This window comes from Streptomyces sp. 130, from assembly GCF_007096885.1.
In the GTDB taxonomy this organism is placed as follows: domain Bacteria; phylum Actinomycetota; class Actinomycetes; order Streptomycetales; family Streptomycetaceae; genus Streptomyces.
Genome location: NZ_VJNO01000013.1, coordinates 1 through 57179, shown reverse-complemented (window position 1 = coordinate 57179; position 57179 = coordinate 1). Strand labels below are relative to the sequence as shown.

Annotated in this window: 46 protein-coding genes (1 of these 46 running past the window's edge); 22 read left to right on the top strand and 24 right to left on the bottom strand. The window is 73.8% G+C overall.

Going from position 1 to position 57179, the window contains the following annotated elements:
• Positions 1-717, top strand: partial view of a pectate lyase gene (locus FKN01_RS33555; protein ID WP_185992842.1) — the 3' portion only. 594 nt of this gene lie to the left of the window's left edge; only the last 717 of its 1311 coding nucleotides appear in the window; the start codon falls outside the window, past its left edge; it ends in the stop codon at positions 715-717.
• Positions 718-770: 53 nt separating this feature from the next.
• On the opposite strand, the gene FKN01_RS13870 is transcribed toward FKN01_RS33555, so the two are convergent.
• Complete coding sequence (locus FKN01_RS13870) at positions 771-1070, bottom strand: DUF1876 domain-containing protein (protein ID WP_143620138.1); 300 nt, start codon at positions 1068-1070, stop codon at positions 771-773.
• Between the two features lie 167 nt (positions 1071-1237).
• On the opposite strand from FKN01_RS13870, the gene FKN01_RS13865 reads away from it, so the two are divergent.
• Both FKN01_RS13865 and FKN01_RS13860 read left to right on the top strand, forming a co-directional pair.
• Entirely contained in the window at positions 1238-2071 is an 834-nt protein-coding gene (locus FKN01_RS13865) for a PP2C family protein-serine/threonine phosphatase (protein WP_143620136.1), read from the top strand.
• A gap of 69 nt (positions 2072-2140) precedes the next feature.
• Complete coding sequence (locus FKN01_RS13860) at positions 2141-3136, top strand: MASE1 domain-containing protein (protein ID WP_143620134.1); 996 nt, start codon at positions 2141-2143, stop codon at positions 3134-3136.
• Positions 3137-3145: 9 nt separating this feature from the next.
• Here the strand turns inward: FKN01_RS13860 and FKN01_RS13855 are convergent, their stop codons facing one another.
• Positions 3146-4408, bottom strand: a complete 1263-nt coding sequence (locus tag FKN01_RS13855; protein WP_143620132.1) for a D-arabinono-1,4-lactone oxidase — start codon at positions 4406-4408, stop codon at positions 3146-3148.
• Positions 4409-4833: 425 nt separating this feature from the next.
• Between FKN01_RS13855 and FKN01_RS13850 the strand changes: the two genes are divergently transcribed.
• Entirely contained in the window at positions 4834-6327 is a 1494-nt protein-coding gene (locus tag FKN01_RS13850; RefSeq protein WP_143620130.1) for a sugar transferase, read from the top strand.
• A gap of 87 nt (positions 6328-6414) precedes the next feature.
• On the opposite strand, the gene FKN01_RS13845 is transcribed toward FKN01_RS13850, so the two are convergent.
• Positions 6415-7392 (bottom strand): GDP-L-fucose synthase, encoded by a 978-nt coding sequence (locus FKN01_RS13845; protein ID WP_143620128.1) that lies wholly within the window; start codon positions 7390-7392, stop codon positions 6415-6417.
• Between the two features lie 112 nt (positions 7393-7504).
• On the opposite strand from FKN01_RS13845, the gene gmd reads away from it, so the two are divergent.
• From gmd to FKN01_RS13825, 4 genes are all read left to right on the top strand, one after another.
• Positions 7505-8518, top strand: a complete 1014-nt coding sequence (gmd, locus tag FKN01_RS13840) for a GDP-mannose 4,6-dehydratase (protein ID WP_143620126.1) — start codon at positions 7505-7507, stop codon at positions 8516-8518.
• Positions 8519-8650: 132 nt separating this feature from the next.
• Positions 8651-10900, top strand: coding sequence for a LamG-like jellyroll fold domain-containing protein (locus tag FKN01_RS13835; protein WP_143620124.1), 2250 nt, complete (start codon positions 8651-8653; stop codon positions 10898-10900).
• Positions 10897-11613 (top strand): hypothetical protein, encoded by a 717-nt coding sequence (locus tag FKN01_RS13830; RefSeq protein ID WP_143620122.1) that lies wholly within the window; start codon positions 10897-10899, stop codon positions 11611-11613. The genes FKN01_RS13835 and FKN01_RS13830 overlap by 4 nt, the downstream gene beginning before the upstream one ends.
• Positions 11610-12437: a glycosyltransferase family 2 protein gene (locus tag FKN01_RS13825; protein ID WP_143620120.1), complete on the top strand. Its 828-nt coding sequence runs from the start codon at positions 11610-11612 to the stop codon at positions 12435-12437. The genes FKN01_RS13830 and FKN01_RS13825 overlap by 4 nt, the downstream gene beginning before the upstream one ends.
• Positions 12438-12449: 12 nt before the next feature.
• Here FKN01_RS13825 and FKN01_RS13820 read toward each other — a convergent pair whose 3' ends face one another.
• Positions 12450-13613 (bottom strand): glycosyltransferase, encoded by a 1164-nt coding sequence (locus FKN01_RS13820; RefSeq protein WP_143620118.1) that lies wholly within the window; start codon positions 13611-13613, stop codon positions 12450-12452.
• Between the two features lie 109 nt (positions 13614-13722).
• Here FKN01_RS13820 and FKN01_RS13815 point away from each other — a divergent pair, with 109 nt between their 5' ends.
• Positions 13723-15258 carry a hypothetical protein gene (locus FKN01_RS13815; RefSeq protein WP_143620116.1) on the top strand — a complete coding sequence of 512 codons (1536 nt, stop codon included), beginning with the start codon at positions 13723-13725 and terminating at the stop codon, positions 15256-15258.
• Here the strand turns inward: FKN01_RS13815 and FKN01_RS13810 are convergent.
• From FKN01_RS13810 to FKN01_RS13800, 3 genes are read right to left on the bottom strand one after another with little or no spacing between them, the layout of a single operon-like run.
• Positions 15218-16471, bottom strand: coding sequence for a hypothetical protein (locus FKN01_RS13810; RefSeq protein ID WP_143620114.1), 1254 nt, complete (start codon positions 16469-16471; stop codon positions 15218-15220). The genes FKN01_RS13815 and FKN01_RS13810 overlap by 41 nt on opposite strands.
• Complete coding sequence (locus tag FKN01_RS13805; RefSeq protein ID WP_143620112.1) at positions 16468-18195, bottom strand: lipopolysaccharide biosynthesis protein; 1728 nt, start codon at positions 18193-18195, stop codon at positions 16468-16470. Before FKN01_RS13805 ends, FKN01_RS13810 begins: the two co-directional genes overlap by 4 nt.
• On the bottom strand, positions 18192-19454 hold the full coding sequence (locus tag FKN01_RS13800; protein ID WP_143620110.1) for a glycosyltransferase: 1263 nt from the start codon (positions 19452-19454) through the stop codon (positions 18192-18194). Before FKN01_RS13800 ends, FKN01_RS13805 begins: the two co-directional genes overlap by 4 nt.
• A 162-nt stretch (positions 19455-19616) precedes the next feature.
• Between FKN01_RS13800 and FKN01_RS13795 the strand changes: the two genes are divergently transcribed.
• Complete coding sequence (locus FKN01_RS13795; protein ID WP_143620108.1) at positions 19617-20063, top strand: adenylyltransferase/cytidyltransferase family protein; 447 nt, start codon at positions 19617-19619, stop codon at positions 20061-20063.
• On the opposite strand, the gene FKN01_RS13790 is transcribed toward FKN01_RS13795, so the two are convergent.
• Together FKN01_RS13790 and FKN01_RS13785 are read right to left on the bottom strand one after the other, a co-directional pair.
• Positions 20032-20763 carry a CDP-alcohol phosphatidyltransferase family protein gene (locus FKN01_RS13790; protein ID WP_143620106.1) on the bottom strand — a complete coding sequence of 244 codons (732 nt, stop codon included), beginning with the start codon at positions 20761-20763 and terminating at the stop codon, positions 20032-20034. The genes FKN01_RS13795 and FKN01_RS13790 overlap by 32 nt on opposite strands.
• 148 nt (positions 20764-20911) lie before the next feature.
• The gene (locus FKN01_RS13785) at positions 20912-21598 is read right to left on the bottom strand and encodes a ribonuclease H (RefSeq protein WP_143620104.1); all 687 of its coding nucleotides are present in this window, start codon (positions 21596-21598) and stop codon (positions 20912-20914) included.
• A gap of 152 nt (positions 21599-21750) precedes the next feature.
• On the opposite strand from FKN01_RS13785, the gene FKN01_RS32525 reads away from it, so the two are divergent.
• From FKN01_RS32525 to argB, 9 genes are all read left to right on the top strand, one after another.
• Positions 21751-21918, top strand: coding sequence for a DUF6381 family protein (locus FKN01_RS32525; protein WP_164401256.1), 168 nt, complete (start codon positions 21751-21753; stop codon positions 21916-21918).
• Between the two features lie 142 nt (positions 21919-22060).
• Positions 22061-22795 carry an SDR family NAD(P)-dependent oxidoreductase gene (locus tag FKN01_RS13780; protein WP_143620102.1) on the top strand — a complete coding sequence of 245 codons (735 nt, stop codon included), beginning with the start codon at positions 22061-22063 and terminating at the stop codon, positions 22793-22795.
• A gap of 42 nt (positions 22796-22837) precedes the next feature.
• Entirely contained in the window at positions 22838-23359 is a 522-nt protein-coding gene (locus FKN01_RS13775) for an HAD domain-containing protein (protein WP_143620100.1), read from the top strand.
• Positions 23360-23457: 98 nt separating this feature from the next.
• On the top strand, positions 23458-24090 hold the full coding sequence (locus FKN01_RS13770) for a class I SAM-dependent methyltransferase (protein ID WP_260696872.1): 633 nt from the start codon (positions 23458-23460) through the stop codon (positions 24088-24090).
• 127 nt (positions 24091-24217) lie between these two features.
• Positions 24218-24478, top strand: coding sequence for a hypothetical protein (locus FKN01_RS13765; protein ID WP_185992841.1), 261 nt, complete (start codon positions 24218-24220; stop codon positions 24476-24478).
• A gap of 3 nt (positions 24479-24481) precedes the next feature.
• On the top strand, positions 24482-25057 hold the full coding sequence (locus FKN01_RS13760; RefSeq protein WP_143620098.1) for a hypothetical protein: 576 nt from the start codon (positions 24482-24484) through the stop codon (positions 25055-25057).
• A 43-nt stretch (positions 25058-25100) separates the two neighbouring features.
• Positions 25101-26069 carry a non-homologous end-joining DNA ligase gene (gene ligD / locus FKN01_RS13755; protein ID WP_143620097.1) on the top strand — a complete coding sequence of 323 codons (969 nt, stop codon included), beginning with the start codon at positions 25101-25103 and terminating at the stop codon, positions 26067-26069.
• 393 nt (positions 26070-26462) lie between these two features.
• Entirely contained in the window at positions 26463-29837 is a 3375-nt protein-coding gene (locus tag FKN01_RS13750; RefSeq protein ID WP_143620095.1) for a pyruvate carboxylase, read from the top strand.
• Between the two features lie 95 nt (positions 29838-29932).
• Positions 29933-30775, top strand: a complete 843-nt coding sequence (gene argB / locus FKN01_RS13745) for an acetylglutamate kinase (protein WP_143620093.1) — start codon at positions 29933-29935, stop codon at positions 30773-30775.
• A 33-nt stretch (positions 30776-30808) separates the two neighbouring features.
• Here argB and FKN01_RS13740 read toward each other — a convergent pair whose 3' ends face one another.
• The 3 genes from FKN01_RS13740 to FKN01_RS13730 are packed head-to-tail and all read right to left on the bottom strand — an operon-like array spanning position 30809 to position 32927.
• Entirely contained in the window at positions 30809-31318 is a 510-nt protein-coding gene (locus FKN01_RS13740; protein WP_143620091.1) for a GNAT family N-acetyltransferase, read from the bottom strand.
• On the bottom strand, positions 31315-31536 hold the full coding sequence (locus FKN01_RS13735; RefSeq protein ID WP_143620089.1) for an MbtH family protein: 222 nt from the start codon (positions 31534-31536) through the stop codon (positions 31315-31317). The genes FKN01_RS13740 and FKN01_RS13735 overlap by 4 nt, the downstream gene beginning before the upstream one ends.
• On the bottom strand, positions 31533-32927 hold the full coding sequence (locus tag FKN01_RS13730) for a lysine N(6)-hydroxylase/L-ornithine N(5)-oxygenase family protein (RefSeq protein ID WP_143620087.1): 1395 nt from the start codon (positions 32925-32927) through the stop codon (positions 31533-31535). Before FKN01_RS13730 ends, FKN01_RS13735 begins: the two co-directional genes overlap by 4 nt.
• Before the next feature lie 247 nt (positions 32928-33174).
• Between FKN01_RS13730 and FKN01_RS13725 the strand changes: the two genes are divergently transcribed.
• A complete protein-coding gene (locus FKN01_RS13725) occupies positions 33175-34122 on the top strand; it encodes a methionyl-tRNA formyltransferase (protein ID WP_143620085.1) in 948 nt (315 codons plus the stop codon).
• A gap of 72 nt (positions 34123-34194) precedes the next feature.
• Here the strand turns inward: FKN01_RS13725 and FKN01_RS13720 are convergent, their stop codons facing one another.
• The 8 genes from FKN01_RS13720 to FKN01_RS13685 form a co-directional block, all read right to left on the bottom strand.
• Positions 34195-35595: an MDR family MFS transporter gene (locus FKN01_RS13720; RefSeq protein WP_143620083.1), complete on the bottom strand. Its 1401-nt coding sequence runs from the start codon at positions 35593-35595 to the stop codon at positions 34195-34197.
• Positions 35592-45584: a non-ribosomal peptide synthetase gene (locus FKN01_RS13715; RefSeq protein WP_143620081.1), complete on the bottom strand. Its 9993-nt coding sequence runs from the start codon at positions 45582-45584 to the stop codon at positions 35592-35594. The genes FKN01_RS13720 and FKN01_RS13715 overlap by 4 nt, the downstream gene beginning before the upstream one ends.
• 1 nt (position 45585) lies before the next feature.
• Entirely contained in the window at positions 45586-46371 is a 786-nt protein-coding gene (locus FKN01_RS13710) for an ABC transporter ATP-binding protein (RefSeq protein ID WP_143620079.1), read from the bottom strand.
• Complete coding sequence (locus FKN01_RS13705) at positions 46368-47297, bottom strand: iron chelate uptake ABC transporter family permease subunit (RefSeq protein ID WP_260696876.1); 930 nt, start codon at positions 47295-47297, stop codon at positions 46368-46370. The genes FKN01_RS13710 and FKN01_RS13705 overlap by 4 nt, the downstream gene beginning before the upstream one ends.
• 62 nt (positions 47298-47359) lie before the next feature.
• The gene (locus FKN01_RS13700) at positions 47360-48382 is read right to left on the bottom strand and encodes an iron ABC transporter permease (RefSeq protein ID WP_143620075.1); all 1023 of its coding nucleotides are present in this window, start codon (positions 48380-48382) and stop codon (positions 47360-47362) included.
• On the bottom strand, positions 48379-49380 hold the full coding sequence (locus FKN01_RS13695; RefSeq protein ID WP_143620073.1) for an ABC transporter substrate-binding protein: 1002 nt from the start codon (positions 49378-49380) through the stop codon (positions 48379-48381). The genes FKN01_RS13700 and FKN01_RS13695 overlap by 4 nt, the downstream gene beginning before the upstream one ends.
• Positions 49381-49474: 94 nt before the next feature.
• Positions 49475-50344 (bottom strand): siderophore-interacting protein, encoded by an 870-nt coding sequence (locus FKN01_RS13690; RefSeq protein WP_143620071.1) that lies wholly within the window; start codon positions 50342-50344, stop codon positions 49475-49477.
• Positions 50341-50580 (bottom strand): phosphopantetheine-binding protein, encoded by a 240-nt coding sequence (locus FKN01_RS13685; RefSeq protein WP_143620070.1) that lies wholly within the window; start codon positions 50578-50580, stop codon positions 50341-50343. The genes FKN01_RS13690 and FKN01_RS13685 overlap by 4 nt, the downstream gene beginning before the upstream one ends.
• A 482-nt stretch (positions 50581-51062) precedes the next feature.
• Between FKN01_RS13685 and dhbC the strand changes: the two genes are divergently transcribed.
• Positions 51063-52259, top strand: coding sequence for an isochorismate synthase DhbC (gene dhbC / locus FKN01_RS13680; protein WP_143620068.1), 1197 nt, complete (start codon positions 51063-51065; stop codon positions 52257-52259).
• 9 nt (positions 52260-52268) lie between these two features.
• Here the strand turns inward: dhbC and FKN01_RS13675 are convergent, their stop codons facing one another.
• The gene (locus tag FKN01_RS13675) at positions 52269-52931 is read right to left on the bottom strand and encodes a lysophospholipid acyltransferase family protein (protein ID WP_143620066.1); all 663 of its coding nucleotides are present in this window, start codon (positions 52929-52931) and stop codon (positions 52269-52271) included.
• Positions 52932-53044: 113 nt separating this feature from the next.
• Positions 53045-53638: a TetR/AcrR family transcriptional regulator gene (locus FKN01_RS13670; protein ID WP_143620336.1), complete on the bottom strand. Its 594-nt coding sequence runs from the start codon at positions 53636-53638 to the stop codon at positions 53045-53047.
• A 72-nt stretch (positions 53639-53710) separates the two neighbouring features.
• Between FKN01_RS13670 and FKN01_RS13665 the strand changes: the two genes are divergently transcribed.
• Positions 53711-54535 carry a bifunctional 2-polyprenyl-6-hydroxyphenol methylase/3-demethylubiquinol 3-O-methyltransferase UbiG gene (locus FKN01_RS13665; protein ID WP_143620064.1) on the top strand — a complete coding sequence of 275 codons (825 nt, stop codon included), beginning with the start codon at positions 53711-53713 and terminating at the stop codon, positions 54533-54535.
• Here FKN01_RS13665 and FKN01_RS13660 read toward each other — a convergent pair.
• Both FKN01_RS13660 and FKN01_RS13655 read right to left on the bottom strand, forming a co-directional pair.
• A complete protein-coding gene (locus FKN01_RS13660; protein WP_143620062.1) occupies positions 54532-56490 on the bottom strand; it encodes an acyl-CoA dehydrogenase in 1959 nt (652 codons plus the stop codon). The genes FKN01_RS13665 and FKN01_RS13660 overlap by 4 nt on opposite strands.
• A gap of 42 nt (positions 56491-56532) precedes the next feature.
• On the bottom strand, positions 56533-57009 hold the full coding sequence (locus FKN01_RS13655; RefSeq protein ID WP_143620060.1) for a hypothetical protein: 477 nt from the start codon (positions 57007-57009) through the stop codon (positions 56533-56535).
• Between the last annotated feature and the right edge of the window lie 170 nt (positions 57010-57179).

Below are 57179 nucleotides of genomic sequence, written 5' to 3'. Positions count from 1 at the left end.
GATCCGCCCACCGACCCCGGCACCCGCCCCGCGTGGCCGTCGGCCAACGGCAGCCAGGCCCTGACCTCGACGATGAAGGTGTCGGGCAGCTACGACGGCGGCATGAAGCGCTTCTACGGGAGCGGCGACCTGGGCAGCGACGGCCAGGACGAGGACCAGCCCGCGCTGATCGAGCTGGCGGACGGAGCCACCCTGCAGAACGTGATCCTGGGCTCCCCGGCGGCCGACGGTGTGCACTGCGCGGGCGCCTGCACGCTGAAGAACGTCTGGTGGGAGGACGTGGGTGAGGATGCCGCGACCTTCCGCGGCGGCTCCTCGTCGCTGGTCCGCACGATCGACGGCGGCGGCGCGCGAGGCGCGGACGACAAGGTCTTCCAGCACAACGGCGGCGGCACGCTGATCATCAAGAACTTCCAGGTCGAGGACTTCGGCAAGCTCTACCGCTCCTGCGGGAACTGCTCGACCCAGTACGGCCGGCACGTCCAGTTGCAGAACGTGTGGGTCACCGCGCCCGGCGACACCCTCGTCGGCATCAACACCAACTACGGCGACACGGCACGCTTCTCGGGCATCACGATCTACGACGACTCCGGTCACGACATCGACATCTGCACGAAGTACAAGGGGGTGACCAGCGGCGAGCCGTCCAAGACCGGTACCGGGGCGGACGGCACGAACTGCCTCTACAGCGCCTCGGACATCACCCACGCGGACTGACCGCCACCGGCCCGCGGCCCGTCCCCTCCCCGGGGGCGGGCCGCGGCGCGCGCTCAGGCCGTGGCGTCCGACCACGCGTAGGGCGGCGGCACCGGGCCGTCCGGCCGGCCGGCGCCGGATTCGCCGATGGCCCGGTCGGCCACGCTCATCAGCTGCCCGGCCACGTCGTGCATCGCCCGGCTCGCCGCGACCTCGTCGCCGATCGTGGGCACGTCGGGGTCCCGGGGGCTCAGCCGGGCGATCCCCTGGCCGGTGAGTCTCGCGGTGCCCGTGTCCAGCACCGCTTCCGCCTTGGTCGTCCCGCCCTCCTCGGAGAGCTCGACGCGCACCGTCCATTCCAGCGTGCGGTTCATCGCATACCTCCCGGCCCGCACCGGCCGGCGGGCGCGGGCCGCCGCGCGGGTCCACTTACAGCATCCACCCGACCGGCCGGCGCCGCCCGCCCGGCCTGCGCCCGGTCCCCCGCCGAAATAAACTGCAGACACCCGGCCCGCCATCCCCGTCCCCCGCGGAGCGGCCCATGAACCGGCGTCGTCCTTCCCGGTCGGCCAGCTCCGACGAACTGCTCACCACCCTTCACAACCTCACCTCCCGGGCCCGGCGCGAGGTCGAGCTGCAGCAGGCCCGGGTGGAGCTGGCCGAGGCGCTGCAGCGGGAGATGCTGCCCACGGCCCTGCCCTCGGCGGCGGGCCTGCGGACGGCCGCCCGCTACGCCCCGGCGCGCAGCGGTCTGGACATCGGCGGCGACTGGTACGACGGGTTCGTGCTCCCGGACGGGGCGCTGGCGTTCGCCGTCGGGGACGCCCAGGGGCACGACGTGGAGGCCGCCGCCTTCATGGGCCAGATCCGGATCGCGATGCGCGCCTTCGCGCTCACGGCCGAGGACCCGGGCGAGGTCGTGAGCCGCACCAACGACCTGTTGCTCGCCGCCGACGCCGAACTGCTCGCGACCTGCACCTTCGCGCGTCTCGACCCCGCCACCCGGGAGCTGCGCAGCGCCCGGGCCGGGCATGTGGCCGCCGTCTGGGCCACCGCCGACGGCCGGGCGGGCGCCACGGACGACGAGGGCGGGCTGCCGCTCGGGGTCCAGCCGGGCGAGGAGTACCCGGTCACCACCCGCTCCCTCAGCGGCGAGGGCGCGGTCGTCCTGCTGACCGACGGGGTGGTCGAGGGGCCCTCGTACGCGCTGGACGAAGGGCTGGACGCGGTGGTGCGGCTCGTACGCTCCCGGGTGACCGAGGACGCGGACACCCTGGCCGACGCGGTCATGGGCTCCGCCGAGCGGACGGGGCACCAGGACGACGCGGCGGTGCTCGTCCTGCGCCACGGGCGCTTCGCCGCCGGGGGCGGATGAGGCGGCGGCCCCCGGTCCCGTGCGTGTCACACTGCCGTCCGCCGCGGGGGCCGGTGTCTGATGTGAACCGTGATCCGCAGCGAGAAGGTCCGCCGGTGCCTGGTGGCGGTCCTGCCTGTCGTGGCCGTCGCCGCGGCCTACTACGGGGCGGCCCGCCTGGGGCTGCTGCGGCAGGTGACCGTCCACGGGGCGGTGGTCACGCCCCTGTGGCCCCCGACCGGGATCGCGCTGGGCTGCCTGCTGTACCTGGGGGCGCGCGCCTGGCCCGGGATCGCGATCGGTTCCCTGGTCGTCGTCACCACGCTCACCGGTACGGCGCGGCCCGCCACCGCCGCCATCGTGGCGGGCAGCACCCTCGCACCCCTGTGCGCATACCTGCTGATGCGCCGGGCCGGCTTCCGCCGCGAGCTGGACCGGCTGCGCGACGGGATCATCCTGGTGTTCCTCGGCGGGATGGCGCCCATGGTGATCAGCGGCACGACCGGGACCGGGATGCTGGTGGCGGACGGAAAGCTGCCGCTCCACGACTTCTGGTCCGTCTGGGCCGCCTGGTGGGCCGGCGACGTCATGGGGGTGCTCATGGTCACCCCGGTCCTGCTGGTCCTGCCCCGGGTACGGCTGCCCCGGATCACGGACCGCTGGGCGGAGGCCGGGGTGCTGCTGGCCGTCGCGGTCGTCGGTTCGGTGGTCGCCACCCGGAGCACCCTGTCGATGATGTACCTGGTCTTCCCGATCCTCATCTGGGCCGCCCTGCGCTTCCAGCTGCCGGGCAGCGCCCCGTGCGCCCTGCTGGTGTCCGTGCTCGCGGTCGTGGCGGGGACGGACGGGGCCGGCCCGTTCGGCGGCCACACCATCGTCGAGGTGATGATCAGCCTCACGGTGCTGAACGGCGCCGTCGCGCTCACCGCTCTCCTGCTGGCCGCTGTCGTCACCGAGCAGCAGAACGTCCGGCACCGCATCGAGCACGCCTGCGAGGAGCTGGCCGAGGTGGTCGACCAGCTCGCCCCGGGCCGCTCGGCCGCCGCCTGGCCGTCCCGCACCGAGGACGAACGCGGCAGCCGCTGACGCCCGGGATCAGCGCCGGAAGCAGCGGTCCAGGAACGCGTTGCGGAAGACGCCCTCCGGGTCGTAGCGGGCCATCAGCGCCTCGAAGTCCGGGTAGCGCGGGTAGAGCGTGCGCAGCACCTCGGGGGCCGTGGAGAAGACCTTGCCCCAGTGCGGGCGGGCGCCGAACGGGGCCAGGGCCTCCTCGATCCCCGCGACCACCGGCGCGACGGCCGCCGCGTCCGGGACCCAGGTGAAGTGGAAGGCCACCGAGTCCCGGCCGTGGGCCGGGCTCAGCCACAGGTCGTCCGCGGCGACGGTGCGCAGCTCGGAGATCTGGAGCACCGGGGCGATCCGGTCCCGCAGCCGGGCCAGGGCCTCGTACGCGGCGACGGCGTCCGCGCGGGCCACGAAGTACTCCGACTGGAGCTCCTCGCCGTTGCTCGGGGTGAACTCCATCCGGAAGTGCGGCAGCCGCTCGTACCAGGGGCCGGGCACCCCCTGCTGCGGGGTGCAGTTCCCGGCCGGCACTCCGGGGATCGGGTGCCGGGGCCCGTCGGCGAGCCGTGCTCCCAGCCACTCGGCGGGCATCGCCTCCGCCGCGCCCTCGTCGCCGGCCCGCTGCTTCAGCCAGACCTGGCCGACCGGCCCCGGCCGCCAGTCCGTGAAGACGCTGACGCTGTAGGCGGCGGACATCACCTCGTCGAAGCGCGCGGTCAGACTCGCCTCGGGCAGGTCCTCGTACACCCACTGGCGCACCTCGAAGGCGGGCACGAGGTCCAGTTCCAGCGAGGTCACGACGCCGAGCGCGCCGAGGGAGACCACCGCGCCGGGGAATTCGTCGTCGTAGCGCCACAGGGTCCGCATCCCGCCGTCGGCCGTCACCAGGGTGAGGCCGCGGACGGCCGCGGCCAGGGAGCGGTTGCCCACGCCCGAGCCGTGGGTGCCGGTCGCGACGGCGCCGGCCACGGAGATGTGCGGGAGCGAGCCCAGGTTGGCGAGCGCGAACCCGCGCTCGTGCAGTTCGGCGGCGAACTCGCCGAAGCGGAGTCCGGCGGTCAGCGCGACCGACCGTCCCGGGACGTCGATGTCCACCACGCGCGGGAGTCCGGCGAGCGACACCTGGTCGCCGGAGGTGTCCGCGACGGTGTTGAAGGAGTGCCGGGTGCCCAGGGGGCGGACGGCGCCGGACGCGGCGACCGTCTCGCGCAGCTCGCGGACGGATCGCGGCACGCACAGCCGCTTCGCGCCGAAGGTGATGTTGCCTGCCCAGTTCTTCTCCGCGGGGGTCACCGTACGTCCCTACTTCCACTCATGGCCGGGCACGTGCTCCCGACACCGCATTCTCCCAGACCGCCCGCCGGCCGCCGGAGCCGAGCGGTCCGAATACCTCCCCCGCAACCGCGCGGGCACGTACGGTAGTTGGCGGACCGAGGTACATATCCGCACACCAGCCGTTTGACGCATGTCACACATACCGACAGGTACGCACAGAAGCAGAGATCCGGTACGGATCGGGACGAGTCCCGGATCGCCGTGCCTGTCTGAACTTCACCGGAACTCCAGCGAAATGCCATGTGTGTGGATATCGTGCACCGAGCGAGGGCGCGTCCGTCAGTCCACTGGATCGGCGGATGCGCCCCGTTTGTGGCGATGCGACTGTGACTGGGGGGTTCATGGGGCATGTCGAGCTACCCGAATCCGATATACCGAGGCCCGTGGGACTGGCGGGGGCGCCACGACCGCGGACCTCTTCAGGACGGCCGTCAGGGCCCGTCCGGCCGCGGCAGCTCCCGGACGTGCGGCGCGAGCGCGGCGCCCGTGTGCCCGGCAGGCACCCGGGCCTGCCGGCCCTGACGGTGCTGTGCGCCGAATCCGCCGGCCTGGGATTACCCGCCTGGCTCGTGCTCCGCGCCGACGGGCAGCCCGAGGCCCTGGCCGGGGCGCTCGCGGCCACCGTGGTGTGGTGCGGGGTCCGGGCCGCGCGCGGCCGGTACGTATTACGTGTGCCGGACCGCCCGCCCGGGGTGCTGACCACGCCCGCGGACTGGTTGCTGCTCATCGGTGTGCTGGCGGTGCTGTGGACCGTCCTCGACGCGCCGGTCGACCCGGCGGCGGCCGTCGTCGCCCTGACCCCCGGGCTCCTGGCGGCGGCGGGCACCTCGTGGGCCCGCCGGCTGACCCGCTCCGGGAGGCGCCGGACGGCACGCCGGGTGCTGGTGGTCGGCGAGGCCGCGGGGGTGGACCGGGCGGTGCGGCTGCTCACCTCGCGGGAGGACCACGGCTATCGCGTGGTGGCCGCGCTGCCGGTGGGCGCCGCGGCGCTGGGCTGCGAGGTCCCGGTGCCGGGGCGGCTGGCTCCGGCGCCCGCGGGTGACGACGCCTCGACGGTGCTGGGCGCGGCCTTCGCCCACGAGGCGGACCTCGCGCTGGTGGTGCCCGGTGCGGGGCTGGCGGAGGAGCGGTTGCGGCGGCTGACCTGGGGGCTGCACGACGGCGGCCTCGAAGTGTCGGTGCTCTCGCACCTCTCGGAGACCGCGGCGGACCGGGTCCGGCCCTCGTCGGCGGCCGGGCTCACCCTGCTGCACATCGTGCCGCCGCTGCGCCGGGGACTCCAGCCGGCCCTGAAGGCGGCGGTGGACCGGGCGGGTGCCGCCTGCGGGCTGGTCGTCCTGGCCCCGCTGCTGCTGCTGATCGCGGTGGCGGTCCGGCTCACCTCGGCGGGCCCGGTCTTCCACCGGCAGGTCCGCCAGGGGCAGCACAACCACCCGTTCGTCATGTGGAAGTTCCGCACCATGGTGGTGGGCGCCGAGCGGCACAAGGCGCGGCTCACCGAGGCGAACGAGAACGACGGACCGATGTTCAAGATGCGCCGGGACCCCCGGGTGACCCGGCTGGGCCGCCTGCTGCGCCGCTCGTCGCTCGACGAACTGCCGCAGCTCATCAACGTACTCAAGGGTGACATGTCCCTGGTCGGGCCTCGGCCGCCGCTGCCCGAGGAGGTGTCCCGTTACGACGAGCGGGAGTTGCGCAGGCTCGCGGTCAGGCCCGGGCTGACGGGACTGTGGCAGGTCAGCGGCCGGTCCGACCTGTCGTGGCAGGAGACGGTGTCGCTCGACCTCTGGTACGTCGACAACTGGTCGGTGGCCACGGACATGGGGCTCATGGCCCGGACACTGCGCGCCGTCACCGACGGCCGCGGGGCCTACTGAGAGCGGGGGCGGATGAGCGTCGTGGGAAGGGGCCGGACCGCCCGCCCGCCGTGGACGGGGACGGGCCGCCCGGCCGGGCGGGGACGGCTACGCGGCCTGCTGCCGGAGCCACCAGGAGTACGTCTGGGCGATGCCCTCCTTCAGCGGGATGCGCGGTGCGAAGCCGAGGGAGGTCAGCCGGGTGACGTCCAGGAGTTTGCGCGGGGTGCCGTCCGGCTTTCCGGTGTCCCAGCGGACCTCGCCCCGGTACCCCGTCACCTCGCCCACCGTCGCGGCCAGTTCGCGGATCGTCAGGTCGTCGCCGCAGCCGACGTTGACCGGTGCCTCGTCGTCGTAGCGCTCCAGCAGGAGTGCGCAGGCGGCGGCGAGGTCGTCCACGTGCAGGAACTCGCGCCGGGGGTTTCCGGACCCCCAGAGCGTGACGGCCGGTGCGCCGGACTCGCGGGCCTCGTGGAAGCGGCGGATCAGGGCGGGCAGGACGTGCGAGGTCTCCAGGTCGAAGCTGTCCCCGGGGCCGTAGAGATTGGTCGGCATGGCGCTGATGTAGGAGGCGCCGTACTGGCGGCGGTAGGACTGCGTCTGCACGATGCCGGCGATCTTGGCCAGCGCGTACGCCTCGTTGGTCGGCTCCAGGGGCCCGGTGAGCAGGGCGCTCTCGGGGATCGGCTGCGGGGCGTGCTTCGGGTAGATGCACGACGAGCCGAGGAAGAGGAGCCGTGCGGTGCCGGCCGCGTGCGCGCCGGCGATCACGCTCAGCTGGATGCGCAGGTTGTCCTCGATGAACTGCACGGGACGCGTGCTGTTGGCCATGATCCCGCCGACCCGTGCGGCGGCCAGCACCACGGCGTCCGGGCGTATGCCGCGCAGGAAGGCGGCGGTCCGTCCGGCGTCCCGCAGATCGAGGCGGTCGCGGTCGCGGGTGACCACTTCATGGCCGTCGGCGGTGAGGCGGCGGACCACCGCCGACCCGACCAGGCCCCGGTGACCGGCCACGAACACGCGGGCGCCGGGGCGTAGCAGGGACGGGACTCGTTCCCGGGGAGGGCCGGGGAGATCAGTCGTCATGTTTTCGGATTGTGCCAGCAGCCGGGTGAAACGGTGATGTTTTGGACCGGATCACTCAGACCTTGATATTCCATGACCAACTGCCTTACGGGCGACCGCAGAAGGGGGACACGTGGCGAAGACCGCGCTCATCACCGGGGTGACCGGACAGGACGGTTCGTACCTGTCGGAGCTGCTGCTCCAGAAGGGGTACACGGTCCACGGCCTGATCCGCCGCTCCTCCAGCTTCAACACGGAGCGGATCGACCACATCTACCAGGGCCCGGAGCAGGAGCAGCGGTCCTTCGTGCTGCACCACGCGGATCTGGCCGACGGGGTCGCGCTGGTGAACCTGCTCCGGGACATCCGGCCCGACGAGGTGTACAACCTGGGCGCCCAGTCGCACGTACGGGTCTCCTTCGACGCGCCGCTGTACACGGGTGACGTGACCGGTCTCGGCACCATCCGGCTCCTGGAGGCGGTGCGGGCCAGTGGCATCGACACCCGGATCTACCAGGCGTCCTCCTCGGAGATGTTCGGTGCGAGCCCGCCCCCGCAGAACGAGCTGACGCCGTTCCACCCGCGCAGCCCGTACAGCGTCGCCAAGGTGTACTCGTACTGGGCGACGGTCAACTACCGTGAGGCGTATGGGATGTTCGCGGTGAACGGCATCCTGTTCAACCATGAGTCGCCCCGGCGCGGGGAGACCTTCGTGACCCGGAAGATCACCCGTGGTGTGGCCCGGATCAAGGCGGGCCTCCAGAGCCGGCTGCACCTGGGCAATCTGGACGCGGTACGCGACTGGGGTTACGCCCCCGAGTACGTCGACGCGATGTGGCGCATGCTCCAGTGCGACACCCCGGACGACTATGTGGTGGCCACCGGTGAGGGGGTCAGCGTCCGGCAGTTCCTGGAGTACGCCTTCGAGCACGCGGGCCTCGACTGGCGCGACTACGTCCGCTACGACGCGAAGTACGAGCGGCCCAGCGAGGTCGACGCGCTGATCGGCGACGCCTCGAAGGCCGGGCAGCTGCTCGGCTGGAAACCGGCCGTACGGTCCCGGGAGCTGGCCCGGATCATGGTCGACGCCGACGTGCGCCGGCTCTCCGACGAACTCGCGGGGGAGGCCGTGCGGGTGGACAGATGACGGACTCCGGCGCGCACCCCCGCCCCCGCCGGTGACGCGGTGGGGACGCACGCGCCGGCCCGGGCGGGGCCCCGGCTCCGCCTCCTCGACCGCGGCCAACGGGCCGCGGCTCGTTCTCACCTTCGGAGCTGAATGATGAACCGAACCACTGGGCGCCGGCGCGGCCGGACGCGGGCCGCGGCGGCGGCGCTCGGCCTGCTCGCGGGCGCCCTGGGCGCCGCCGCCGCGGGCAGTCCCCCGGCCGCCGCCCTCACCGCGCCGGTCTCGATCACCGCGGACAACCTGTCGACCTGGCAGACCAACGGCATCGTCTGGTCGATGGCCGCGTCCGAGGACGGTGTGGTATACGCGGGCGGCACCTTCTCGACCGTACGGCCGCCGGGAGCGGCGGCCGGGACCTCGGAGCAGCCCGCGGTGAACTTCGCCGCGTTCGACACCGCGACCGGGGCGCCCACCGGCTGCTCCCTGTCGTTCACGCTCTCCTCGGGGACCGCGACCGTACGGGCGCTGGCCCTGTCGCCGGACGGTGAAACCCTCTACGCGGGCGGGCAGTTCGGGGCGGTGAACGGGGTGGGCGTGAGCAACATCGCGGCCATCGACACCGCGACCTGCACCCCGCGCCAGGACTTCAAGGTCGCCGTCTCGGCCACCGTGCGGGCCCTCGCGGTCACCGACGACACGGTGTACCTCGGGGGTGACTTCACGTCGGTGGCCGGGCAGACCCGCGGCTACTTCGCCGCCTTGACCACGGGCGCCGCGCTGAAACCGTGGACGGCGAGGGCGGACGAGGTGGGCCGGGCGGTGGAGGTCACCCCGGACGGGCAGCACGTGGTGCTCGGCGGGGACTTCTTCACCGTGAACGGCACCTCCTCGCACGCGCTGGCGGTGGTGGACGCCACCACCGGCGCGCTGGACAAGAGCTACCCGGGTTTCATCCCGGACACCTCCACGGTGAAAGACCTCACCAGCGACGCCAAGCAGTTCTACACCGCCAGCGAGGGCACCGGGGTCGGGGTGTTCGACGGCCGGATCGCCCTCGACCTGACCACGTTCGACCAGGTCTGGCGCGACACCTGCCTGGGGGCCACGCAGGCCCTGCTGGTGCACGACGGGGTGCTCTACAGCGGCAGTCACGCGCACGACTGCGCGTCCATGGGCGAGTTCCCGGACCAGCCGCGCAAGCATCTGCTGGCCCAGTCGGTGGACGACCCGAAGCTGCTGCCGTGGTTCCCGGACACCAACGACGGGATCGGTGAGCCGGTCGGACCGCGCGTGATGGCGCAGACCGACAAGGGCGGTCACCACTACCTGTGGGTGGGCGGCGAGTTCACCACCGTCAACAGCAAGCCGCAGCAGGGGCTCACCCGGTTCGCCGACGGCCCGGACACCGGGGCGCCCTGGGTGCCGAACGTGAGCGTCTCCACGGTCGCCCCGGACAAGGTGGACGTGAACTGGCAGACCAGCTTCGACACCGACGACGGGGTGCTCACGTACCGGATCTACAAGGACGGGGCGGCCACCCCGGTCCACACGACGACGGGGTACTCCGTGTTCTGGGACCGTCCGCAGCTGCGGTGGACGGACACCGACGTGGCGCCCGGTGAGACCCACACGTACCGGATCAGCGCGAGCGACGGCACCAACACCAGCGCGAAGTCGCCGGCGGTGAGCGCGACCGTCGCCGCCGAGGCAGAGAGCTATCCGGCGAAGGTGCTCTCCGACGGCGCGACCCTGTACTGGCGCTACGACGAGGGCACGTCCACCTTCGCCGCCGACACCGGGGCCGGGCTCGACAACGGCTTCCTGCGCAACTCGCCCTCGTACCGGCAGACCCCGGCGGCCGTGGCCGGGCCCTCGACCGCCATCGGCTTCGACGGCTCCACCCAGTACGCGTACAGCAACCGCGGCCGGTCCCAGGTCACGGCGTTCTCCGTGGAGACCTGGATCAAGACCACGACCACCCGGGGAGGGAAGATCATCGGCTTCGGCACCAACACGATGGAGCTGAGCGGCAAGTACGACAAGCACGTGTACATGCAGAACAACGGGCGGCTGACGTTCGGCACCTCCAACAACGGCGGCCAGACCGTCAGCACCACCGGGGCCTACAACGACGGCGCCTGGCACCATGTCGTCGCCACCCAGGGCCCCGGCGGCATGGCCCTGTACGTGGACGGGCGACTGCGCGCCTCGAACTCGCGGTACACCAAGAGCCTGAACTACACCGGCTACTGGCGGGTGGGCGGGGACAACCTCGCGACCTGGCCGAACCGGCCGACGAGCAACTTCTTCGCCGGTCAGATCGACGAGACCGCCGTCTACCCGGCCGTGCTGACCGCCGCCCAGGTCAGTGCCCACTACGCGCTGAGGAACAGCGGATGAGGAACGCCTTCCTGGCCGGTGCCGCCGTCGTCCTCGCGACGGCGGCGCTGGCCGCGTGCGGATCGTCGTCCGGGGGCGGGGACCGGAGCGGGGGCGCCGAGGCGGCGGGGTCACCGCGCGCCGCCGCCTCCTCCCCCGGCCCCGTGTCCGGCACGGACGCGGAGCCCTCCGGGGACGCGTCCGCCGGGCCCCGGCCCTCCCGCGGCAGCGAGCCGCCCAAGATCCCCACCGACCGGCTGACGCCCGCCACCGGCACGTTCACCGAGCAGCAGAAGGAGTACCTGACCGACCGGGTGCCCGTGGGGACGGACCCCGCGGCGGTGCTGCAGACCGGGCAGGAGACCTGCGACCGGCTCGACTACCTGGTCAAGGTGGACCGGGACACGGCGGTGGGCGCCGTCGTGACGGGCGAGATCGCCGGCGCGGAGCCCGCCGTCACCCATCTGTGCCCCCGCCACGAGGACCTGGTGGCCCGGGCATCGCTCGGGTACGCCGACGGGGTGCACCGGGGTGACGAGCTGCGGCCCGGCCGCTACCGGGCCGTCTCCCCCGCCTCGACCTGCACCTGGGAGGTGGCCGGCCCCGGCGGGAAGGTCCTGGCCTCCGGCTCCTCGCACGACGGGAAGCGGCCCGCCCTCACGATTCCGAAGGCGGCACTCGCCTTCACCTCCACAGGCTGCTACGCCTGGCTGCCCGAAGGGGACGACGGATGAACAAGCTGCCGATAGCCGTGGCGATCCCCACGAAGAACGAGGGGCTCAACATCGCGGAAGCCGTGCGGTCGGTCATCGACCACTTCGAGGCGGTGGTCGTCGTGGACTCGCACAGCTCCGACGACACCGCGAAGATCGCCGCCGAGTGCGGCGCCGAGGTCGTCCTCTACACCTGGGACGGCGGGCACCCCCGGAAGAAGCAGTGGTGCCTGGACCATGTGCGCACGGACCTGGACTGGATTCTGCTCCTCGACGGGGACGAGCGGCTGAGCCCCGGACTGCTGGCGGAGCTCCGCGGGATCTTCGCCTCGCCCGACGCGCCGAAGCCGGCCGCGTACGACATCCCGCTCGGCTACTGGTTCTCCGGGAAGCGGCTGCGGCACGGCTACACCATCCGCAAACGCTCACTGACCGACCGGACCCGCTGCCACTATCCGGAGGTCGGCGATCTGGACGCGCCGGGCATCGGTGAGGTGGAAGGGCACTACCAGCCCGTCGCGCAGAGCACGGCGGCGCTGCGCCATCCCATCGAGCACCAGGATCTCGACCCGGTGACCGCCTGGTTCGAGCGGCACAACCGCTACTCGGACTGGGAGGCGTGGCTGAACCACCATCCGGAGGTCAAGGAGCAGGTGCGCCGCGCCAAGTCACGGCAGGGGCAGCTGTTCCACAAGGCGCCGTTCAAGCCGGTGGTGTCCTTCGCCTACATGTATCTCTACAAGCGGGGCTTCCTGGACGGCCGGGCGGGCTTCGACTTCGCGCTGGCGATGAGCTTCTACCGCTGGCAGATCGCCCTCAAGTCACGCGAGAAACCCTCGCGTTGACGCGAAGGACGCTCACCCTCGCCTCCGGCGGACCACGTCTTCGTAGGTCCGCCGGAGGGTGGCGGTGACGGCCTCGATGGTGAACTGCTCGTTCACCAGCTCCCAGGCGGCCTTCCCCGCCCGCTCGGCGGCCTCCGGCTCAAGCAGCTCCAGGATCGCGTCGGCGACCTTGCGGGCGTTGGCCGCGTCCTCGCCCACCCGGCTGTCGATCACCCGGCCCGAGCCCGCCCCGGCCACATCGGGGGCCTGCCCGCAGGTGCGCGTGATCACGACGGGGGTGCCGACCGACATCGCCTCCAGCACCGAGACGGGGAACGGCTCCTCGATCGCGGGCAGCACGTACACATCGGCCTCGCGGTCGGCGGCCAGCACCTCGTCATGCCCCAACGGGCCGACGTGGTCGAGGGATTCGGCGACCCCGAGCCTCCGGGCGAGCGCGAGGGTGCCGGCCAGCGCGCCGGTGTCGGGGCCGGCCAGCACGAAGCGGGCGTCCGGGTGGCGGGCCAGGACGTGCGGCATCGCGGCGACGAAGTCCTCGGGCCGCTTGCGCTCCTGGATCCGGGCCAGATACAGCACGGTGGGCGGCCGGCCGGGCTCGCGGGCGGGCTTGCGCTCCTGCGGGCGGACCCCGTTGACCAGCCGGACCGTGCGGGTGAGCGGGACGGGGGCGGCGACGGCGTTCACATCGAGCCGCTCCATCTCGGTCAGATACAGGACGGCATCCGCCTGACGCAGCACCCTGCGCACCCCGAGGAGGTCGGTGAGCTGGGCGGCCTTCTTCTCGGTGGGGTCGATCATGCCGTGGGTCTGGACGACCAGGGGTGTGCGGGTCGCGAGCGCGAGGAGCGCCACGGGCAGGGTCACCAGGTCCCGCATCAGATGGACGTGGACGAGATCGGCGCCGCGCATCATGCGGCGGGCGGTGTTCAGCAGCGCGGCAGAGGTGATGCCGCTGACCTCGAACATCGGGAGGATGTGCCGGGCCTGGAAGAGGTGGACCGGAACTCCCTCGGCTCGGCTGGGCAGGTCGCCGTCGGGGAAGCCGTCACCGAGGGCCATGACGCGTGCGTCGTCGCCGTGCGCCCGCTGGACCTTGGAGAGGTTGAACGCCACTCGTGTCGGACCGCCGAAGGCGTGGTCCGGGGTGTGGAGCGTGACAACGTGCAGGATTTTCACCAGAGTTCCCCTCGACTGTGGCCACGTGTTCACAGCGTAATCACCGGCACCACCCAAGTGGGCTGATTCGTTAGAGTGTTCAGCAGTTCGCTGATCCCGGGGGGGGCGCATGACGTCGGTGCACACGTCGGCGCCGGACGAGCCCACGGTCGCGGGCGCGCCGGAGCCGGGGGGACCCGGTGGCCCTCCGGAGCCGCCGGAGCGGCCGATCGCCTGGTCGATGCTGTCGCGGGCGCTGTCCGTGCCGCTCACCCTGGGCCTGGTCTGCTTCCTGCCCGCCGTGGTCGCCGCCCAGCCCGGCAGTGAGGTCCGGGACACGGCGTACTGGCTCCAGCTGGTGCTGACCTGCTACGCGGGGGCCCGGCTCGCCACGATGATCCTCTCCACCCGGCGGCGGCTGCTCCAGGGCGTCTTCTGGATGTTCGTGTACATCGCGATGGGTGTGGCGCCGTTCGCCCAGGTGGTGATCGGGCAGACGCCGACGCCGATGGTGGGTCCGCGCCAGGACCTGGTCACGGCCGTCGCGATGGTCCTGGTGGGGTGCGCCGCCTACGATCTGGGGGCGCTGCTGGCGTCCCGGCGTCCGCCGCGCCGCCGGACGCCCTCCGCCCGGGGCCCGGGCGGCGGGCCCGCCGTGGCTCATCCGCTGCGGCTGCGGCTGCTGGTGCTGCTGGCGTGCGCGGCGAGCGCGTTCTACGTACTGCAGCTGGGCGGGCCCGCGGTCTTCTTCGCCAGCCGGCAGGAGATCAACGAGACGGTCGCGGCGAGCGGGGTGGCGGCGGAGGGGTCCCATGTGGGCTCGGCGTTCCTCAAGGGATTCGGGCAGGTCCCCGCACTGCTGGCGCTCCTCTTCTACACCCGCCGCCTGGCGACCTCGTACCGGGCCCGGCGCAGACCGTCGACGGTGCTGGTGTGGGTGGCGCTGGTGGCACTGAACCTGCTCGTGAACAACCCTGTCTCCAATGCCCGTTACTGGTTCCTCACCGTGGTGGTGGCGTTCGTGTTCGCCGCCTTCCCGAGCAGTGCGGCGGTCTACCGGACGGTGCTGACGGCGGGCGTGGTGGGGGCGTTGGTGCTGTTCCCGTACGCGGACAGGTTCCGGTACGAGGAGGGGAGCCAGCGGACCGTGCAGTCGGCCTCGGTCTTCGACCCGCTGGTGACCAAGGACTACGACCAGATGGTGATGTTCGCCAACACCATCTCGTGGGTCGGCACCCGGGGCCACACCTATGGCCGTCAACTGGCGGGCTCCGGACTGTTCTTCGTGCCGCGCGCGGTGTGGAGCGGGAAGCCGGAGGACACCGGCGTCCGGGTCGGGCAGTGGATGGGGCTGCGGATGACCAATCTGTCGGCCCCGCTGTGGACGGAGTTCTGGGTCGATCTCGGGGCGACCGGCATGATCGGCGCGATGGCGCTGATCGGTTACGCGTCGGCCCGCACCGACCGCCGCTACGCCCTGGCCGTCACCCGGGCGGGGCCGGGCCCCGGGAGCGTGCTGGCCGTCGCAGCGCCGCTGATCGCCGGTTACACCTTCATCCTGCTGCGCGGGCCGCTTCTCCAGGCGGCGGGGAAGCTGGCGATCGCCGCTCTGTGTCTGGCCGCGATCAGTACGTTCCGGGAGCGGCGGGCAGGGCGTCGGCGCTGACGTCCTCGTCGCGGGCCGGCGTACACCGACGCAGCCGCGCCACCCTGATCCAGGTGGCGGCTGCCTTGCAGAGCGAGCCCAGGAACAGCCCCCAGGCGGCGCCCGGGACGCCCCCGACGACGTAACCGCCCGCGAGGAACGCCACGGAGGCGAGCGAGAACACCACCTGGATCGGGAGCGTGGTGCGCGGGTCGAGGAGCCGGAGTGCCAGCAGTCCGCAGGTGCCGGCGGCCATCGCCGCGTACTGGCTGCCGGTGGCCGGGAGGAGCGCCGCCGCCGTGGGCCAGGTCGCGCCGAGCAGGTGGCGGCCCACCGAGCCGGGCAGCAGGGCGAGGACGGTGGCCCAGGAGGCGGCCGTCAGGGCCAGCACGGCGGCCAGGGCGGCGGTCGCGCGCACCCGGAGCCGGTCGGTGGCGAGCCGGCCGAGGAGCGGGGGGCCGAAGCCGGTGGCGGAGGTGAACAGCACGTTGAGCGGGCCGAAGAGCGTGGTCGCGCCGCGCAGGGCGCCGACGACGAGCGGGTTGCCGACGGCGCCGAGGCCGAGCACGGAGAGCTGGGAGGTGGCGTTGCCGACGCCGAACTCGACGACGAACCTCCGCCCGAGGTGGCCCTTGGCGAGCATCGGTCTCAGCGCCGCCGGGGTCCCCGCGGTCCTGCGGTGCAGGGCGACCGCCGACAGCAGCAGCGCGGGCAGCGCGGACAGCCCCCAGACGGCGACCAGCCGGGCGGCCGGGGCCCCGTGCGGCTGTGCGGCCAGGGCGCCGATGACGCAGACCAGGCGGAGGGTGTCGGCGGCCAGGGCCAGCTGCTGGGCGTGCAGGGCGGCGAAGGCGTAACGGGCGATGTCCTGCCCCAGCACCACCGGCAGCACCAGGCCCAGCGCCGCCAGGGCCCGGGCCGTGGAGCCGGGCAGCAGCAGGCAGACGGCGGCGAGCGGGACGCCGAGGGCGGTCGCGGCGAGCAGGGTGAAGCGGACGGCGGACCGGCAGGCGCCCCGGGGGTCCGCGCCGCCGCGCCCGCGCAGCACGAGCGGCTGTCCCGTGAAGGCGCCGGAGACGCCGAGCAGGACGGTGAAGACGAGGTAGACGGCGGAGAAGCGGGCGAAGCCGGGCACGGTCGAGAGCCGGGCGGCGGCCATCAGGACCAGGATGTTGGTGAGGGCCGCCACCCCCTGGTCCGCGACCGAGCAGACGATCGCGGTCCGGGCCCTCATCGGTGGCCGGCTGCGCTGTTGCGGCCGCCGCGGCCGTCGTCCACGGTGCGCAGGCCGAGCGTCTCGGCGGGGTCACCGGTGCGGCCGGCCATCTCGGGATCGCCGTACCTGCCGCGCGGGGCGGTGGGTTCCCGCACGGCCGGCCGCCGCCCCCGCCCGTCCCGGGGGGCCTTGCGGCGGGCCCGCCGGTCCAGCCGGCCGCGGCCGGGGTGGAGCAGGGTGCCGAGGACCGAGCCGCCCGCCGCGCCGATGATCTCGCGGATGCGTTCGAGGTCGCTGCGGTGCACCTCGCGCGGCCGGCAGACGATGACGACGCCTTCGACGCGGTCGACGAGCGCGACCGCGTCCGCGTACGACAGGACCGGCGGGGCGAGCACGATGACGACCGCGCCGGGCCTGCCGCCCTCGGCGATGATGCGGCTGACGGGGGCGGAGGTCAGGGCGCGCGGCACGTTGTCGGTGCGGCGCCCCGCGACCAGGGTGAAGGCCCCCGACCCCGGCACGTCGACATTCGCCCGGCTGTCGGCGGGCCAGCCCCGGTCCTGGCTGCCCGTCGCCCAGCGGGGGCCGCGGCCCGGGTGGGCGGCGCCGAGGTCGCCGGCCAGGGACGGGGTCCGCAGGTCGGCCTCGAACAGCAGGACGTCGCGGCCCATCTCGGCGAAAGCGGCGGCGAGGTTGGCGGCGGCGGCCCGCGCCATGTCGTTGTCGCCCCGGGGCGCGGTGACCAGGAGGCGGCGGCGCTCGGCGAAGGAGGGGTCGTAGGCGAGCCGGAAGGCGACCGCGCGGTATTCCTCGGCGAGCCGGCTGCCGGGGTGGCCGATCGCGAGGAGGGTGCCGGCGGTCGCGCGTTCCCTGGGCAGGGTGCCGAGCAGCGGGGCGCCCAGGGAGCGGACGAGTTCCCTGGTGGAGCGGACGGCCGGGTCGAAGACGAGGCGCACCCATGACATCAGCAGCCCGAGGGCGAGTCCGACGACGCCGCCGAGCCCGAGGAGGAGCGGGAGGCCCGCACCGGTGGGGTGCTGCGGGGCGACGGGCTTCTTGTTGAGGTAGCCGGGTGTGGTGTCCAGTGCGCGGAGTTCGGAGATCTTCTGGTTGAGCCCCGAGATGGCGACGATGAGGTTGGCGCGTGCGCTGGTGACGTCGCCGCCCCCGGTGCCGGTCTCCTGCTCGGCGAGCCGGTCGCGCTGTTCGGTGAGGGGTTTGAGCTGGGCACGATAGCCGTCGATCATGTTGTCGATGCTGTCCTCGGTGCGTTCCCGGCGTATCTCCAGGTAGGCCTCGGCGAGGGCTTCGGCCCTGGCCCTGGCCTGCTCCGGGGTGCGGCCGGTGTAGGCGAACTTGAGCACGAGGGTGTTGGGCGGGTTGGTGACCTGGAGCCCGGAGAGCAGGGCACCGACCTCGACGCTGTCGCCCTGTCTGGCGAGGGTGCCGGCCGCGATGGTGCCCACGGCGTCGCTGACGGCGGTCTGGCGTTCGGAGCCGATGTTGATGCCCTTGTCGGCGGAGGCGCCGGCGGCGAAGGGATCGGAGGTGGCGGAGCGTACGGACACCTCGCCGGTGGCCGCGTAGGTGTCGTCCCCGCTCACGGCGAGCCAGCCGCTGCCGAGGAGTCCGAGGAGGACACCGGTGACGAGGAGGGCGCGGTAGCGCAGGAGCTGGCGGAACTGGTCCCGCAGCAGCGCCGGTTCGTCCTGGTCGTCCAGGGTACGGATCGGTTCGGTCATCGGCGTGGCCCTTCCCGGCCGTCCCGCAGGACCTCGGTGAGCAGGGCGTCGAAGCGGGCCAGCGCCGCTTCCCGGCCCAGGTGGCGGGCCACGTAACGCGGCCCGTGGGCGCCGAGCGCGTCGGCCTCGGCGGGTGACTCGACCAGTTTGCGGACGGCTCCGAGCACGGCGGCCGGGTCCTCCGGTGCGACGAGGAGCCCGGCCCCGGAGCGCCGCACCTCGTCGGCCGTGCCGCCCTCCTCGGCCACGGAGGCGACGACGGGGCGGCCCGCCACGAAGTACGAGGTGAGTTTGGAGGGCACGCTCATGTCGAGCACCGAGGCGCGCTGGGTGACGGCGAGGACGTCGGCGGCGGCCAGGATGTCGGTGAACTCGTCCGCGCCGGCCGGGGGCAGGAAGTCGAGGTTGGGCAGCCCGGCGGCCCGGGCGCGCAGGGCCTCGCGCTGGTTGCCGTCGCCCATCAGGACGATCCGGATCTCCGGGGCGAGGCGGGCCGCGTCGACCAGGACCTCCAGGCCCTGTTTGAGGCCCATGTTGCCGCAGTGCAGGACGACGGGCGTGCCCTCGCGCCAGCCGAGCCTGGCCCTGGTCGTGGTGCGGTCGGCCGAAGGGGTGCGCACATGGCTCCAGTTGGGGACGGTGCGGATGCGTCGGGGGTCCACCCCGTAGGCGGTGACGCGGGGGACGAAGCTCTCGTGGATGACGCCGACGAGGGCTGCGGCGCGCAGCGCGAACCGCTCGGCCCTCGACGCGAGGGCCGCCGCCCTGCCCCCGCCGCGGATTCCGCTCTGGGCCGCGGCGGCGCCCATCAGGTCCTGGACGACGGGGATGTACGGCACCCGGTGGCGCCGGGCGAGGCGGGCGCCGATGACCCCGCCGGCGAGGCTGGGCAGCTGGGAGACCACCGCGTCGGGCCGGACGCCGGGCGGTGCGAGGAGGCCGTGCGCCAGGACGCTGCCCTCGAAGGCTGCTCTGCGCAACGCGCTCTGGCGGGACGGCACGTAGTGGCGTCTGCGGTGCACGGTGACGCCCGCGCGCCGCTCCTCGGCGCGCCAGACGCCCCGGTACGCGGCGTCGGTCCGCCAGGCCGGGTAGTGCGGCATGCCCGTGAGCACATGGGTGTCGGCGCCGGCCGCGGCCCAGTGCTCGGCGAGCTGGGCGGCGTACGGGCCGATGCCGGTCAGCTCCGGCGCGTAATTCGTGGAGACCACCAGCAGGCGGCGGCCCTCGAACGGTCTGCCGTGCTCTTCGTCTGCCATCGGACGATCGCCTTCCCCCCGGAGCCACCTGTGTCCCACCGACTGTGTCCACCGAGGAACAGCCCCAAAAGCGAGCTTATCCGTTCATGAGATGAGCAAGTGGTCTTCGCAGTAAGGTCGTTGGATCGCGGACATCGCGTTCACCGTGGGGGGAGAGAACGGATGGTGCACAGGGTCGGTTACGCGCCGGGGGTCTACGACCTGTTCCATGTGGGGCATCTCAATATCCTTCGTCATGCGCGCAGCCAGTGCGACTACCTGGTGGCGGGGGTGGTGTCCGACGAGATGGCGACGCTCGCCAAGGGGCACCGGCCGGTGATCCCGCTCCCGGAACGGCTGGAGATCGTGCGGAGCGTGCGGTACGTGGACGCCGCCTTCGTGGAGACCGTGCCGGAGAAGGTCGAGACCTGGCAGCAGGTCAGGTTCGACGTCATCTTCAAGGGGGACGACTGGCGGGACACCGACAAGGGCAGGAAGCTCGAACGCGACTTCGCGGCGGTGGGCGTGGAGGTGGTGTACTTCCCGTACACCGTGCACACCTCCAGCACCCAGTTGCGCCGGGCGCTGGACACGCTCGTCAGTGCGCCCGGAGCGCTTTCAGCTCCCTGAACCACTTGCCCAGGAACAGGACGAGGAACAGCGTGTGCACGGCGGCGAGTACGGCGTATCCGGTCCGGAACGCCGTCTCGTCGGCCAGCAGCAGGAAGACCAGGCAGAACACCCCGTAGTCGGCGGGCAGGAGCGCCACGGCCCGCAGCCGGGACGGCGGCGCGGCCAGGCCGGGCGCCCGGTCCGCGCCGTGCGCCGCCGCCTTGCCGAGCTGTTCGCGCAGCAGCCCGGCGCAGAAGGTCAGCACGGCGACGAACAGGAAGCCGAGCGGCAGCAGCAGCCAGGCGTCGCCCGGCAGGGTGAAGTACCGGTGGAACGCGATCAGTACGGCGGTGTGGACGAGGATCATCTTGGCGCAGTCGACCACGTGGTCCAGCCATTCGCCGTCGGGCCCGCCGCGCCCGGTCAGCCGGGCGAGCTGCCCGTCGGCCGAGTCGAGGGCGAAGCCCAGGGCGAGACCGAGGTACACCAGGACGGCCGTCCAGGGCCCCGGGCGCACGAGCGCCACGCAGGCGATCGCGGTGAAGGTGAACACCGCGCTCGTCAGCGTGACCTGATTGGGCGTCATGCCCAAGCGGTACGCACCGGCGGCGAAGACCCGGCCGGCCGGGCGGTTCACGTACCGCGAGTAGAGCGACACCCCCTTGGCCGTCTTCTGCGCCCCGCGCAGCCGGCCGAGCACCGTCGTCGTGGTTTCCATGCGCCCCCCAGCGTCCCGGTGTCCCCACCGCTCCCCCGGCGGCGCTCCCCGCGCGCCGCCGGAGCCCGCATCATGGCACGGCCACGCCCGCCGCGCGGGCGGATCACCCGACCTGGTGGGCCGGGGCCGTGTCCGGGCGCAGCCGCCCTCAGGCGGAGGCGGTCCGGCACTCCGGGTGGCCCCAGCCGTGGTCGTTCTTGGCGATCATGTCCTTGGCCGCGTAGGGCCGTCCGCAGTGGCAGCGGCCGGCGAACTTGGCCCGGATGGTGGCCCCGCCGCCCGGCTTCCGCGCCGCGGGCCTCTTCGCCGTCGCGCCGGTCCGGCGGCCCTCGGTGGCGCGGGAGGGCGCCGGTACGGGGGTGGCCGAGCCGTGCGCGGTGCCGGCCGGGCTCTGGCTGACGGCGACCTCGCTGGCGGCCTGGTCGGCGAGTGCGTTGAGCGGGTCGCCGTCCACCTGGTGGGCGGGTACGTAGACGAAGGTCACGGCGCGCCCGGTGAGGAGTGCGTCGATGCGGGTCACCAGGTCGCGGTTGGCGACGGGCTTGCCGCCCGAGGTCTTCCAGCCGTTGCGCTTCCAGCCGGGCAGCCACTTGGTGACGGCGTTCATCGCGTACTGCGAGTCCATCCGGACTTCGAGCGCCACGGCGGGGTCCACGGACTCCAGGAGCTCCTGGAGGGCGGTGAGCTCGGCGACGTTGTTGGTGGCGGTGCCGAGCGGCCCCGCCTCCCACCGCTGGGGGCGGCCCTCGGCGTCGGCCACCACATACGCCCAGGCGGCCGGTCCCGGATTACCCTTCGACGCCCCGTCACACGCGGCGATCATGCGCTCGTTCATACCCTCGATCATGCCAGCGCGCGGGACCGCTTCCGTCCCCCCTGCTCCCCACCTGCGGCCTTCACGGTGTGTGATGCTTCGGCGTGCGCTGGTGACGGCGCGCTGCTTCCCTGAAGGGGCCCGCTCCCCCCTACGTCCCCCGAGGAGTGACGATGAGCGTCGCACGAGAGGTGAACCGCGCCCAGCAGATGCGCGAGAAGGCGCGCCACCTGACCGAGGCCGCGGAGCGCACCAGCGACCCCGAGCAGCGCCGCCGCCTCCAGGAGAAGGCCCGCAAGCTCCAGGAGCAGAGCGAGCGACCGGACGGCCTCCCCGTCTGAGAGCGGGCCGCACGGACCGGTGGACTGTCACTCTTCCATGAGTGGGTGACAGTCCACCGCCGCGTTCCGGCCCCCTGCGGGGCGGGTGATCGCCCCGCCTACGATGGCTCCGCACACGAGTACGAGGAAAGTGGGGCCCGCCATGAACGCTCAACCGGTCACCGTGGTCACCGGCGGCAGCCGCGGCATCGGTGCGGCGGTCTGCGTACGCCTGGCGGGTCAGGGCCATGACATCGCGCTGGCCTACCGCTCGGACGCCGGTGCGGCGGAGAAGGTCGCCGAGGCGGTACGGGGGACGGGCCGGCGGTGCGTGACGGTCCGGGCGGACACGGCGGACGAGGCCGACGTGGACCGCCTCTTCGACACCGCCGCCGCCGAGCTGGGCCCGGTCACCGGCCTGGTCAACAACGCGGGCATGAGCGGCCCGGTCGGCCTCCTGGCCGACGCCGACGCGGCGGGCATGCGGCGCGCCCTGGAGGTCAACGTCCTCGGCTACCTGCTGTGCGCGCGCCGCGCGGTGCGGGACATGACGCGGACGGGCGGCGGGGCGATCGTCAACGTGTCCTCGGCCGCCGCCACGCTGGGCAGCCCCGGCGAGTACGTGCACTACGCCGCCGCCAAGGGGGCCGTCGACACGATGACCGTCGGCCTGTCCAAGGAGGTCGGCCCGTCCGGCATCCGCGTCAACGCGGTCGCCCCCGGGGTCATCCGCACCGGCTTCCACGCGGACCCGGCCCGCCCCGACAAGCTGGGCCCCGGCATCCCGCTGGGCCGCCCCGGCGAACCGGACGAGATCGCGGGCGCCGTCGCCTGGCTGCTCTCCCCGGACGCCTCGTACGCGACGGGGACGGTGCTGCGGGTGGCGGGCGGGCGCTGAGGAACGGGCGGGCGCTGAGGAACGGGCGGGTACGGTGCCGGGGTGAGCGCCCCGGACAACCCACTCCCCCTGCTCTTCCTCGACGTCGACGGCCCCCTGATCCCCTTCGGTACGCGGCCGGGCGGCCACCGCACGTTCCCGCCGGGGCCGGTGCCGCCCGGGGCAGCGGCGCACCCGCTGCTGGACCGGGTCGATCCGTCGCTCGGGGCCCGGCTCGGCGCGCTGCCCTGCACGCTGGTCTGGGCGACGACCTGGGAGGCCGAGGCGAACACGGTCCTCGCGCCCCGGCTCGGCCTTCCCGTCCTGCAGGTGGTCGCCTGGCCCGACTCGCCCGGGCAGGAGGCGCGGGACGCGCGGGCGGGGCTGCACTGGAAGACGCGGACGCTGGTGGAACGGGCGGACGGGCGGCCGTTCGCCTGGGTCGACGACGAGATCGGCGAGCCCGACCGGCGCTGGGTGGCGGCCCGTCACGGCGCCCCGGCCCTGCTCCACCGCGTCGATCCCCTCCTCGGCCTGACCGCCGGCGGCCTGGGGCTGATCGAGGCGTGGCTGCGGTCGGTGTGAGGGCGCGCGGCGCACCGGTTCCGGCTGTTTCGCGGTGGGGACCGCGCTGTTGCAGTAGAAGTGGGGGTGCACCGGAACAGGACAGGAAGGGGCCTGCCATGTCAGCGGGACGAGGTCGCACCGCCGCAGCCGTGTTCGACGCTCTCGGCATCGAGTACGAGGCGGCGTTCGCCGCTTCGGCCACGCATCGAGCCTCCCTGGAGCGGCTTCTGGGCGTGCTGCCGCCACACGGGCGGGTGCTGGACGTGGGCAGCGGTACGGGCCGGCCGACGGCGCGGACGCTCGTGGACGCCGGGCACGAGGTGCTGGGGGTCGACGTCTCGCCGGTGATGGTGGACATCGCCTCGCGCCAGGTGCCGGAGGCCGAATTCCGCTGCGCCGACATCCGTACGCTGCCGCTGGAGGACGGCTCCTTCGACGCGGTGTGCCTGTACTTCGCGCTGCTGCAGATGCCCCGGGAGGACCAGGGTGACGTGCTGCGCCTGGCCGCGCGGGTGCTGCGGCCGGGTGGCCATCTGGCCGTGGCGACGGTGCCGCTCGACGTGGAGGGCGTCAGCGGCACGTTCATGGGCCAGCCGGTCGAGGTGACCAGCTTCGGCGAGGACGCGTTCGCGGCGCTGGTGCGGGACGCCGGGTTCGACGTCCTGTCCCGGGAGAGCACGATGTTCGTGCCCGCCGTCCCGGCGGCCGTGCCGGAGCCGCAGATGTTCCTGCTCTCCCGGCTGCGCTGACCGCCGGACATGCCGTGCGGCCCTCACCGGCCCACAATGAGTTGGCCGGCCCGCCGTGGGTACCCGGCAGCGCGAGGCCACCCATGCCCCGCCGCCCGCCCGCGGGGACGACGACGGAGGATCTTCCATGACCGACCGCAGACCAGAGGGCCCCATTCACGAGGGCGCGTCCCCGAGCCCCCCTCCGGTGCCCGCGGACATGCCCGACCAGCAGGTCCAGGAGGGCGAGGACCCGATGGACGTGCCGGCCCCGCCGGGCGACGAGCAGGCCGGGGACGACGGCCGGGACGACCTGCCCGACCCCGACGAGTCCGGGTCGGGACGCGGCGCCGCCCGCAATGCCGGAGTGCACCCGGAGCATCCGGTGCCGGACGAGTCACCGGGCTGAGCCGTGCCCCCCGAGCGCCGGCGCGCCCGGCGCGCCCTGGCGCTCGCGGTGGCGCCGTGCCTCGCGCTGGCGCTCGCCGCCCCGGCGGCCCGCGCGGACGCCGGGGCCGGGCGCGCGGCCGTGTGCGACCCGGACCGGGAGCGCTGCCTCGACGGCCGACGCCTCCTGTACTGGTACGACTACGGGCTCGGCGTACACCCGTTCACCACGCCGGAGGCCGTGCGCCGCATGCTCACCGACCACTTCTGGCTCTTCCCGGTGAGCGGGAGCTGCCCCGGCCGCGTCCGCACCGGGGACAGCTGCGACCTGCTGGGCGGCAATCCGGTGCGCGTGGAGTCCGCCGCCGGCGACCACCTCCAGATCGCCACGCTCCCCGGTCACGACCTGGGCAACGGGCTGCACATCCGGTTCACCTTCACCCGCTCCCTCGGCTTCCACCATCTGGACGTCGCCGCGTGGCAGGACCGGGAGACGGACTGCACCCGGAGCGCGCTGTGCGGCGCGGCGAGCCGGGCGGGCGCCTGGGCGCTGTGGCGGGTGCTCGCGGGCACCCTGACCGTGTCCGCCTGGGCGGCGTGAACTCGGACTGCGGGGAGCGGCCGGCCGTTCGATCATGGGGGTTATGGCCCCCACCCCCGCCGACGCCTCCGGGGCACCCCTGTGGATCGCACCGATGCTGGCCGTGCCCGGCCCGCTCCCCGTACCGGACACGGAGTGGGCCTTCGAGGCGAAGTGGGACGGCGCCCGGTGCGTCGTCGCGACGCCGGGCGACGGCACCGTGCGGCTGACTTCGCGGGCCCGCAACGACGTCACACCGACCTATCCGGAGCTGCACGCCCTCGGCGAGGTCCTGCGCGGACGCGGCGTGGTCCTGGACGGCGAGATCGTGGCCCTGGACGCGTCGGGGCGGTCCGACTTCGGACTGCTCCAGCGCCGGATGGGCGTCCTCGACGCCCGCCGCGCCGCCCGCCTGGCGCTGGAGGTGCCCGCGCACCTGGTGGTCTTCGACGTGATGTACGCGGACGGGCGGACGCTGTCGGCGCTGGCTTACGAGGAGCGCCGCGCGGTCCTGGCCGCTCTGCTGGCCGCGGGACCGCACTGGTCGGTGCCGTCCTATGTGCGCGGGCAGGGGGCGAAGGCCTGGGAGACCGTCGTGCGCGGGGGCCTGGAGGGGGTGGTCGCCAAGCGGCTCTCCTCTCCGTACACACCCGGCCTCCGCTCACCCGACTGGCGCAAGACCAAGCGGGTCGAGACGCTGGACGTGGTCATCGGTGGCTGGACCCAGCGCAAGGGCGCGCCCCCGGGCGTCCCTGGCGCCGTGCTCGTCGGGACGGACGAGCCGGCCGGCCTGCGGTACGCGGGGTCCGTGGGGTCGGGGATGTCCGACCGGGAGCTGGGCGAGCTGAGGGAGTACCTGGCGGTGCTCGCGCGTCCGGGGTCCCCGTTCACCGGGCCGGTGGACGTGGCCGGGGCGCACTGGGTGGAGCCCCGGCTGGTGGCGGAGGTCAGCGCGTCGCAGTGGACGGCGGCGGGGCGGCTGCGTCATCCGGTGTGGCAGCGGCTGCGGCCGGACCTGACCCGGCTGGACTGAGCGACGGGCCCGTCGGCCGGGCAGCGTGAGCCCGCGGGACACGCTGACGGCGGCCGGCAGCGGCTCCCCGCGGACCTGGGGGGGTGCGGTACATCCGGTCGCACCGGACGGCGGCGACGGGTTCGGGGCCGGCCTGGCCGGCCGTGCCCGCCGCCGGGAAGCGGCACGGCGTCATGGGGCGGGAGTGCGTCCGGGGGACGTTTCGGGGCGTGACGCAAGCCATCTTTTGCGCTCGCGATCTCGGGGGAAGTCTCCGGTACGGTGTCGAACGCTCCGGACCCGGCGGGTCACGGAGCACCTCGCCATCCCGTACGGTCTCCGACGCGGAGCAGCGCGTCCGAGCCGTACCGCCCGTCCTCGACGCCACACACTGCGACACGACTGGGGAGTCCGATGTTCGACAAGGTATTGGTCGCCAACCGCGGGGAGATCGCGATCCGCGCGTTCCGCGCGGCCTTCGAGCTGGGCATCTCCACGGTGGCGGTGTATCCGCACGAGGACCGCAACTCGCTGCACCGGGCCAAGGCGGACGAGGCGTACCGGATCGGTGAGCCGGGGCATCCGGTGCGGGCGTACCTGTCGGTGGACGAGGTGGTGAAGGCGGCCCGCAGGGCGGGGGCGGACGCGATCTACCCCGGTTACGGCTTCCTCTCGGAGAACCCGGACCTGGCGGCGGCGTGCGCGGAGGCCGGCATCACCTTCGTCGGGCCTCCGGCGTCGGTGCTGAACCTGACGGGCAACAAGTCGCGTGCGGTGGCGGCGGCCCGGGAGGCCGGGGTGCCGGTGCTGAAGTCGTCCGAGCCGTCCGAGGACGTGGACGCCCTGGTCGCGGCCTCGGAGGAGATCGGCTTCCCGGTGTTCGTGAAGGCGGTGGCCGGGGGCGGCGGGCGCGGCATGCGCCGGGTGTCCGGGGCCGGTGAGCTGCGCGAGGCGATCGACGCGGCGATGCGCGAGGCGCGCTCCGCGTTCGGGGACGCGACGGTCTTCCTGGAGCAGGCGGTGATCAACCCCCGCCATATCGAGGTGCAGGTCCTGGCCGACGCCGAGGGCAATGTGGTGCACCTCTACGAGCGGGACTGCTCGCTCCAGCGCCGCCACCAGAAGGTGGTCGAGATCGCCCCGGCCCCGAATCTGGACCCGGAGCTGCGGGCGCGGATCTGCGCCGACGCGGTGGCCTTCGCCCGGCACATCGGGTACGTGAACGCGGGCACCGTGGAATTCCTGGTGGACGAGCGCGGCCATCACGTCTTCATCGAGATGAACCCGCGCATCCAGGTCGAGCACACCGTGACGGAGCAGGTCACCGGCCGCGACCTGGTGATCGCGCAGCTGCGCATCGCGGCGGGCATGACGCTGCCCGAACTGCGGCTGACCCAGGACTCCATCAGCCTCAACGGCACCGCGATGCAGTGCCGCATCACGACGGAGGACCCGGTCAACGGCTTCCGTCCGGACACCGGCACCATCTCCGCGTACCGCTCCCCCGGTGGCCCCGGTGTGCGGCTGGACGGCGGGACCGTGCACACGGGTGCGGAGGTGTCGGCGCACTTCGACTCGCTGCTGGTCAAACTCACGTGCCACGGCCACGACTTCGCCAACGCGGCCCGCCGGGCGCGCCGGGCTATCGCCGAGTTCCGTATCCGCGGGGTGGCGACCAACCTGCCCTTCCTGGGCGCGGTCCTCGACCACCCGGAGTTCCGGGCGGGGCGCGTCACGACCTCGTTCATCGACGAGCACCCGGAGCTGATCCGGGCCCGTCCGTCGGCCGACCGGGGCAGCCGCATGCTCAGCTATCTGGCGGAGACCACCGTCAACCGCCCGTACGGTCCCCGCCCTTCGGTCATCGACCCGGCGGAGAAGCTGCCCGCGCTGCCGCCGGGCACGCCGCCGCCCGGATCGCGCCAGCGGCTGGCCGAGCTGGGCCCGGAGCGGTTCGCCGCGGAGCTGCGGGCGCAGTCGGCGGTCGCGGTCACCGACACCACGTTCCGCGACGCCCATCAGTCGCTGCTGGCCACCCGGGTGCGCACCCGGGACCTGCTGGCGGTCGCGCCGCACGTGGCGCACACCGTCCCGCAGTTGCTGAGCCTGGAGTGCTGGGGCGGGGCCACCTACGACGTGGCGCTGCGGTTCCTCGCGGAGGACCCGTGGGAGCGGCTCGTCAAGCTCCGGGAGGCGGTGCCCAACATCTGTACGCAGATGCTGCTGCGCGGCCGCAACACGGTGGGCTACACGCCGTATCCGACGGAGGTGACCGAGGCGTTCGTCTCGGAGGCGGCCTCGGCCGGGATGGACATCTTCCGCATCTTCGACGCCCTCAACGACGTGTCGCAGATGCGTCCGGCGATCGACGCGGTGCGCGCCACGGGCACCTCGCTCGCGGAGGTGGCGCTGTGCTACACCGCCGACCTGTCGGACCCGGGCGAGACGCTGTACACACTGGACTACTACCTGCGGCTCGCGGAGCAGATCGTGGAGGCGGGCGCCCATGTGCTCGCCATCAAGGACATGGCGGGGCTGTTGCGTCCGCCGGCCGCGCGCACCCTGGTCACGGCGTTGCGCGAGCGGTTCGACCTGCCGGTGCACCTGCACACCCATGACACGGCGGGCGGCCAGCTGGGCACGCTGATCGCCGCGATCGACGCCGGGGTGGACGCGGTGGACGCGGCCGTCGCGTCGATGGCCGGGACGACCAGCCAGCCGCCGCTGTCCGCGCTGGTGGCGGCCACGGACCACACCGAGCGCGCGACGGGCCTCTCGCTCCAGGCGGTCGGCGACCTGGAGCCGTACTGGGAGGCGACCCGCAAGGTGTACGCCCCGTTCGAGTCGGGGCTCGCCTCGCCGACGGGCCGGATCTACCACCACGAGATCCCGGGCGGCCAGCTGTCCAATCTGCGGCAGCAGGCCATCGCCCTGGGCCTCGGGGACCGGTTCGAGCTGATCGAGGACTGCTACGCGGCGGCCGACCGGATGCTGGGCCGGCTGGTGAAGGTGACCCCGTCCTCGAAGGTGGTCGGGGACCTGGCGCTGCATCTGGTGGGCGCCGGTGTGGAGGCGGCGGACTTCGAGTCGGACCCGGGGAAGTTCGACGTGCCGGACTCGGTGATCGGGTTCCTCCGCGGTGAGCTGGGCGACCCGCCCGGCGGCTGGCCGGAGCCGTTCCGCACCCGGGCGCTGCGGGGCCGCCCCGAGAGGGCGCGGACGGCGCGGTTGTCGGACGAGGACCGCGAGGCGCTGCGCGAGTCGCCGCGCGCCACGCTCAACCGGCTGCTGTTCCCGGGCCCCACGAAGGAGTTCACCGCGCACCGGGAGGCCTACGGTGACACCTCGGTGCTGCCGACGCCGGACTTCCTGTACGGGCTGGAGCCGGAGACGGAGCACCCGGTCGAGCTGGAGCCCGGGGTCACGCTGCTGTTCGAGCTGGAGGCCATCTCCGAGGCGGACGAACGCGGCTTCCGCAGCGTACTGGCCACGTTGAACGGGCAGTTGCGGCCGGTGTCGGTGCGGGACAGGTCGGTCGCGACCGAGGTGAAGGCCGCGGAGAAGGCGGATCGGTCGAACGCGGGGCATGTGGCGGCGCCGTTCGCCGGGGTGGTGACGCTCCAGGTGGAGGAGGGCGCGTCGGTGTCGGCCGGGCAGACGGTCGCCACGATCGAGGCGATGAAGATGGAGGCGTCGATCACCGCCCAGTCCGCCGGTGCGGTGCGCCGCCTGGCCATCGGCCGGGTCCAGCAGGTGGAGGCCGGCGACCTGCTCATCGAGATCGGCTGACCCCGCGCGGGGCCGCCCGCCGGCGGAGGGGAACGTGCCCCGCCGGCGGGCCTCTTCCTGACCAGCCCGGGGTAATTAAGGTTAGGCTAAGCTAAATGGAAGAGGATTCGGGACCGGTCGTCGTCATCAAGTACGGCGGCAACGCCATGGTCGATGAACAGCTGCAACAGTCCTTCGCCGAGGACGTCGTGGAGTTGCGGCGCTCGGGTCTGCGCCCGGTCGTCGTGCACGGGGGCGGCCCGCAGATCAGCGCCATGCTCGACCGCCTCGGGCTGGAGAGCCGTTTCGAGGCGGGTCTGCGGGTGACCACGGCGGAGACCATGGAGGTCGTCCGCATGGTCCTGTCCGGCCGGGTCCAGCGCGAACTGGTGGGCCACATCAACAGCCACGGCCCGTACGCCGTGGGCTTGACCGGTGAGGACGCGCACACGATGACGGCCGTACGGCGGCCCGCCTGGGTGGACGGCACACCGGTGGACATCGGCCAGGTCGGGGACGTCGTGGCGGTGAACCCGGCCGTGGTGCGGGCCCTTCTGGCGCAGGGACGCATACCGGTGGTCTCCCCGGTGGCCCGGGGCGCGGACGGGCAGATCTACAACGTCAACGCGGATCTCGCCGCCTCCGCCCTGGCCGTGGCGCTCGGCGCGCGGCGCCTGGTGGTCCTGACGGATGTGGCGGGCCTGTACGCGGACTGGCCGGCGAGCACCGAGGTGATCGGGCGCCTGACGGCGGACGCCCTGGACGGGCTGCTGCCGGGCCTGGCGAGCGGGATGCTGCCGAAGATGGAGGGCTGCCTGCGGGCGGTACGGGGCGGGGTCGGCCGGGCGGACGTGCTGGACGGCCGGGTGCCGCACGCGGTACTGCGGAGCGTCCTCGGCGGGGACGGCGCGGGGACGACCGTGGTGCCGGACGAGGACCGCCTCGCGAGCCCGGCCTGACGCGCGAGGGGGCGCCGGAGCTCCGGCGCCCCCTCACGGGGTGCGGGTGAGGACCACCGCGTTGCGCCGGGGGTCCAGCGACTCGGCCCAGGCGCGCGGTGCCTGACATGCCGTCACCGGCGCGAAGCCGTATCGGCGGAACAGCCGGCCGTCGCCGGTGGTCGCGGTGAAGAGCGCGCCGAGCGCCTGGGCGCGGCCCAGGGCCAGTGCGGTGCGCAGGAGGGCGCCGCCGGCCCCGCGCCCCTGCCGGTGCCGCGCCACGCAGAAGTTGTACAGGACGCCCGTGTCCGCCCCCTCCCCCTCGTACACCCGCAGGCCCACGCAGCCCTCGATCCGGCCGTCGGAGCCGAGCGCCACGAGGAATTCACCGGCGCGGGCCGCGTAGAGGGAGTCGGGCCGCTCGCGCAGGGCTCCCGAGCGGGCGAAGGGCCCGGACAGCTCCGCCAGCGCGACGGCGTCGCCGGGTCCGGCGGTCCGGACGCGCGGCGCCCGCCGGCGCGAGGGGGAGGGCGGGGGCGCGGGGTGCGGCGCGGCCGTGGTCACGGGCGTCCGGCGTCCATCGACGCGGCGAGCGAACGGGGCCGCATATCGGTCCAGTTGGCCTCGACGTACGCCAGGCACGCGTCCCGGCCGTTCTCCTCGAACGCGACGGCCCAGCCGGGCGGCACGTCCGCGAAGGACGGCCAGAGGGAGTGCTGGCCCTCGTCGTTCACCAGGACCAGGAAACGGCCCTCGGGATCGTCGAACGGATTGGTGCTCATGCGCGTGGTGCCTCCTCGGCGGGGGTGTGCTCGGTGTCGGGCGAGTGGCCGCCGGTTCGGCCGGCGAGCGGGCGGGCCTCGTCCGGTGCGGACTTCACCCTCCGGTCCAGCAGCGAGTCCAGGATCTCGCCGACCCGGATCGCGGTGTTGGACAGCAGGGACGAGGTGATGCCGTGGGTGTGCTCCGTACCGCCCTGGAGGTAGATGCCGCAGTTCAGCGCGGGGTCGGTGGCGATGCGGTAGTCGCGCTCGACGCGGACGCGGCCCTCCTCGTCGCGCAGGCAGTGCGCCCCGGCCCCGCCCAGCAGGCCGAGGGGGTCGGCCGGGCTGTAGCCGGTGGCGAACACCACGACATCGGCGTCGAGCACGGTCTCCTCGCCGGTCACGAGGGACCTCACGGTGGCGCGCACCGTGTCCGGGGTCTCCACCGCCTCGGTGAGCCGGGACACGTTGAGGAAGCGCAGCCGTTCGGTGCCGAGCACCTTCTCCTGGTACATCTGCCGGTACAGGTCGTCGATCAGGTCGATGTCGACCACGGAGTAGTTGGTGTTCCCGTGATAGTCCATCAGCCGGCGCTTGACGCTCTCGGGCGCCGCGTAGAACTCGTCCACCGCCTCCGGGTCGAAGATCTTGTTGGCGAAGCCGCTGTCGTCGGCCGGGCTGTACCCGTAGCGGGAGAAGACGGCGCATATCTCGGCTTCGGGGAAGCGGCGGTGCAGATAGGCGACGTTCTCGGCGGCGCTCTGCCCGGCGCCCACGACGACGAAGCGGGAGGGCGAGGCGCCGTCCATCTCACCGATCCGGCTCAGCAGTTCGGAGGTGTGCCAGACGCGGTCGCCGCGTTCGACGCCTTCGGGCAGCAGCGGGCGCAGTCCGGTGCCGATGACCAGGTTGCGGGCGCGGTGGACCGTGAGCCCTTCCCCCGACCGGACGGTGACGTCCAGGAACTCCACCACGCCGTCCTCGGCCACCTGCGTCACGCCCACGACCTCGTGGTCGTAGGAGACGAGGTCGTCCACCTGGGAGGCGGCCCACTCCAGGTAGTCGTGGAACTCGACCCGCAGCGGAAAGAGGTTCTTGTGGTTGATGAAGTCGATCAGGCGTCCCTTGCTCTTGAGGTAGCAGAGGAAGCTGAACTCGCTGGCCGGGTTGCGCAGTGTCACCAGGTCCTTGAGGAACGAGACCTGCATGGTGGCGTCGTCGATGAGCATGCCCCGGTGCCACCCGAAGGCGGGTTGCTGCTCGAAGAACTGGGCCGTCACCGCTTCCCGCGCCCCGGAGCGCGCGTTGTGCTCGCTGATCGCGATCGCCATGGCCACGTTGGACGGCCCGAAGCCGATGCCAATGAGGTCGTGGACCGGTGCTGCGTCGCCAGGACGAGCCTGTGACATGTCACTCCCATCGTGCGGGGAAGCCGCCTGTCGGATGTGGGGAACGGGCGAGGGACGGGCACGCCGGAACAGCGGCCCATTGAACTTAGGTGAGCCTAAGCTAATCCGTCAACGCTTGTCGACCGGCGCGATTCGGACACCTTCACCACAGGGGTGCGCCAACTGGGGCACGCCGCCCGTCCGTTGCAAGATAAGGTAAGCCTTGCTTTACTTACCTGGCTCTGTCTCTACGTCGAGGAGGAACCCCATGCGGGTCGTCATGTTCGGTTACCAGACCTGGGGGCACCGCACCCTGCAAGCGCTTCTGGACTCCGAGCACGACGTGGTGCTGGTCGTCACCCACCCCAGGAGCGAGCACGCCTACGAGAAGATCTGGAGCGACTCCGTCGCCGATCTCGCCGAGGAGCACGGCGTCCCGGTCCTCATCCGCAACCGCCCGGACGACGACGAGCTGTACGAGCGGCTGAAGGCGGCCGACCCCGACGTCATCGTCGCCAACAACTGGCGTACCTGGATTCCGCCGCGCATCTTCGCGCTCCCCCGCCGGGGCACCCTGAACGTCCACGACTCGCTGCTGCCGAAGTACGCGGGCTTCTCGCCGCTCATCTGGGCCCTCATCAACGGCGAGAGCGAGGTCGGCGTCACCGCGCACATGATGAACGACGAGCTGGACGCCGGCGACATCGTCCGGCAGGAGTCCGTCCCGGTCGGCCCCCGGGACACCGCCACCGACCTCTTCCACAAGACCGTCGACCTCATCGCCCCCGTCACCACCAAGGCACTTGCCCTGATCGCGGACGGGCAGACGGAGTTCACCCCCCAGGACCGCTCGCAGGCCACGTTCTTCCACAAGCGCGCCGAGGAGGACATCCGGATCGACTGGACCTGGCCGGCCGAGGACCTGGAACGCCTGGTGCGCGCCCAGTCGGCCCCGTACCCCAGCGCCTTCACCTTCCACCGGGGCAAGCGGATCGAGATCCTGGCCAGTGTGGTCTCCGAGGGGCGCTACGGCGGAACGCCCGGCCGGATCTTCTACCGCGAGGGCGAGGGCGTGGTCATCGTCGCCGGGGCCGACGCCCGCACCGGCCGCAACCACGGTCTGGCCGTCACCCGGGTCCGCACCGAGGACGGCCGCGAGCTGCCCGCGACGGAGTACTTCACCTCCATGGGCGGCTATCTGACCGGCCGCCCCTGAGCCCCCGCACACGGGTGTGCCCCCGGCCCCGGCGGATTCGCGGGGCCGGGGGCACACCCGTGTGTCCGCCGGTCACTCCTTCCGGGCCTGGGTACGCGGCAGCCGCGTCGCGGCGAGCGCGGCGGACAGGCAGAAGCCGAGCACCCACCAGAAGGTGGCACCGAAGGCCGCGGGGACGTCCGTGCCCGGGGCGGCGAGCCGGTTCTCCAGGATCACAGCCACCGCCGCCGTGCCGACCGAACCGCCCACGGTGTTCAGGAGGTTGAGCGCCCCGGCCGCCCGGGGCAGCTGCTCCGGCTCGATCCGGCTGTAGACGATGTTCATCACGGGCGCGCCGACCATCGACATCCCGAAGCCCCGCACCACCAGCGCGGCGGCGATCACCGCGTCCGGGACCCCGTGCCCCAGCAGGGTGAACGGGGCGGTCCCGGCGACGATCAGCACGATGCCGGCCACCACCAGGGTCCTCGGCGCGGCCTTGCTGATGGTCCGGTTGACGAGGACCGATCCGGCGGCGGCGCCCAGCCCCTGGGGGGCGAGCAGCAGTCCGGCCTCCCAGGCCGACATCCCCCGCCCCGTCTGGAAGTACAGCGGCAGCAGGAACGTGGTGCCGAAGACCGAGGCCCCCAGCACCACCAGCGCGAGGGCCGCGGCACCGAACGGCGGCCGGGCGAACAGCCGGGGGTCGACCAGCGGAACGGACCGGGTGCGCAGCCCGTGCACGGTGAACGCGGTCAGCATGGCCAGTCCGGCGGCCACGCCGGTCACGGCCGGGGCGGCGCGGTCGTGGGCGACCTCGGTCAGCCCGTACACCAGCACCGCGAGGCCCGGCGAGAGCAGCAGCGCCCCGCGCAGGTCGAACGCGGTCCGCCGCGGGGCGGGGGGCACCGCGGGCACGTACCGGCGGGCCAGCAGGATCGCCGCCGCGCCGACCGGCAGGTTGACCAGGAACAGCCAGGGCCACGGCGCGACCGCGAGCACGGAGCCCCCGGCGAGCGGCCCGAACACCGGTGAGAGCAGCGGGACCACGGCGACGACGCTGATCACCTTGCCGGTGCGGCCGGGGCCCGCGACCCGGGCGAGCAGCGCCTGCCCGGTCGCGGGGAGCAGGCCGCCGCCCAGCCCCTGGACCACCCGGAACACGATGAGGCTGCCCGCCGACCAGGCCGAGGCGCACAGCACCGAGCCGAGCAGGAAGACACCGACCGCCGCGAGCCAGACCCGCCGCCCGCCGAAGCGGCCGGCCAGCCAGCCGGACGCGGGGACGGCGGCGACGACGGCGAGCAGGTACGCGCTGGAGACCCACTGGATCTCGGCGACGGACGCGCCGAACTCCTCGGTGAGCCGGTCGAGGCCGACGCTGACGATGGTGGCGTCGAGCGTGGCCATGAACGTGCCGAGGACCAGGATGAACGCGATCCGCAGCAGTTCCCGGTCCACGCGTTCGGCGGGCGGCGCGGACGCCGTGGTCATCGCTCCCCCAGGAGGCCGCGCACGTCCGCGTCCAGATACCGCTCCATGTTCCGCAGCAGGTCGACCAGCTGGCCGGCGAGCCCGTCGGTGTCCGTGCCGGCCCGGTGGGCGAGCACTCCGGTCCAGCCGTCGCCGTCCGGCATGACGGTCAGCGTGGCGGGGTGGTGGGTGGACTCCCGGAAGCGGGTGGCGAGCACGGTGAGTCCGGGCGCCGGTTCGCGCAGGCGGGCCGGGTCGACCGGGTAGTTCTCGAAGACCACCATGCTGTCGAAGAGCCTGCGCCGCCCGGTGAGCCGTTCCAGGTCCGCCAGGGCCACGTGGTGGTGCTCGACGAGGTCGCGCTGGCGGGCCTGCAGGTCGGTGAGCGCGGCGGCCAGGGTGCCGGTGAGCCGGGCCCGGACCGGCACGGTGTTGGCGAGCAGCCCGATGATCTCCTCCACGCCCTCCAGCGCCGGGGGCCGGCTCGACACCATCGCGCCGAAGCAGACGTCCCGCCGCCCCGAGCGCCGGGCCAGCAGCACCGCCCAGGCGCCCTGCACCAGGGTGTTCGGGGTCAGCCCGCGCCGCGCGGCGAGCCGGGTGAGCCCGGCCACGAGGGCCGCGTCGAAGGTGATGACCTCGGGCTCCTGCCAGGCCGGGCCGCTCGCGCCGCCGCCCAGGTAGTCGCCCTCGGGCAGCCCGTCCAGCTCGGCCGCCCAGGCGTCGAGGTCCGGCTCGTGCTCCGCGCACCAGTCGAGGTAGTCCGCGAACGGGACGGGGGCCGGCAGGCCGGGCGCGGTCCCCCGGGTCCGCGCGGTGTACAGGGCGAAGAGCTCGCCGAGGATGCGCGGGGCGGACCAGCCGTCGGACAGGGCGTGATGGCTGGTCAGGACGAGGTCGGCGCGCTCGGCTCCGCGCCGGATCACGGTGATCCGGTAGAGCGGGCCGTGGGCGAGGTCGAAGGGTTCGGCGAGGTCGGCGGCCAGCACGTCGTCGGCCGGTGCGCCGGTGACCCGGAACTCCGGGCGCGGCGCCTTGGGGATGACCGCGAGGGAGGCGGGGAAGACCGCGCCCAGGTTGGGGTGCCGGGCCAGCAGGTCGTCGCCGGCCCCGCGCAGCGCCTCGGTGTCGAGCGGGCCCGCGAGCGAGAACACCGACTGCACGGTGTACGGGTCGGGGCGCTCGGTGCGCGAGTGCCGCAGCATCACCTCCTGCAACGGGCTCAGCGGCTGCACGGCGGCGACCGGCCGGTCCCCGAGCGCGACGGTCTCCGGCGCGGCGGCGAGCCGCAGCAGCGCGGCCCTCAGGTGCTCTGCCAGCTCCTCGATCTCCGCCCCGGTGAACAGCGCCCGGGGCCAGGTGAAACGCACCCCGAGCGCGTCGTCGCGCACCAGGGCGTTGACCATCAGGCTGTACGGCAGGGGCATCGGGCCGGAGCCGTCGGAGCCGAGCGGGTCGGCGTCCGGGGCGGGCTGCCAGGGCGTCTCGGCATCCGGGGCGCCGGGGTACTGGCCGAGGTAGTTCCAGGCGACCTCCGGGCGGACCGGGGCGAGCAGGCCCGCCGTGGTGAGGATGCCGTGTCCGAGGCCGTCGCCCTGGGCGCGCAGCCGGTCCCGGACCGCCCGCACGTCGTCGGAGGCGTCGAGCCTGACCGGGTGGACGGCGGTGAACCAGCCCACGGTCTGGGAGAGGTCGACCTCGCGCGGCCGGCCGTGGCTCTCCAGGGCGACCAGGAGTTCGGGGACGCCCCGCCAGTCGCGTGCCGCCTGGGCGAGCGCCGTCAGCAGGACCGCGTCCGGAGTGGTGCGGTGGGCGGCGGGCAGGGTGGTGACCAGGGCGCGGGTGGTGTCCGCGTCGAGCCGGATCTCGTGGTGTGCGGCGGTGTCCACGGTGTCCCGGGCCGGGTCGAGCGGCCGGGTGAGGGGTGGGGTCGCGGTCATGCGCCGCCAGTGCGGGAGTTCGGCGCTCCGGTCGGCCTCGCGCAGGGTGCGGGCCCAGCCGAGGAAGGACTGCCCGTGCCGGGTCAGCTCTCCCCCGTCGTGGGCGTGCCGGAGGTCGTCCAGGAGGATGCGCCAGGAGACGCCGTCGGCCACCAGGTGGTGGGCGATCAGGACGAGCCGGCCGGGGCGGCCGGGCCCGGCGTCCACCCAGACCGCGCGCAGCATCGGTCCGGTGCGCGGGTCCATCGCCTCGCGCGCCGCGGCGGTCGCGGCGTCGGCGGCGGCGCGCGGGTCGCCGTCCGCCGGGACGCGGATCAGGACGTCGGCGCCGGTCACCCCGCCGGCCGGCGGGATGTGCAGCACGTCGTCGCCGAGGCGGGCGCGCAGCACGTCGTGGCGGGCCAGCAGGGCGTCGAGCACGGCCCGCCAGCCCTGCTCGTCGCCGCCGGCCGGGACGCAGACCTCCACCCACTGGCAGAAGCCGTCGGCGGCCTTCCCCGCCCGGTGCAGCAGGTCGCGCATGACCGGGGTCAGCGGGGCGTCCCCGCCGGCCGGGGCGGCCTCGCCGTCCAGGGCGCGGGCCCGGGCGGCGATGCCCGCGACGGTCTCGCCGTCGAACACGTCCTTCGGGCTCAGCCCGAGCCCCTGGCGGCGGACCCGGGAGACCAGCTGGAGGGAGACGATGCTGTCGCCGCCGACGTCGAAGAAGTTGTCGTCGGGGCCGATGTCGTCGCGGCCCAGGACGTCCCGGAACACGGCGAGCAGCAGCGCCTCCGCCTCGGTGGCCGGTTCGCGCCGGACGGCGGAGACGGTGGCGGGGGCGGGCAGCGCGGAGGCGTCGAGCTTGCCGCTGGGGCTCAGCGGCAGCCGGTCGAGCGTGACGAGCGCGGTCGGCACCATGTGGTCGGGCAGCCGCTCGGCGAGGTACGCGCGCACCTCGGCGGGGTCCGGGTCGGCGCCGTCGGTGGGGATGACGTAGCCGACGAGCCGCCCCTCGCGCAGGACGACGGCACTGGCGCGGACGTCGGGGTGGCCGGTGAGGGCGGTCTCGATCTCCCCGAGCTCGACGCGGAAGCCGCGCACCTTGATCTGGTGGTCGGCGCGGCCGAGGAAGACGAGCTGTCCGTCGTGCCGCCACCGGACCAGGTCGCCGGTGCGGTACATGCGGGTGCCGGGCGGCCCGTACGGGTCGGCGACGAAGGCGCCGGAGGTCAGCCCGGGGCGGCCGAGGTAGCCGCGGGCCACGCTCGGGCCGCCGAGGTACAGCTCGCCGGTGACGCCGACGCCGACCGGCTGGAGTCCGCCGTCGAGCACATAGGCGCGGACGTTCGGGTCGGGGCGGCCGATGGGCAGCGGTCCGGCGTCCTCCGGGTCGTAGTGCCAGGTGGTGGAGTTGATGGTGACCTCGGTGGGCCCGTAGGCGTTGAACAGCGCCCGGCGGCCCCGGCCCCAGCGGTGGGCGAGCTCCGGGTCGAGCCGTTCGGCGCCGACGACGAAGAACACGTCGGGGTCGACGGTGCGGTCGTCGGGCATGGCCGCGAGGAACGACGGGAGCAGGTTCACCCCGGTGACCCGGTGTTCCGCGATGTAGTCGAGGAGTTCGTCGCCGGGTACGCGCACCTCCTCGGGCGCGATGACCGACGTGCCGCCGGACAGCAGCGGCACCATGGTCTGCCAGAACGCCACGTCGAAGCCGGTCGACGCGAAGTGCAGATAGCGGTCGTGCTCGGTGACGCCGACGACCTCCTCCTGGAGGGCGATCAGATCGGGCACGCCCCGGTGGGTGACGCCGACGCCCTTGGGACGGCCGGTGGTGCCCGAGGTGTAGATGACGTACGCGAGCGCGTCGTCGGTGAGCCGGGCGCGGGCCTCGGCCGGGTCGGTGTCCGGTACGGAGGCGAGGGTGGCCGGGTCGTCCAGGCGCAGGACGGGGACCTCGCGGTCGACGGGCAGTTCGGCGCCGGTCGTCACGACGGCCGCCGGCGCGATGTCGTCGAACATGTACGCGAGCCGTTCGCGCGGATAGGCCGCGTCCATCGGCACGTACACCGCTCCCGCCTTGGCGACGCCGAACAGGGCGACGGTCATCTCGACGTCCCGTCCCAGGAGGACGGCGACGGGGTCCTGCGGCCGGACGCCGTGCGCGATGAGCGCGTGCGCCAGGCGGTTGGCCCGCCGGTCGAGTTCCTCGTACGAGAGGCTGCGGTCGCGGCAGACCAGCGCCTCGCCGCCGGGCTTGCGCCGGACCCAGCCGGCGAACTCGTCCAGCCAGTGCCCGCGTTCCCGCGCGGCGACGACGCGGGTGCCCGTACGCAGCATGCGGGCGCGCTCGCCGGCGTCGAGGGCGGGCAGCGCGACGGCGGCCCTGTCCGGGTCCTCGGTGATCTCGTGGAGCAGGTTGCGCAGCCAGCGGCCGTAGGCGCGCACGGTGTCCCGGTCGAAGGCGCCGGGCTGGTAGCCGAGGCCGACGGTGATCTCGTCGCCCGGGATCACGATGACGGTGAGGGCGTAGTGGGTGGCGTCCGTGATGTCGACGCCGGTGAGGTCGAGCCCGGGGGCGAGCGGGGTGCGGGTGCGGCTGGAGAGCGGGAAGTTCTCCATGACGAGCATGGTGTCGAAGAGTTCACCGATGCCCACGGCCCGCTGGATGCCGGGCAGTCCGACATGGTGGTGCTCGGCGAGGGCGACGCTCTCCGCGTGCACCTGGGCCATGAGGTCCGCGACCGTGCGGTCCGGGGTGTACCGGACGCGGACCGGGACGGTGGTGCCGAGCTGGCCGATCATCGACTCGACGCCGTCCACCTCGGCGGGGCGGCCGGAGACCGGGCAGCCGAACACGACGTCGCGGCGGCCGGTGAGCCTGCCGAGGAGCAGGCCCCACGCCGTCTGGAGGACCGTGGTCAGGGTGATGCCCCGCTCGCGGGCGAAGGCGCGCAGCCGGTCGCTGAACTCGCGGCCCAGCTCGACGGTCTCCCGGCCCGGCCGCTCCACTGCGTTTCCGGTGCTCGCGGGGGCCAGCCGGGTCGCGTCCTCGACACCCGAGAGCGCCTCGCGCCAGGCGGCGACGGACGCCTCCTGGTCCCGGCCCGCCAGCCAGTGGAAGTACTCCGAAAGGGGCGGGGAGACCGGTGCGGCGGGTCCGCCGCCGAGCTCCGCGTAGATCGCGAGGAGGGTGCGGCCGACGATGGGCATCGACCAGCCGTCGAGCAGGGCGTGGTGGTTGGTGATGACGAGCTTGTGCTCGGCGGGCCCCGTCCGGGAGAGCAGGAAGCGGATGAGCGGCGGCCGGGCCGGGTCGAAGGGCCGTGCCAGGTCGGCGCGGGCCGCCTCGGCGAAGTCGTCGTCCTGCCGCCATTCCAGGGCGACGTCGGCCGGGATCACCTGCACCACGTCGTCCCCGACGGTGCCCAGGTGGACCCGGAGCGCCGGGTGGCGGCGCAGCAGCTCGTGGGCGGCGCGGGCCATCCGGTCCGGATCGAGCTCCCCGGACAGGGTGGTGACGGCCTGGACGACGTAGACATCGGTGTCCGTGTCCTCGCGGACCATGGTGTGGAAGGAGAGACCGAGCTGGAGCGGGGTGGCGGGCAGCACGTCGCTGACCCGCCCGGTGCGCTCCAGGGCGTCGATCGCGTCCTGGTCGAGCGCCACCAGCGGCAGGTCGGAGGGGGTGAGCCCGCCCGTGGTGTGCAGGGCGTGCGCGGCCAGCGCGTCGAGCGCGGCGGCCCAGCAGTCCTGGAGGGCGGCCAGGGCGTCGGGGCCCAGGACCTCGCCGGCGGCGGTCCACTCGACGGCGAGCCGGGGTGCGTCGCCCTCGTGGACGAAGCAGTTGAGGGCCAGCACCTGTTCGAGGGACTTGGCGTCCGGCTCGGTCACCGAGAACGCGTCGTGCTCGGGCAGCCGCCAGCCGTCGGCGGCCGACGGGGCGAACCTGCCGAGGTAGTTGAGCAGCACGTCGGGCGGCCCGGCCGCCGAGAGTTCCGGACCCGCCTCAGGGTCGAGGTGGCGCAGCACCCCGTAGCCGATGCCGTTGTCGGGGACGGCGCGGCGGGCCTCCTTGGCGGCGCGCAGGGTCTCACGCACATCGTCGGAGGCGGGCACCCGGACGGGGTATTCGCTGGTGAACCAGCCCACCGTGCGGGCCAGGTCGAGGTGTTCGCGCCCGTGGCCCTCCATGGTCACGGTGACGGCGTCGCCGCGCAGGCCCCAGCCGCGCAGGGCGAGCACGAGGGCGGCGAGCAGGACCTCGTCGACGCCGGCCCGGTAGGCGGCGGGCAGCGTGGTGAGCAGGGCCTCGGTGGCCTCGGGCGAGGCGGTCGTGACCGAGCGGCGGGCGGTGGCCGCGGTGTCCCGTGCGGGGTCCAGGGGGCGGGCGCCGAGCCGGGCCGTGGAGCCCAGTGCCTCGCGCCAGTGGGCGAGTTCACCGCGCCGGGCGCCGGTCCTGCCCTGTTCGGCGAGGAGCTGGGCGTGCCGGCGCCAGGAGGTGCCGGCGGGTGCGAGGGCGCCGCCGGCGCAGGCGGTGTGCAGGTCGGGCAGGAGGACGCGCCAGGACACGCCGTCCATGGCGAGGTGGTGCACGACGAGGACCAGCCGGTCCGGTGCTCCGTCGCCCGTACGCAGCAGGGCGGCGCGCACCAGGTCGCCGGCGCGCGGGTCGAGCTGTCCGGCGAGCCGCCGGGCGAGGGCGGTCACGTCGTCGCCGGTGTCCTCCCCTCCGGTGGCCTCTTCGGCCGTGATCTCCTCGACGGCGGCCCGGACCGTGCCCCGGGGCAGGATCTCCGGTTCGCCGGCCACGCGCAGCCGCAGCGCGTCGTGGTGGTCGAGGAGGGTCTGCACCCCCCGGGTCAGCTCGGCCGCGGTGAGCGCGTCCACGTGCAGGGCGGTCCACTGGGCGTATCCGGCGACCGTGTCGATGTCCGGGTGCGGGTCGAGCAGGGCGCGCACGATGGGCGGGGCGGGCACCGGGCCGACCGGTTCGTCCGCCGGGCCGGCCGCCCCGTCGAGCAGCTCGGCGGAGGCGGCGAGCGCGGCGAAGGTGCGGCGGGCCAGCAGGTCCTTGGGGCGCAGGCCGAGGCCGAGGGCGCGCAGCCGGCTGCTGACGGTGATCGCGGTGATGCTGTCGCCGCCGAGGGCGAAGAAGTCGTCGTCCACGCCGACGCGTTCGACGTCGAGCACGTCGGCGAGGACGGTGCACAGCAGCCGTTCGCGTTCGGTGCCCGGCTCCCGGCCGCCGCCGGGCAGGGCGGGCGCGGGCAGCGCGGCGCGGTCGAGCTTGCCGTTGGGCGTGACGGGCAGGGAGCCGAGGACCACGACGGCGGCGGGCACCATGTGGTCGGGCAGCCGCTCGGCGAGCCGGGCGCGTGCCTCGTCGCCGGTGACGGAGGCGGACACGATGTAGCCGACGAGCCGGGAGGAGAGGACCCGGGCGGCGGCGGCGGTGACCCCGGGCAGGGCGGCGAGGGCCTCCTCGACCTCGCCGGTCTCCACCCGGTGGCCGCGGATCTTGACCTGTCCGTCGCCCCGGCCGCCGTACTCCAGGCCCCGGCCGGGCAGCCAGCGGGCCCGGTCGCCGGTGCGGTACATGCGGTCGCCGGGGGCGCCGAACGGGTCGGCGACGAAGCGTTCGGCGGTGGCCCCGGGGCGTCCGAGGTAGCCGCGGGCCAGATGCGGTCCGGCCAGGTACAGTTCGCCGGCCGTGCCGGGCGGGACGGGCTGCAGGGCGCTGTCCAGGACGTAGACCCGGGTGCCGGCGAGCGGGTGTCCGATGACCGGGTCGCCGCCGTCGATCCGGGCGGTGGTGGCGTCCACGGTGGCCTCGGTCGGCCCGTACATGTTGCGCGCGGCGATCCCGGACGCGGCGACGCGGCGCCACAGGGCGGGCGGGGTCGCCTCGCCGCCCAGGAGCAGCAGCGCCGGGGGCAGGTCGAGCAGTCCGGCGTCGATGAGCGGGGCGGCCATCGAGGGCGTGGTGTCGATGACGTCGATGCCGTCGCGGGCGTACGCGGCGAGCAGGGCGTCCGCGTCGCGGGCCGTGTCGGCGTCGTACACGTGGAGTTCGTGTCCGCAGAGCAGCCAGACGAGGTGTTCGAAGGCGGAGTCGAAGGCGAAGGAGTAGGTGTGCGCGGCGCGCAGCCGACGGCCGGTGGCCCGTTCGGCCTCCGCGACGACCGTGGACCGCTGGTGGTGCAGCAGCGCGGCGAGCCCGCCGGCGCGGCCGAGCACGCCCTTGGGGCGGCCGGTCGATCCGGAGGTGTGGATGACGTAGGCCAGGTGCCCGGGGTCGCGGGGCCGGGAGAGCTCGGCGGTGGTCAGCGGGGCGCCGGACAGGCCGGCGGCCTCGTCCAGGAGGGTCTTCCAGGGCAGTCCGTCGACGGTGCCGTCGGTGAGGACGAGGACCGGGCGGGTGTCCGCGACGAGTTCGCGCAGCCGCTCGGGCGGGTGCGCGGCGTCCAGCGGCTGGAAGGCGGCGCCGGCGTCCAGCACGGCGAGCAGGGCGACGACGGCGTCGGCCGAGCGCGGCAGGGCGAGCGCGACGACGTCCTCGGCGCCGACTCCCCGGGCGCGCAGGGCGCGGGCCACGCGGTGGACCCGGTCGGCGAGTTGGGCGGCGGTGAGCCGTTCGGCGCCGCAGACCAGGGCGGTGTTCCCGGGTCCGGCGGCGGCCGTCGCGTCGAGCGCGGCGGGCACGTCGAGGGGGGGGCCGGGCAGGGCGGGCGGGCTCCACGCTTCGGGCAGCCCGTCGCGGGTGAGCGCGATCCGGGCGACGGGCAGGCCCTCGACGAGCCCGGTGAGCAGGGCGCGCAGGCCGCTCATCAGGCTGTCGACGGCCGCCTGGTCCTTGGCGCGGGCGTCCACCTCGAAGCCGAGCAGGAGCCCGCCGTCGCGGGTGGGCAGGACGCTGAGGCCCATGTCCTCGGGCGGTCCGCCCGCGACGTTGCGCATGACGCCGGCCGCCCCGGCGAAGTCGAGGCTCAGGTCGAACGCCTTGAGGTTGATGCCGCGTCCGTGCAGCAGCGCTCCGGCGCCGGGCACGCCGAGGTCGCGGGGCAGGTCCTCGCCCCGGTAGCGCTGGTGGTCGCGCATCTCGCGCATGGCGCCGGCGACGCGCCGGCTCAGGTCGCCGAGGCGGTCGTCGCCGCGCACGGTGACCCGCATCGGCAGCACGTTGACCGCCATGGCGGGGGTGCGCAGCGCGGCGGAGCCGGTGCGGCACATCAGGGGCAGGGCGAAGACGACGTCGGTGCGGCCGAGCATGCGGTGCAGGAAGGCGGCGTAGCAGGCGATCAGGGCCTCGCCCCAGGTGACGCCCTCCGCGTCGGCGAAGGCGCGCAGGGCGGCGGTCTCGCCGGCGCTCAGTTCGGCCCGTGCGGTGAGGGTGCGGGCGGGTGCGCCGGCCGTGTCGGGCCCGTCGTGGGGGTCGACGTCGGGCAGCGGTGTGAAGCGCTCGACCCAGTACGCCCGGTCCTCGGCGGCCCGGTCGCTCTCGCGGTAGGCGGTGTCCTCGGCGACGAGCGTCGCGAACGCGCCGAACGTCGAGCGGGGCGGTTCGGTGCCGCGGACCAGGGCGGTGTAGTGGGCGGCGGTGCGGCGGGCGAGCAGGGCGGCGGTGTAGCCGTCGAAGACGAGGTGGTGGCCGAGCTGGGTGTACCAGACCTCGCGGTCGGAGAGCCTGATGACGGTACGGGAGTACAGCGGGCGGTCCGTCATGCCCCGGCACGCCTCGGCGAGCCGGGCGCGTTCGGCGTCGACCAGCGCCTGGGCCGCGGCGGCGGGGTCGGCCGCCGCGCTGACGTCGACGAGCGGCGGGAGGGCGACCGGTTCGGCGCCGACCGCCTGGCGGGGGCCGTCGGGTGTCTCGTACACCCTGAGCCGCAGGCTCTCGGCCTCCTCGGTGGTGGCCCGGACGGCCCGCGCGAGCGCGTCCGTGTCGACGGGTCCCTCACCGGCTATCTCGATCACGTCGCCGACCACGTAGTACGGCGAGTCGGGTTCGATGCGCTGGGCGTTCCAGATGCCGAGTTGGGCGCCGGTCAGGGGCAGGAGGCCGTCCGGGGGCACGCTCGCGGTGGTCAACTTACTCTCCTTGCAGTGTGGGGACGACCATCGGAGTGCCGGTCACCGGGTCCGGGACGACGACGCTGGGCAGGTCGAAGACGTCCTTGATCAGCGTGGCGTCCACGATGTCCGCGGGGTCGCCCTCGGCGACCACCTCGCCGGCCTTCATGGCCACCAGGTGGTCGGCGAACCGGCACGCCTGGTTGATGTCGTGCAGGACCGCGACGACGGTGCGGCCCTCGTTGCGCAGCTTGGCGAGCAGGCCGAGCAGTTGGTACTGGTGGGTGATGTCGAGGAACGAGGTGGGTTCGTCCAGCAGCAGGTAGGGCGTCTGCTGGGCGAGCACCATCGCCATCCAGACGCGTTGCCGCTGTCCGCCCGAGAGTTCCTGTACGGGCCGGTTGGCCAGGTCGGCGACGCCGGCGGCGGTCATCGCCCCGTCGACGGCGGCCTGGTCTCCGTCCGACCACAGGGCGAGCATCGACTGGTGCGGGAAGCGGCCCCGGGCCACCAGCTGGCGGACCTTGATGTCCTCCGGCGCGGTGGGGTCCTGCGGGAGGAAGCCGAGCTGCTTGGCCAGTGCCTTGGTGCCGAAGGCGCCGACCTCGCGGCCGTCGAACTCCACCTGTCCGGAGTGCGGTTTGAGCAGCCGTACGAGCGCGCTCAACAGGGTGGACTTCCCGCAGGCGTTGGGGCCGACGATGGCGGTGAAGGCGCCGTCGGGTATGTCGAGGGTGAGCCGTGTGGACACGACGCGGTCTCCGTAGCGCAGGGTGATCTCCCGCGCCGTCAGGCGTGCGGTCACGCGCGCCTCACCTCCTTGGTCAGCAGCCAGATCAGATAGCAACCGCCGATCGCGGTGCTCACGACGCCCACCGGCAGCGCGACCGGGGCCAGCAGCATCTGCGCCAGCAGGTCCGCGCCCTGGAGCAGGACCGCTCCGGTGAGCGCGGCCGGGAGCAGCGGGATGCCGGCGGCGCCCGCGAGCCGGCGGCCGATCTGCGGCGCGGCCAGCGCGATGAACGCGATGGGCCCGGCCACGGCGGTCACCGTGGCGGTGCAGCCGACGCCGACCAGGACCATCAGCAGCCGCAGCCGGTCGAGTCCGACGCCCGTGGTCACGGCGACCGGGTCGCCGAGCGCCGCCTGGTGCATGGCGTGGGCCCGGGTGGTCATCAGCAGGAGCAGCACCGCGATCACGGCGAACGGGATGCCCAGGTCCTCCCAGCCGACGCCGTTGAGGGAGCCGGCGCTCCAGCCGACGGCGGCGATCGCCACCTCCAGCTCGGCGCGCAGCACGATCCACGAGTTGATCGCGGTCACCATCGCGTTCACGGCGATGCCGATGACCACCAGCCGGAGCCCGGAGAAGCCGTGTTCGAGCGAGAGCAGGTAGATGGCGGCGGCGACGACCAGCCCGCCGGCCACGGAGCCGACGGCCAGCTGGGCGGAGGTGCCGGACAGTACGGTGAGGGCGACGAGGGCTCCGGTGTAGGCGCCGGCGTCGAGCCCGATGACATCGGGGCTGCCCATCGGGTTGCGGGTGAGGTTCTGGAAGAGGGCGCCCGCGACACCGAGCGCGAGGCCGAAGACGATGCCGGCGAGCACGCGCGGCAGCCGCCAGTCCCGGATCACCACGGAGTGCTCCGAGCCGGTGAGGACGGCGAACACCTTGCCGGGCGTGGCCCATGACGCCCCGTAACACAGGCCGAGGAGGCCGAGGGCCAGCATCAGGGCGACGAGCACCGCGACGAGCACCACCGTGCGGCGTTCGGCGCGCAGTCCGCGTATGTTCACAGCGACCCCGCCCCGTAGCGGCGGACCGCCCAGATCAGCATGGGGCCGCCGAGGAACGCGGTCACGATGGCCACCGGCACCTCGCCGGTGGGGAGCAGGACGCGGGAGGCCATGTCCGCCGCGAGCAGCAGGATGGGGCCGAGCACCATGGTGTAGCCGATCAGCCAGGGTACGGAGCCGGAGGCGGGGCGGCGCGCGAGGTGCGGCACGATCAGCCCGACGAAGAGGATGGGTCCCGCCACCGCCGTCGCCGCCCCGCTGAGCACGGTGATGAGGACGAGGGTGACGATCCGGACGCGGCCGACGCGGGCACCGAGGGTGTGTGCCACGTTCTCGCCGAGCGTCAGGGCGTTGAGGGCCCTGCTCAGCAGCAGCGCGCCGGCCAGCGAGACCGCGATGGCGGTCAGCGGCCAGGCGAGCGGCGCCTGTTCGCGCCCGGCCAGGGTGCCGACGGACCAGAAGCGGTACGCGTCGAAGGTGTCGGGGAGCATCAGGCGCAGGCCGAGCGATACGCCGCTCAGCACCGCCGTCAGCGCGACCCCGGTGAGCACCAGGCGCAGCGGTGAGCGGCGGCCGACCGCGGCGACGAGCAGCGCCGCGACCGCCGATCCGATGACGGCGAAGCCGAGCTGCCCGGCCTGGCCGGCGGCCAGGCCGAGCGCGGACCCGATGGTCACGGCGAACCCGGCGCCCGCGGTGACCCCGAGGATGCCGGGCTCGGCGAGCGGGTTGCGGGCGAGCGTCTGGATGAGCGCGCCGGACACGGCGAGCGCGGCACCGACGGCGACGGCGAGCATGGCGCGCGGCGCCCGTACGTCCCGCACGATGACGTGGTCGTCGGTGCCCCGGTAGTCGAACAGCGCGCGCACGACTTCGCCGGGGGCGATGTGGCGGGCCCCGACGCCCATGCTGAGGACGGCGAGCGCGGCCAGCAGGACCAGTCCGCCGACGAGCAGGGCGGTCTGCGGAGCGGATCGCCGGTTTCCCGCCGCCTCGGACGCGCGGCCCGCGACGGTCACCGGTTCAGCAGCGGAGCGAGCGACTGGTCGACCGCGTCCAGGGTCATCAGGGCCTCGCCGTAGGTGGCGGCCTCGGTGTAGCGGAACGGGTAGACCTTGCCGGCCTTGACGGCGGGCAGGTTCTTCCAGAGCTTGGATTCCAGGACGTACTTGACGGACGGCGGGACGGTGCCGTCGGCGCTGACGGAGTAGGTCAGGGCGTCGGCCTCACGGAAGGCGTCGGGCAGTTCCTCGATGGAGGGGTACTCGCTGACGGCCTGGGAGCCCGGGCCGGGCTTCTTGACCTTGCCGTAGTAGGTGGCGCCCAGGTCCTCGGCGATGTTGGTGCCCCAGGAGCCGTTGAACTCGCGCTGGAAGGTGCCCTTGGCGGCGTCACCGTACGCGCCGACGTGACCGAGCTTGAGCTTCGGCAGGACGTCCTTGTACTTGGCGGCCAGTTCGGCGGCCTTGGTGTCGTACGCCTTCTTCTGGGCGTCGAACTGCTCCAGCGCGCCGGCCGCGTCGGCCTGCTTGCGGGAGAGGTCGCGCCAGGCGGACGGGAGGCTCGGGCCGATCGCGACGACGGGGGCGATCGACTTCAGCCGCTTCATGTCGATGTCGCCGAGCACGGGCGCCGGGACACCGATGACGATCAGGTCGGGCTCGGCCTCGGCGATGGCCTCGTAGTTGGTCTCGGCCGCCTGCTCGCCCGCCACCTTGGTGAGCTTCTTGTAGGTGGCGAGGTCTTCCTTGTTCATCATCGGCTCGCCGCGCTTCCACGACGAGATGCCGACCAGCGGTGCGTCGGCCTCGATCAGCGCGGGCACGGCATAGCCGGTGGCCACCACACGCTTCGGGTTCGCCGGGATCGTGATCTTGCCGTTGTCCGCGGTGAACACCCGGGTCTCGGTCTTCTCCGAGGCGGAGTCCGACCCGCCGTCCGAGGAGGACCCGCATCCGGCCAGGACGAGGGCCAGCGCGACGGCGCCGACCAGGCCGGACGATCTGCGTATGGACATTCCGAAGCTCCTTGCTACTTAGGTAAGGCTCACCTTACTTGATGGCCTTTCGGGGGGACAACCCGCGGCTGCGCGCCCCCGGTCCCGTGACGGTTCAGTGGTCGTGACCGTGGTCGTGGTCGTCCTCGTCGAAATCCGCGACGCCCCGCTTCCAGTAGCCGGTGATGTCGTAGTCGCCCTTGCCCAGGCGGAGTTCGTCCCGGACCCAGCGGCGCAGCGGCTTGATCTGCCCGGCCTCGCCGGCCACCCAGACGTACACCCGCTCCCCCTGGGGCACGGTGACGGACATCGCGGCCCGGGCCAGCGCGTCACCGGAGCCGGCGGGCGCGCCGTCGCGGTGCAGCCAGTGGACCTCGACGCCCTCGGGCGCGAGGAGCCCGATCTCCTCGGCGGCGTCCGCGACTTCGACGAACGCCCAGCCCTTGGCGGTCCTCGGCAGCTCCTCCAGCCATCGGGCGACGGCGGGCAGGGCGGTGAGGTCCCCGGCGAGCAGATAGCGGTCGTAGGTGTGCGGGACGATCAGCCCGCCGGGCGGTCCGGCGACGTGGACGGTGTCGCCGGGCCGCGCCTTGCCGGCCCATTCGGAGGCGAGTCCGCCCTCGTGGACGGCGATGTCGATGTCGATCTCACCGGCGACGGGGTCGTAGCGCCGCACGGTGTACTCGCGGGAGGTCGGCACGGGCCTCGGCCAGCGCAGCATCGCCCCGTTCCGCTCGGGCAGACGCAGGGTGCCGTCCGGCTCCCGGAAGATCAGCTTGACGTGCTCGTCGGGCGCGTGGGCCTCGAACCCCTCGGTGCCGGGGCCGCCCAGCGTCACGCGCAGCAGGCCCGCGCCGACGGGGGCCGTGCGCACGACCTCGGTCTCCCGGATGCCGATCGGGTAGCCGACCTTCTCGGCGTGCAGACCGGCGCGCACTTCGGCGATCCGGTCCAGGTGGCGGTCGCGGCGGTCGGTGCGGCTCATGCGGCCTCACCCGCCAGCAGCGCCTGCCAGTGGCCGAGTTCGGGCAGCTCGAAGAGATCGGGGAACTCCAGGGCGGTCGCCCCCGCGGCGCGCCAGCGCTCCACCAGGACCATGATCCGCATCGAGTCGAGACCGAGGTCGACCAGATTCTCGTCGGACGCGATCTCACCGGGCTCGCAGCCCAGCAGTTCGGCGATGTCGGCCCTGACACGCTCGGGTGACAAGGTCTGGCTCATCGGGGTACTCCTCAGTGGGTGGGCGCCGACGACGGGTCGGAGCGAGAGTGACGGTGCTTACGGGCCCGGCGCGGCGGCGCACGCGTGAACATCCGCCCGGGGCGGGGGCGTTCACAGGGCGCGCGAGGGCGCGGCCCGGGCCGCCCGGCGGGGCGCGGCGCCCGCGGCGAAGGCTGGTGGAATCGGCCACAGTCCCCCCTCCGGCCGAGGCAAGGCTAACCTAACATCGACACGCGCGACACAGGCACCCACCCCGTCAACCCGGCTGCCGGGAAACGCAGTTCGGACGCCGGATTCATGGCCTGAACCCCACCGCCCTCCTGCGCGAACAAGGAAACTTAGGTTACCCTCACCTAACCTACCGTAGGTGCTGCTCCGGGTGAAGACCCGCCGCAGGCGTGCCGCCGCGCCGAACCGGCGCAGCTCCTCAGCGCATCCTCATCCCTGGCCCCGCCCACGGGGCCATCGAGAACGGAGTCCCCGTGTCGACGGCATCCCGAGTCGCCACACCCATACCCGAGGCCCATCCGGCCACCGGGGCGGCCACCTCCCTCCTGGACGCCTACGCGCCCGGCGCCCGCTTCCTCGCCACCCCGAGACACACCCTGCTGGCCCCTGGCCCGGGCCGCGAAGTGCCGCACGGCGCACAGCCGGTGGACCGGCGCGCGGCGGACACCCTGGCGGAGGCCGCCGACGCCGGACAGCGATCGCCGGTGGTCATGGGCGCGATCCCGTTCGACCACACGCAGCCGGCCGCCCTGAGCGTGCCCACCGCGCTGCGCACCGGGCCGCCGCTCACCTCCGACCCCCTCATCGCCCTGCCCTCGCCGGGGGTCGCCTCCCCCGGATGGCAGATCCGGCAGGTGCCGGAGCCGGAGGTCTACGCGAAGGGCGTGGCCTCGGCCGTGGAACGGATGTGGCGCGGCGAATTCAGCAAGGTCGTCCTCGCGCGCACCCTCGAACTCACCTCGCCGGCACCGCTGGACGTGCCCGCCATGCTCCAGCGCCTGGCCCGCCGCGACCCCTCCGGCTACACCTTCGCGCTCCCCACCGGCCCCGGCCGCACCCTGATCGGCGCCAGCCCCGAACTCCTCGTCTCCCGCCGGGGCCGCCGGCTGGTCTCCAATCCCCTCGCGGGCTCGGCCCCGCGCAGCGACGATCTCGCCGAGGACGTCCGCCGCGCCGCCGCGCTCCTGGAATCCGCCAAGGACCTCCACGAGCACGCCGTCGTCGTGGACGCCGTGCACCAGGCGCTCGCCCCCTACTGCTCCGGGATGACCGTGCCGCCGCGGCCGACGCTGATCCGTACCGCGACCATGTGGCACCTGTCCACCACGGTGACGGGCACGCTCGCCGACCCGGACGTCTCCGCGCTCACACTGGCCTGCGCCCTGCACCCCACCCCGGCGGTGTGCGGGACGCCGACGGCGACGGCCCGGCAGGTGCTGACCGGGACCGAGCCGTTCGACCGTGGCTTCTTCACGGGCATGGTCGGCTGGGGCGACGCGCGCGGCGACGGGGAATGGGTCGTCACCATCCGCTGCGCCGAGGCGGAGGAGCGCACGCTGCGCCTCTACGCCGGTGCGGGTGTCGTCGCGGCGTCCGAACCCGAGGCGGAGACCGCCGAGACCGCCGCGAAGTTCCGCACCTTCCTGAGCGCGGTGGGCGCCGAGCTCTGAGCCGCGGGGTTACGCGGTGAGGGCGGCGGGCTCCCCCAGCCTGGCGGCCGCCGTCCGCCAGGCGGCGGTGACGGCGAGGCGGGCCTGTGCGGTGGCCGCCGGGCCGTCGCCGTCGAGTCGCAGCGGCGGGCCGACGTGGACGTGCAGACGGGGGCGGCGCAACGGGGCCGTGGCCAGGCCGGCGAGCTGCTTGGCGGCCGAGCCCGAGGTGACCCGGCGGGCCCCCGCCTGACCCAGCGGGATGACGGGCGCGCCGGTGCGGTGGGCGAGCCGGGCGAGGCCGCGGTGGAAGGCGCCCGGCGCGGCCTCGGCCGCGTCGCCGCGGTCCGGGAGGCCGCCCTCCGCGTAGATCAGGATGTGCCGGCCCCGCTCCAGCGCCTCCTGGGCGAGGCCGACGGCCCGGCCGGCGCGGGCGTCGCCGCGGTGGACGGGGATGTGGCCCTCGCGCGCCAGGGCGCGGCCGAGCAGGGGCACGCGCCAGAGCCCGGCGGTCGCCATGACGACGGGCCGGGCGCCGAGGAGGCGCAGGGCCGCCAGGACGATCGCGGGGTCCGCGAGCGAGGTGTGGTTGGCGGCGATGATGCCGGACGGGGGCAGGACGGCATCCGCTTCGGTGGTGAGTGTCAACCGCCCGAAGGCGGGCACCAGTTGACCGGCAAGACGGCTGATCATGGGGTATCTCCGGTTCGCTCGGGGAGAGTTCCATCGTCGTGCGCCGCACGTCCGCCCGGCTGAGCGGGGATACTCATCCGCCCTGGGTAGCCGGACGGCCCGTCGGCCGCACGTCACCGCCGTACGACGTCCGCGAGCACCGTGGCCACCAGCTTGCCGACCGCCGCCGCGTCCGGCGGCCCGGGGTCGCGGTCCGCGAACAGCAGGTGCCCGCCCCCGACGAGGGAGAGGGTGAGGGAGTCGATGTCGGCGCCGACCGACACCCGGCCCAGCGCGCGCTCCTGCGTGAGGTAGCCGGAGACGGCGCTGGTGATCTGGGCGAGGATCGCGATGCCGCCCTGCGGTGTCGCCTGCCTGAGGCGCGCGCGCAGCTCGTCCCGGAAGGTGATGAGGGGGATGATCGCCACCGGCACCGGCCCGAACAGGCCGGTCAGCGCGTCGGTGAGGTTGCCCGCCACGGTGCCGGTGCCGGCGCTCTCGCTCAGCGTCCGCGCCCGCGCGTCGAGATCCGCGGCCCGGTCGAGCACGAGATCGGCCAGGAAGGCGTCGAAGTCGGCGAAGTGACGGTGCAGTACGCCCTTGGCGCAGCCCGCCTCATCGGTGACGGCCCTGCTGGTCAGACCGTTCGGGCCGTCCCGCAGCAGGACGCGCTCGGCGGCGTCGAACAGCTGCTGCCGGGCGTCGCGAAGGTGCACTCCGGTCGGCACGTACTCACTCCCCATGTCGTCCGCGTCCCCGCCGGCCTTGGCGAGTGGGCACTTGCCCACTAAGGTGAACGCATGCCCACTCTACCGCGAGAACCTCATCACGCCCGGCGGACCGCGGAGTCCTTCGGCACCGACGCACGGCGCTACGACGAAGCCCGCCCTCCCTATCCCGACGCCCTGGTGACCCGTGTCGCCGACGGCAGCCCCGGACCGGACGTGCTGGACGTCGGCTGCGGTACCGGGATCGCGGCCCGCCAGTTCCGGGCGGCGGGCTGTACGGTGCTCGGCGTCGAACCGGATGCCCGGATGGCGGACTTGGCACGCGCGCACGGCGTCCCGGTCGAGGTGGCGACCTTCGAGGCGTGGGACCCGGCGGGCCGGACGTTCGACGCGGTGACCGCCGCCCAGTCGTGGCACTGGGTGAACCCGGCGGTGGGCGCCGAAAAGGCGGCCCTGGTGCTGCGGCCGGGCGGGCGCCTGGCGGTCTTCGGGCACGTCTTCGAGCCGCCCGCCGAGGTGGCGGAGGCGTTCGCGGCGGCCTTGCGCCGGGTGGCGCCGAACTCGCCCTTCAGCGGTCAGCCGGCGCGGCGCCCGCTGGACGCGTACCGCGCGGGGTACGCGAAGACCGCCGAACAGATCCGCGCGACCGGGCACTTCCACGAACCGGAGCAGTGGAGGTTCGACTGGGAGCGCCCCTACACCCGGGACCAGTGGCTGGACCTGCTCCCGACCACCGGGGGCCTGACCCGGCTCGGCCCCGATCAGCTGACGGAGATCCTGTCGGCGGTGGGCGACGCCATCGACGCGCTGGGCGGACGCTTCACGATGCACTACGTGACCCTGGCGACGACCGCCGTCCGCGTCGCGCGGCAGAGGGGGTCTGAAGACCGGCCCTAGCCCACCAGGTCCGGCGCGCGCAGCATCTCGTCCGGGATGCCCCAGGCGTCCACGAGGCCGACCGCGAGCGGCCGGACCTTGCGGCAGAGGTCGTTCACCTCGCGGCTGATCGCCTTGGAGCGCTGGACGGTCAGCCGGCCGTGCTCCATGAACCAGGCCCGGTCCGCCTCGATGACCGAGAGCGCGAAGAGGTCGCACAGCAGCCGAAGCGCCTCCTTGTTCCCGCCCTCGGGCAGCGCGCGCACCTTCTCCGTGAACGCTTCGAGGACCAGCCGTTCGACGTGTGCGCGGGCGACGGCGATGACGTGGTCCTGGACGCGGGAGAAAACGGCGCCGGGGTCTTCGTGCTCGTCGATGCCGCGCTTGAGCCTGCGGGCCACACCGGCGAGCATGTGCTCCTCGCGGAAGCGGACCATGGCGAGCTGGTACTCCGGGTCGAGCAGCCCGGCCTCGCGGTCCCACTCGTCGCCGCCCGGCAGCAGGTCCCGCACCCGCTCCAGCAGCTTGTGGGCCGAGGTCTTCTCCAGGACCGTCTCGACGGCGAGCCCGGCGACATGGCGGACCGTGCCGAGCTGGTCCAGGTCCTCGAACTCACTCGCGTAATGGGTGAGCAGGCCCTTGGCCACGAGCTGGAGCAGGACGTGGTTGTCGCCCTCGAACGTGGTGAAGATGTCGCTGTCGGCCTTGAGCGCGGCGAACCGGTTGACGCTGAGGTAGCCGGCGCCGCCGCACGCCTCGCGGCACTCCTGGACGACCCGGGTGGCGTGCCAGGTGGCGAGCGCCTTGGTGCCGGCGGCCCGGGACTCCAGGAGGCGCCGGGCCCGTTCGTCGCCCTCGGTGCCGGAGAAGACGTCGTGCAACTGGCCGCGTACGACGTCCTGGGCGAAGTGCAGGGCGTAGGTACGGGCGAGGAGCGGCAGCAGGCGGCGCTGGTGCAGCCCGTAGTCGAGGAGCAGCTGCTCCCCGGTGCCCGGGGCGGTCGCGAACTGCCGCCGCCGCACGGCGTACTTGGTGGCGATCGCGAGGGCCACCTTGGCCGCGCCGACCCCGGCGCCGGCGACGCTGACCCGGCCCTGCACGAGGGTCCCGAGCATGGTGAAGAAGCGCCGTCCGGGGTTCTCGATCGGGCTCTCGTAGACGCCCTCGGCCGTGACGTCGGCGAACCGGTTGAGCAGCGCCTCGCGCGGCACGCGCACCCCGTCGAAGCGGATGCGGCCGTTGTCGACGCCGTTGAGGCCCATCTTGGGCCCGTCGTCCTCGATCCGGACGCCGGGCACCACCTCGCCGTCCTGCCGGACGCGTACGACGAAGGCGTGCACGCCCTCCGCCTTTCCGCCGACCTCCAGCTGGGCGAAGACGACGGCGAGCTCCGCGTGGCGGGCGGCGTTGCCGATGTAGTCCTTGCACGCCCCGTCGTCCGGGGTGGTCAGGACGAACTCCCGGGTGCCGGGGTCGTACCGCGCGACCGTCCCGAGCGACTGCACGTCGGAGCCGTGCCCGGTCTCGGTCATCGCGAAGCACCCCATCAGGCGCCCGGTGATCAGGTCCGGCAGAAGGGCCCGGTGGTGGCGCTCGGTGCCCAGCTGCGCGATCGCCCCGCCGAAGAGCCCGAACTGCACCCCCACCTTCACCAGCACGGACAGGTCCCCGAAGGCAAGCGTCTCGAACGCGGCGATGGACGCCCCGACGTCACCGCCCCCGCCGTACTCCCGCGGGAACCCCATCCCGGTCTGCCCGGTCGCGGCCATCTCCACCACGATCTCCCGCACCCGCTCGCGATACGCCTCGCGTCCGAGCTCCTCGGCCTCCTCCAGCACGGAGGCGTACGCCACCAGGTTGCTCCGGACGAGATCGCGGATACCGGCGTACTCCCCGTCGAGCACCCGGGCCAGCGCCTGGACGTCGACCTCGGGCTGTGCGTAACCGGAAGCGGCGGGTGTGTTCTCAGTGGCCATGCCCTTTCGCTACCCCGCCCCGGGACGATCAAGCGACGGCGCCTACGGCCACCGCACCTCGTCGTCCTGGACCACCAGGGGGTCGAACCGGTCCGCTTCGTAGAACCGGGTCCAGCCCACCCGGACCGCGCCGTCGGCGGACCGGTGCCGGTCGTCGGCGTGGGCGGCGAGCCACCCGAGCAGTTCACCGAGGAGGTCGAACTCGTCGGGATGGATTTCCTGCCGGACGGTCAGCGCCCACGTACCAGGCGAATCCGTCGCGGGCGGCGTCAACACCGATACGAGCGCCCCGCCGATCTTCCAGGCCGGTCCGGACCCGGTCAGCAGGGGCTCCGGGCGGCGCTCCTCGACAAATGGTTCACCGCTGTCGTCCTCCCTCACCTCGGGGCACACGGTGATGATCCCGAGGTCCTCCGGTTCGGCCCCCAGCCCGAGGTGCCACCGGAGCTCCGCGATGTCCGCGTCGGAGACGCTGTCCCTCAGGTCCAGTGCCAGCAACAGCTCATAGAGATCAGCCATGCCGGAAAGCTACCTCGGCCGATGAACGCGACGCCGCCGGGGGGGGGGCGGGGGGGGGGGGGGGGCCCCGGGGCGGGGCGGGGGGCGGGGGGGCGGGGGGGGGGGGGGCGCCCCGCACCCGGGGGGGGGGCGGCGGGGGCGGGGGGCGCGGGCGGCCGCCCCGCCGCCCC

Excerpts from the sequence above, each read along its gene's own strand:
- FKN01_RS13730 (WP_143620087.1), bottom strand. The coding sequence starts at position 32,927 with ATGTCACAGGCTCGTCCTGGCGACGCAGCACCGGTCCACGACCTCATT.
- FKN01_RS13720 (WP_143620083.1), bottom strand. The coding sequence starts at position 35,595 with ATGACCACGGCGTCCGCGCCGCCCGCCGAACGCGTGGACCGGGAACTG.
- FKN01_RS13790 (WP_143620106.1), bottom strand. The coding sequence starts at position 20,763 with ATGGAAACCACGACGACGGTGCTCGGCCGGCTGCGCGGGGCGCAGAAG.
- FKN01_RS13815 (WP_143620116.1), top strand. The coding sequence starts at position 13,723 with ATGACGTCGGTGCACACGTCGGCGCCGGACGAGCCCACGGTCGCGGGC.
- FKN01_RS13705 (WP_260696876.1), bottom strand. The coding sequence starts at position 47,297 with ATGCTGGCCCTCGGCCTCCTCGGCCTGTGTTACGGGGCGTCATGGGCC.
- FKN01_RS13725 (WP_143620085.1), top strand. The coding sequence starts at position 33,175 with ATGCGGGTCGTCATGTTCGGTTACCAGACCTGGGGGCACCGCACCCTG.
- FKN01_RS13795 (WP_143620108.1), top strand. The coding sequence starts at position 19,617 with ATGGTGCACAGGGTCGGTTACGCGCCGGGGGTCTACGACCTGTTCCAT.
- FKN01_RS13685 (WP_143620070.1), bottom strand. The coding sequence starts at position 50,580 with ATGAGCCAGACCTTGTCACCCGAGCGTGTCAGGGCCGACATCGCCGAA.
- FKN01_RS13675 (WP_143620066.1), bottom strand. The coding sequence starts at position 52,931 with ATGATCAGCCGTCTTGCCGGTCAACTGGTGCCCGCCTTCGGGCGGTTG.
- FKN01_RS13800 (WP_143620110.1), bottom strand. The coding sequence starts at position 19,454 with ATGGCAGACGAAGAGCACGGCAGACCGTTCGAGGGCCGCCGCCTGCTG.
- FKN01_RS13690 (WP_143620071.1), bottom strand. The coding sequence starts at position 50,344 with ATGAGCCGCACCGACCGCCGCGACCGCCACCTGGACCGGATCGCCGAA.
- FKN01_RS13870 (WP_143620138.1), bottom strand. The coding sequence starts at position 1,070 with ATGAACCGCACGCTGGAATGGACGGTGCGCGTCGAGCTCTCCGAGGAG.
- FKN01_RS32525 (WP_164401256.1), top strand. The coding sequence starts at position 21,751 with ATGAGCGTCGCACGAGAGGTGAACCGCGCCCAGCAGATGCGCGAGAAG.
- FKN01_RS13805 (WP_143620112.1), bottom strand. The coding sequence starts at position 18,195 with ATGACCGAACCGATCCGTACCCTGGACGACCAGGACGAACCGGCGCTG.
- FKN01_RS13695 (WP_143620073.1), bottom strand. The coding sequence starts at position 49,380 with ATGTCCATACGCAGATCGTCCGGCCTGGTCGGCGCCGTCGCGCTGGCC.
- FKN01_RS13830 (WP_143620122.1), top strand. The coding sequence starts at position 10,897 with ATGAGGAACGCCTTCCTGGCCGGTGCCGCCGTCGTCCTCGCGACGGCG.
- FKN01_RS13845 (WP_143620128.1), bottom strand. The coding sequence starts at position 7,392 with ATGACGACTGATCTCCCCGGCCCTCCCCGGGAACGAGTCCCGTCCCTG.
- FKN01_RS13810 (WP_143620114.1), bottom strand. The coding sequence starts at position 16,471 with ATGAGGGCCCGGACCGCGATCGTCTGCTCGGTCGCGGACCAGGGGGTG.
- FKN01_RS13770 (WP_260696872.1), top strand. The coding sequence starts at position 23,458 with ATGTCAGCGGGACGAGGTCGCACCGCCGCAGCCGTGTTCGACGCTCTC.
- FKN01_RS13660 (WP_143620062.1), bottom strand. The coding sequence starts at position 56,490 with ATGGCCACTGAGAACACACCCGCCGCTTCCGGTTACGCACAGCCCGAG.
- FKN01_RS13765 (WP_185992841.1), top strand. The coding sequence starts at position 24,218 with ATGACCGACCGCAGACCAGAGGGCCCCATTCACGAGGGCGCGTCCCCG.
- FKN01_RS13655 (WP_143620060.1), bottom strand. The coding sequence starts at position 57,009 with ATGGCTGATCTCTATGAGCTGTTGCTGGCACTGGACCTGAGGGACAGC.
- FKN01_RS13665 (WP_143620064.1), top strand. The coding sequence starts at position 53,711 with ATGCCCACTCTACCGCGAGAACCTCATCACGCCCGGCGGACCGCGGAG.
- FKN01_RS13750 (WP_143620095.1), top strand. The coding sequence starts at position 26,463 with ATGTTCGACAAGGTATTGGTCGCCAACCGCGGGGAGATCGCGATCCGC.
- argB (WP_143620093.1), top strand. The coding sequence starts at position 29,933 with ATGGAAGAGGATTCGGGACCGGTCGTCGTCATCAAGTACGGCGGCAAC.
- FKN01_RS13780 (WP_143620102.1), top strand. The coding sequence starts at position 22,061 with ATGAACGCTCAACCGGTCACCGTGGTCACCGGCGGCAGCCGCGGCATC.
- FKN01_RS13865 (WP_143620136.1), top strand. The coding sequence starts at position 1,238 with ATGAACCGGCGTCGTCCTTCCCGGTCGGCCAGCTCCGACGAACTGCTC.
- FKN01_RS13835 (WP_143620124.1), top strand. The coding sequence starts at position 8,651 with ATGATGAACCGAACCACTGGGCGCCGGCGCGGCCGGACGCGGGCCGCG.
- ligD (WP_143620097.1), top strand. The coding sequence starts at position 25,101 with ATGGCCCCCACCCCCGCCGACGCCTCCGGGGCACCCCTGTGGATCGCA.
- FKN01_RS13735 (WP_143620089.1), bottom strand. The coding sequence starts at position 31,536 with ATGAGCACCAATCCGTTCGACGATCCCGAGGGCCGTTTCCTGGTCCTG.
- FKN01_RS13825 (WP_143620120.1), top strand. The coding sequence starts at position 11,610 with ATGAACAAGCTGCCGATAGCCGTGGCGATCCCCACGAAGAACGAGGGG.
- FKN01_RS13785 (WP_143620104.1), bottom strand. The coding sequence starts at position 21,598 with ATGAACGAGCGCATGATCGCCGCGTGTGACGGGGCGTCGAAGGGTAAT.